The sequence below is a fragment of the Dorea sp. BIOML-A1 genome, from assembly GCF_009875615.1.
In the GTDB taxonomy this organism is placed as follows: Bacteria; Bacillota; Clostridia; order Lachnospirales; family Lachnospiraceae; genus Dorea_A; species Dorea_A amylophila.
The window spans coordinates 1-57,671 of record NZ_WWSA01000003.1 but is presented as its reverse complement, the minus strand read 5'-3'; the positions used below and the strand labels follow the sequence as shown (position 1 = coordinate 57,671).

The 57,671-nt window shown below is 42.0% G+C and carries 56 protein-coding genes and 1 tRNA gene (1 of these 57 running past the window's edge); 45 read left to right on the top strand and 12 right to left on the bottom strand.

Annotation, left to right across the window (positions count from 1 at the left end; genetic code table 11):
• Positions 1-234: the 3' end of a polysaccharide deacetylase family protein gene (locus GT508_RS01745; RefSeq protein WP_028087826.1), read on the top strand. Its footprint begins 720 nt before the window's first position; only the last 234 of its 954 coding nucleotides appear in the window; the start codon falls outside the window, past its left edge; its stop codon occupies positions 232-234.
• 37 nt (positions 235-271) lie between these two features.
• Here the strand turns inward: GT508_RS01745 and GT508_RS15020 are convergent, their stop codons facing one another.
• Entirely contained in the window at positions 272-847 is a 576-nt protein-coding gene (locus GT508_RS15020; RefSeq protein ID WP_242834662.1) for a DUF6512 family protein, read from the bottom strand.
• Between the two features lie 137 nt (positions 848-984).
• Between GT508_RS15020 and GT508_RS01740 the strand changes: the two genes are divergently transcribed.
• From GT508_RS01740 to GT508_RS01715, 6 genes are all read left to right on the top strand, one after another.
• Positions 985-1,057: transfer RNA gene (locus GT508_RS01740), tRNA-Lys, on the top strand.
• Positions 1,058-1,296: 239 nt separating this feature from the next.
• The gene (locus GT508_RS01735) at positions 1,297-2,871 is read left to right on the top strand and encodes a phospholipase D-like domain-containing protein (RefSeq protein ID WP_161143443.1); all 1,575 of its coding nucleotides are present in this window, start codon (positions 1,297-1,299) and stop codon (positions 2,869-2,871) included.
• A 181-nt stretch (positions 2,872-3,052) separates the two neighbouring features.
• Positions 3,053-3,382, top strand: a complete 330-nt coding sequence (locus GT508_RS01730; RefSeq protein ID WP_161143442.1) for a PadR family transcriptional regulator — start codon at positions 3,053-3,055, stop codon at positions 3,380-3,382.
• 44 nt (positions 3,383-3,426) lie between these two features.
• On the top strand, positions 3,427-4,257 hold the full coding sequence (locus tag GT508_RS01725; protein WP_161143441.1) for an NfeD family protein: 831 nt from the start codon (positions 3,427-3,429) through the stop codon (positions 4,255-4,257).
• 348 nt (positions 4,258-4,605) lie between these two features.
• Positions 4,606-5,604 carry a PD-(D/E)XK nuclease family transposase gene (locus tag GT508_RS01720; protein WP_055213899.1) on the top strand — a complete coding sequence of 333 codons (999 nt, stop codon included), beginning with the start codon at positions 4,606-4,608 and terminating at the stop codon, positions 5,602-5,604.
• Positions 5,605-5,690: 86 nt separating this feature from the next.
• Positions 5,691-5,987 carry a hypothetical protein gene (locus tag GT508_RS01715; protein WP_161143440.1) on the top strand — a complete coding sequence of 99 codons (297 nt, stop codon included), beginning with the start codon at positions 5,691-5,693 and terminating at the stop codon, positions 5,985-5,987.
• 17 nt (positions 5,988-6,004) lie between these two features.
• Here the strand turns inward: GT508_RS01715 and GT508_RS01710 are convergent, their stop codons facing one another.
• The 3 genes from GT508_RS01710 to GT508_RS01700 form a co-directional block, all read right to left on the bottom strand.
• Positions 6,005-6,163, bottom strand: a complete 159-nt coding sequence (locus GT508_RS01710; protein WP_161143439.1) for a hypothetical protein — start codon at positions 6,161-6,163, stop codon at positions 6,005-6,007.
• Positions 6,164-6,314: 151 nt separating this feature from the next.
• Positions 6,315-7,208 carry a DMT family transporter gene (locus GT508_RS01705; protein WP_161143438.1) on the bottom strand — a complete coding sequence of 298 codons (894 nt, stop codon included), beginning with the start codon at positions 7,206-7,208 and terminating at the stop codon, positions 6,315-6,317.
• 96 nt (positions 7,209-7,304) lie between these two features.
• On the bottom strand, positions 7,305-7,727 hold the full coding sequence (locus GT508_RS01700; RefSeq protein WP_055284335.1) for a bacteriohemerythrin: 423 nt from the start codon (positions 7,725-7,727) through the stop codon (positions 7,305-7,307).
• Positions 7,728-7,825: 98 nt separating this feature from the next.
• Here GT508_RS01700 and GT508_RS01695 point away from each other — a divergent pair, with 98 nt between their 5' ends.
• Positions 7,826-8,494 carry a Crp/Fnr family transcriptional regulator gene (locus tag GT508_RS01695; RefSeq protein ID WP_117597676.1) on the top strand — a complete coding sequence of 223 codons (669 nt, stop codon included), beginning with the start codon at positions 7,826-7,828 and terminating at the stop codon, positions 8,492-8,494.
• Here the strand turns inward: GT508_RS01695 and rd are convergent, their stop codons facing one another.
• Positions 8,495-8,656 (bottom strand): rubredoxin, encoded by a 162-nt coding sequence (gene rd, locus GT508_RS01690; protein ID WP_055284336.1) that lies wholly within the window; start codon positions 8,654-8,656, stop codon positions 8,495-8,497. It abuts the gene before it with no gap.
• 287 nt (positions 8,657-8,943) lie between these two features.
• Here rd and GT508_RS01685 point away from each other — a divergent pair, with 287 nt between their 5' ends.
• Positions 8,944-10,197, top strand: a complete 1,254-nt coding sequence (locus GT508_RS01685; protein ID WP_117597626.1) for an MFS transporter — start codon at positions 8,944-8,946, stop codon at positions 10,195-10,197.
• Positions 10,198-10,210: 13 nt separating this feature from the next.
• A complete protein-coding gene (buk, locus tag GT508_RS01680) occupies positions 10,211-11,317 on the top strand; it encodes a butyrate kinase (protein WP_117597625.1) in 1,107 nt (368 codons plus the stop codon).
• Positions 11,318-11,460: 143 nt separating this feature from the next.
• Here the strand turns inward: buk and GT508_RS01675 are convergent, their stop codons facing one another.
• On the bottom strand, positions 11,461-13,404 hold the full coding sequence (locus tag GT508_RS01675) for a BglG family transcription antiterminator (protein ID WP_118309070.1): 1,944 nt from the start codon (positions 13,402-13,404) through the stop codon (positions 11,461-11,463).
• A 135-nt stretch (positions 13,405-13,539) separates the two neighbouring features.
• Here GT508_RS01675 and GT508_RS01670 point away from each other — a divergent pair, with 135 nt between their 5' ends.
• The 10 genes from GT508_RS01670 (at position 13,540) to GT508_RS01625 (ending at position 23,766) form a co-directional block, all read left to right on the top strand.
• Positions 13,540-14,178, top strand: coding sequence for a class II aldolase/adducin family protein (locus GT508_RS01670; protein ID WP_117597623.1), 639 nt, complete (start codon positions 13,540-13,542; stop codon positions 14,176-14,178).
• A 10-nt stretch (positions 14,179-14,188) separates the two neighbouring features.
• Positions 14,189-15,334, top strand: coding sequence for an iron-containing alcohol dehydrogenase family protein (locus GT508_RS01665; RefSeq protein WP_117597622.1), 1,146 nt, complete (start codon positions 14,189-14,191; stop codon positions 15,332-15,334).
• Between the two features lie 21 nt (positions 15,335-15,355).
• Positions 15,356-16,513, top strand: coding sequence for an MFS transporter (locus GT508_RS01660; protein WP_117597621.1), 1,158 nt, complete (start codon positions 15,356-15,358; stop codon positions 16,511-16,513).
• 1 nt (position 16,514) lies between these two features.
• Entirely contained in the window at positions 16,515-17,570 is a 1,056-nt protein-coding gene (locus GT508_RS01655; RefSeq protein ID WP_117597620.1) for an NAD(P)-dependent oxidoreductase, read from the top strand.
• A gap of 70 nt (positions 17,571-17,640) precedes the next feature.
• The gene (locus GT508_RS01650; protein ID WP_117597619.1) at positions 17,641-19,611 is read left to right on the top strand and encodes an oxidoreductase; all 1,971 of its coding nucleotides are present in this window, start codon (positions 17,641-17,643) and stop codon (positions 19,609-19,611) included.
• A gap of 17 nt (positions 19,612-19,628) precedes the next feature.
• Positions 19,629-20,519 carry a ThuA domain-containing protein gene (locus tag GT508_RS01645; protein WP_117597618.1) on the top strand — a complete coding sequence of 297 codons (891 nt, stop codon included), beginning with the start codon at positions 19,629-19,631 and terminating at the stop codon, positions 20,517-20,519.
• Between the two features lie 211 nt (positions 20,520-20,730).
• Complete coding sequence (locus tag GT508_RS01640) at positions 20,731-20,970, top strand: acyl carrier protein (RefSeq protein ID WP_161143437.1); 240 nt, start codon at positions 20,731-20,733, stop codon at positions 20,968-20,970.
• Positions 20,971-20,980: 10 nt separating this feature from the next.
• Complete coding sequence (locus GT508_RS01635) at positions 20,981-22,270, top strand: thiolase family protein (protein WP_117597616.1); 1,290 nt, start codon at positions 20,981-20,983, stop codon at positions 22,268-22,270.
• Between the two features lie 12 nt (positions 22,271-22,282).
• Positions 22,283-22,720, top strand: coding sequence for a Zn-ribbon domain-containing OB-fold protein (locus tag GT508_RS01630; protein WP_204987902.1), 438 nt, complete (start codon positions 22,283-22,285; stop codon positions 22,718-22,720).
• 35 nt (positions 22,721-22,755) lie between these two features.
• Positions 22,756-23,766, top strand: a complete 1,011-nt coding sequence (locus tag GT508_RS01625) for a phosphate acyltransferase (protein WP_117597615.1) — start codon at positions 22,756-22,758, stop codon at positions 23,764-23,766.
• On the opposite strand, the gene GT508_RS01620 is transcribed toward GT508_RS01625, so the two are convergent.
• Positions 23,723-24,358, bottom strand: coding sequence for a 4'-phosphopantetheinyl transferase family protein (locus tag GT508_RS01620; protein ID WP_117597614.1), 636 nt, complete (start codon positions 24,356-24,358; stop codon positions 23,723-23,725). The genes GT508_RS01625 and GT508_RS01620 overlap by 44 nt on opposite strands.
• Before the next feature lie 111 nt (positions 24,359-24,469).
• Between GT508_RS01620 and GT508_RS01615 the strand changes: the two genes are divergently transcribed.
• The 5 genes from GT508_RS01615 to nrdG all read left to right on the top strand — a co-directional run bounded on the left by GT508_RS01615 (position 24,470) and on the right by nrdG (position 31,115).
• Positions 24,470-25,270, top strand: coding sequence for an alpha/beta fold hydrolase (locus GT508_RS01615; protein ID WP_118225314.1), 801 nt, complete (start codon positions 24,470-24,472; stop codon positions 25,268-25,270).
• A gap of 108 nt (positions 25,271-25,378) precedes the next feature.
• Entirely contained in the window at positions 25,379-26,935 is a 1,557-nt protein-coding gene (locus GT508_RS01610) for a xylulokinase (protein WP_117597612.1), read from the top strand.
• Between the two features lie 318 nt (positions 26,936-27,253).
• Complete coding sequence (nrdD, locus tag GT508_RS01605; protein WP_055284337.1) at positions 27,254-29,443, top strand: anaerobic ribonucleoside-triphosphate reductase; 2,190 nt, start codon at positions 27,254-27,256, stop codon at positions 29,441-29,443.
• 172 nt (positions 29,444-29,615) lie between these two features.
• Positions 29,616-30,575 (top strand): hypothetical protein, encoded by a 960-nt coding sequence (locus GT508_RS01600; RefSeq protein WP_161143436.1) that lies wholly within the window; start codon positions 29,616-29,618, stop codon positions 30,573-30,575.
• An 18-nt stretch (positions 30,576-30,593) separates the two neighbouring features.
• Positions 30,594-31,115: an anaerobic ribonucleoside-triphosphate reductase activating protein gene (nrdG, locus tag GT508_RS01595; RefSeq protein ID WP_055284339.1), complete on the top strand. Its 522-nt coding sequence runs from the start codon at positions 30,594-30,596 to the stop codon at positions 31,113-31,115.
• Positions 31,116-31,220: 105 nt separating this feature from the next.
• Here nrdG and GT508_RS01590 read toward each other — a convergent pair whose 3' ends face one another.
• Entirely contained in the window at positions 31,221-31,562 is a 342-nt protein-coding gene (locus tag GT508_RS01590) for a helix-turn-helix domain-containing protein (RefSeq protein ID WP_117597610.1), read from the bottom strand.
• Between the two features lie 169 nt (positions 31,563-31,731).
• Between GT508_RS01590 and GT508_RS01585 the strand changes: the two genes are divergently transcribed.
• The 9 genes from GT508_RS01585 (at position 31,732) to atpC (ending at position 38,756) form a co-directional block, all read left to right on the top strand.
• Positions 31,732-31,917, top strand: coding sequence for a hypothetical protein (locus GT508_RS01585; RefSeq protein ID WP_028087288.1), 186 nt, complete (start codon positions 31,732-31,734; stop codon positions 31,915-31,917).
• A 434-nt stretch (positions 31,918-32,351) separates the two neighbouring features.
• On the top strand, positions 32,352-33,056 hold the full coding sequence (locus GT508_RS01580) for a F0F1 ATP synthase subunit A (RefSeq protein ID WP_044924915.1): 705 nt from the start codon (positions 32,352-32,354) through the stop codon (positions 33,054-33,056).
• A 64-nt stretch (positions 33,057-33,120) separates the two neighbouring features.
• Positions 33,121-33,348 (top strand): ATP synthase F0 subunit C, encoded by a 228-nt coding sequence (atpE, locus tag GT508_RS01575; protein WP_006428768.1) that lies wholly within the window; start codon positions 33,121-33,123, stop codon positions 33,346-33,348.
• 50 nt (positions 33,349-33,398) lie between these two features.
• Positions 33,399-33,896: a F0F1 ATP synthase subunit B gene (gene atpF, locus GT508_RS01570; protein WP_118225309.1), complete on the top strand. Its 498-nt coding sequence runs from the start codon at positions 33,399-33,401 to the stop codon at positions 33,894-33,896.
• Entirely contained in the window at positions 33,880-34,419 is a 540-nt protein-coding gene (gene atpH, locus GT508_RS01565) for an ATP synthase F1 subunit delta (RefSeq protein WP_161143435.1), read from the top strand. Before atpF ends, atpH begins: the two co-directional genes overlap by 17 nt.
• A gap of 1 nt (position 34,420) precedes the next feature.
• On the top strand, positions 34,421-35,941 hold the full coding sequence (gene atpA / locus GT508_RS01560) for a F0F1 ATP synthase subunit alpha (protein WP_172677230.1): 1,521 nt from the start codon (positions 34,421-34,423) through the stop codon (positions 35,939-35,941).
• Positions 35,942-35,953: 12 nt separating this feature from the next.
• A complete protein-coding gene (atpG, locus tag GT508_RS01555; RefSeq protein WP_055194242.1) occupies positions 35,954-36,856 on the top strand; it encodes an ATP synthase F1 subunit gamma in 903 nt (300 codons plus the stop codon).
• Positions 36,857-36,940: 84 nt separating this feature from the next.
• Complete coding sequence (gene atpD, locus GT508_RS01550; RefSeq protein ID WP_028087282.1) at positions 36,941-38,338, top strand: F0F1 ATP synthase subunit beta; 1,398 nt, start codon at positions 36,941-36,943, stop codon at positions 38,336-38,338.
• A gap of 1 nt (position 38,339) precedes the next feature.
• Positions 38,340-38,756 (top strand): ATP synthase F1 subunit epsilon, encoded by a 417-nt coding sequence (atpC, locus tag GT508_RS01545; protein WP_006428762.1) that lies wholly within the window; start codon positions 38,340-38,342, stop codon positions 38,754-38,756.
• Positions 38,757-38,842: 86 nt separating this feature from the next.
• Here the strand turns inward: atpC and GT508_RS01540 are convergent, their stop codons facing one another.
• Positions 38,843-39,889 (bottom strand): AraC family transcriptional regulator, encoded by a 1,047-nt coding sequence (locus GT508_RS01540; RefSeq protein ID WP_161143434.1) that lies wholly within the window; start codon positions 39,887-39,889, stop codon positions 38,843-38,845.
• Positions 39,890-40,064: 175 nt separating this feature from the next.
• Here GT508_RS01540 and araA point away from each other — a divergent pair, with 175 nt between their 5' ends.
• From araA to GT508_RS01525, 3 genes are all read left to right on the top strand, one after another.
• On the top strand, positions 40,065-41,564 hold the full coding sequence (gene araA, locus GT508_RS01535) for an L-arabinose isomerase (protein WP_055284346.1): 1,500 nt from the start codon (positions 40,065-40,067) through the stop codon (positions 41,562-41,564).
• Positions 41,565-41,696: 132 nt separating this feature from the next.
• A complete protein-coding gene (locus GT508_RS01530) occupies positions 41,697-43,289 on the top strand; it encodes a xylulokinase (RefSeq protein ID WP_161143433.1) in 1,593 nt (530 codons plus the stop codon).
• An 87-nt stretch (positions 43,290-43,376) separates the two neighbouring features.
• Positions 43,377-44,078, top strand: coding sequence for an L-ribulose-5-phosphate 4-epimerase (locus tag GT508_RS01525; protein ID WP_055284348.1), 702 nt, complete (start codon positions 43,377-43,379; stop codon positions 44,076-44,078).
• A gap of 81 nt (positions 44,079-44,159) precedes the next feature.
• Here the strand turns inward: GT508_RS01525 and GT508_RS01520 are convergent, their stop codons facing one another.
• The 3 genes from GT508_RS01520 to aroF are packed head-to-tail and all read right to left on the bottom strand — an operon-like array spanning position 44,160 to position 47,040.
• Positions 44,160-44,906: an SDR family NAD(P)-dependent oxidoreductase gene (locus GT508_RS01520; RefSeq protein WP_055284349.1), complete on the bottom strand. Its 747-nt coding sequence runs from the start codon at positions 44,904-44,906 to the stop codon at positions 44,160-44,162.
• A gap of 24 nt (positions 44,907-44,930) precedes the next feature.
• Positions 44,931-45,992, bottom strand: a complete 1,062-nt coding sequence (aroB, locus tag GT508_RS01515) for a 3-dehydroquinate synthase (RefSeq protein WP_161143432.1) — start codon at positions 45,990-45,992, stop codon at positions 44,931-44,933.
• Positions 45,993-46,026: 34 nt separating this feature from the next.
• Positions 46,027-47,040, bottom strand: coding sequence for a 3-deoxy-7-phosphoheptulonate synthase (aroF, locus tag GT508_RS01510; protein ID WP_161143431.1), 1,014 nt, complete (start codon positions 47,038-47,040; stop codon positions 46,027-46,029).
• A 239-nt stretch (positions 47,041-47,279) separates the two neighbouring features.
• Here aroF and GT508_RS01505 point away from each other — a divergent pair, with 239 nt between their 5' ends.
• From GT508_RS01505 to GT508_RS01460, 8 genes are all read left to right on the top strand, one after another.
• Complete coding sequence (locus GT508_RS01505; protein WP_161143430.1) at positions 47,280-47,909, top strand: 4'-phosphopantetheinyl transferase family protein; 630 nt, start codon at positions 47,280-47,282, stop codon at positions 47,907-47,909.
• 16 nt (positions 47,910-47,925) lie between these two features.
• Positions 47,926-49,680 carry a glycoside hydrolase family 2 protein gene (locus tag GT508_RS01500; RefSeq protein ID WP_204987901.1) on the top strand — a complete coding sequence of 585 codons (1,755 nt, stop codon included), beginning with the start codon at positions 47,926-47,928 and terminating at the stop codon, positions 49,678-49,680.
• Positions 49,681-51,456: 1,776 nt separating this feature from the next.
• Entirely contained in the window at positions 51,457-52,905 is a 1,449-nt protein-coding gene (locus tag GT508_RS01485) for a deoxyguanosinetriphosphate triphosphohydrolase (RefSeq protein ID WP_161143428.1), read from the top strand.
• A gap of 55 nt (positions 52,906-52,960) precedes the next feature.
• The gene (locus tag GT508_RS01480) at positions 52,961-53,764 is read left to right on the top strand and encodes a hypothetical protein (RefSeq protein ID WP_161143427.1); all 804 of its coding nucleotides are present in this window, start codon (positions 52,961-52,963) and stop codon (positions 53,762-53,764) included.
• A gap of 17 nt (positions 53,765-53,781) precedes the next feature.
• A complete protein-coding gene (tadA, locus tag GT508_RS01475) occupies positions 53,782-54,285 on the top strand; it encodes a tRNA adenosine(34) deaminase TadA (protein WP_055284357.1) in 504 nt (167 codons plus the stop codon).
• 15 nt (positions 54,286-54,300) lie between these two features.
• A complete protein-coding gene (locus GT508_RS01470) occupies positions 54,301-55,140 on the top strand; it encodes a helix-turn-helix domain-containing protein (protein WP_161143426.1) in 840 nt (279 codons plus the stop codon).
• A 198-nt stretch (positions 55,141-55,338) separates the two neighbouring features.
• The gene (locus tag GT508_RS01465; RefSeq protein ID WP_227080693.1) at positions 55,339-56,262 is read left to right on the top strand and encodes an alpha/beta hydrolase; all 924 of its coding nucleotides are present in this window, start codon (positions 55,339-55,341) and stop codon (positions 56,260-56,262) included.
• A 13-nt stretch (positions 56,263-56,275) separates the two neighbouring features.
• Complete coding sequence (locus tag GT508_RS01460) at positions 56,276-57,571, top strand: SLC13 family permease (protein WP_161143425.1); 1,296 nt, start codon at positions 56,276-56,278, stop codon at positions 57,569-57,571.
• The last annotated feature ends 100 nt before the right edge of the window (positions 57,572-57,671 follow it).

Here is a 57,671-nt window from a genome sequence, read left to right as displayed (position 1 = left end):
TATGACTGGAATGGAAGTTCGGGAGACGGGGCCGTGAGAACAACGGAACAGCTTGTGGATCAGGCAACCAGTTTCCATGACAATAATATCATCCTGCTGTCACATGATTCCGAGACAAAAGATACAACTGTGGAAGCGCTGCCGAAAATTATAGAATATTATCAGTCACAGGGATATGTGTTCAAAGCATTGGATCTTAACAGCTATGTTGCACATCATGGTGTGAATAATTAATTATATATGTAGGGAAATGTGTTGATGGTTGTTGTACTTATGCTGAATAGAATAACGGAAGATCTGGCGGAAAACATGTAAATACAAAGAAGAAAAATGATGTTATCAACCAGAGTGAGACTACAAAGCCAGGTTCTGTCTCGTGAGGAGAACGGGTCTTGCCGGAAATATATTCAGACATTCCAAATGAAAATATTACACTGGAATAAAAAAGCAGGATGTCTAAGATCAGGAAATTCCGGCCGAGAATCCCGGAATATGTGTAAAAAACAGAAACAGTAAAAAACATTCCGAGAAGCACACCCAGATACCGACAGTAAAAGAACGGTAAAACAACCGGATGCAGAGACAGATATTCCCATATGCTTACAAATAAAAAAGGAAAATATAAAAGTTTCAAATGTTCCCACACGGATTCATTAACCGGGCAGAAAAGTGCAATGATTGGAGACTGCCCGGATAAAAAATACAGGAAATGATTCAGTGTTCCGAGAAAGGCAGCGACCAGGACAAAATGCAGAGCTGTGCCTTGAATGCAGGAGATAATCTCTGTGCAGACAGTATGAAAGATTTTTTTGAAATTGGTTGTAACATAATGGATAATATGGCTCATAAATTCAACCCCCATATCAATATATGAGAAAAATAAAAAAATATGAAAAAAAGTAAAAAAAGTACTTGCATTTTTAAAAACCTTATTATATAATTAATCTTGTCGTTACGGAAAGCGTGACACAGAAAATTGAAAATGCGCGATTAGCTCAGTTGGTAGAGCACCTGACTCTTAATCAGGGTGTCCAGGGTTCGAACCCCTGATCGCGCACTACCAAATCACTGTTTTTAGAGGCTTAGAGCTCTGGGGACGGTGATTTTTTTTGTGCCTGAAAATAGGGGCTTTATGGGGGATAAAATGGAAATCACTAGGGAAAGCAAAGGTGGAAAGGAAAGAATTATGCAAATTATTTCCGGAGAGGATTTTACAAAATACCGGATAAAGCTTGTGACGGGAACATGTTCGTGTTAGTATAATCATAATTTACGATAGAAGAAAAGAGTGAGAAGATGAGCAGTCATACACTGGAAGGAAAGAAAAAGACACAGAATGGTGTGAAGCGGCTGGCGTTCACAGTGCTTTCGATATTACTGGAAGTAGTGTTCCTGATTGGGATATTTAAGGGACTGAATGAATACGCGGTATTCATAGACAATCTGACCAGAATATTTGCCGTCATACTGGTTCTGAAAATATATGGAAGAAATGAGACTTCCTCGATGAAGACACCGTGGATCATCCTGATCCTGACATTTCCGATCCTTGGAGTAGCACTTTATTTTATGATCGGTATGAACGGTGGAACCCGGAAGATGCGGATGCGTTACAAAAGGATTGATGAGAAGCTTCTGCCACTTTTGCCGGAAAATAAGGAAGTGCTGGAACGTCTGAATGTGTCAGATCCGAAGGCGGGAAATGTTTCTAATTATATAGAAAGAAATGCGTGCTATCCGGTATATCAGAATACAGATGTGACTTATTTTGACGAAGCGGTCAAAGGACTGGAGGCGCAGCTTACGGATCTTGCAAAGGCGGAGCAATTCATTTTCATGGAGTATCATGCAATTGAGGATGAATATGCATGGAGCAGGATACAGACGGTGCTGGAAGAACGGGTGAAAGCAGGAGTAGAGGTCCGGGTGTTCTATGATGACATGGGCTCGATCGGATTCGTAAATCTGAGCTTTGCGAGAAAACTGGAAGCGAAAGGAATTGCCTGCCGGGTATTCAATCCGCTGCTTCCGGGACTGAATATGTTCCTGAATAACCGTGACCACAGAAAGATTACGGTGATTGACGGAAAGGTTGGGTACACAGGCGGTTATAACCTGGCAAATGAGTATTTTAATTATACACATCCATACGGGGAATGGAAGGATACGGGAATCCGGCTGGAAGGAGATGCGGTGGTTTCGCTTACGGCAGCATTTTTGGAAATGTGGGAAGCATCCGGGAAGACTCCGGCCGATGTGGATGTTCTGGATATAGAGGCACAGAAAAAATATCTGGTACAGCATCCGTATCAGGCAAAGCAGACGGGATATATCCAGCCGTATGCGGACTGCCCGTTAGACGGAATCCAGGTTGGAGAGGATGTCTATATCAGTATCGTCAACAAAGCGGACAGATATTGCTGGTTCATGACACCTTATCTGATCATCACAGATGAGATGACACATGCACTTTCGCTGGCGGCCAGGCGTGGCGTGGATGTGCGGATCATCACGCCGGGAATCCCGGATAAGAAGCTGATCTACAGTATCACCAGATCGTTCTATCACAATCTGGTACAGGATGGTGTAAGGATCTATGAGTGGACGCCGGGGTTCTGTCATGCGAAGATGAGCGTGGCAGATGATTGCATGGCGACTTGCGGCACGATCAATCTGGATTACCGGAGCCTTTATCATCATTTTGAAAATGGGTGTTTTATGGCAGATTGTGATGCGGTGCTGGATATCCGGCGGGATATGGAGCAGACATTGGAACAGTGCAGGGAAGTGACGGAGAAGTATAAGTCCGGCCGGAGCGCGACTCTGCGGCTGGGACAGTTGTTCCTGCGATTGTTTGCGGAGCTGTTGTAGGAAAGAAGAAGGTAAAGGGACTGGGAATGCAGGTTTGCATTTCCGGTTCTTTTTATTCTTGTATATTGACATATATCGAGATGCGATATATAATAAAACCAAGAAGAAAGCAAATTTTTTTACACTCAACTATCGAAAGCCGATATATAATGAAAGTAAATATAAGAAAGGAGCAATCACTATGAAAGTAAACAAAAATATGGTCTCAGGAAATACCGCAATGTTAATTCTCAAATTGATCTCAGAAAAGGATATGTACGGATATGAAATGATCGATACACTCTCAAAGAGATCGGACAATGTATTCGAATTAAAGGTAGGAACATTGTATCCGCTGCTTCACAGCATGGTACAGTCCGGATATTTGGAAAATTATAACCAGGAGGCGAACGGGAAACTCAGAAAGTATTACCGGATCACACCTAACGGGAAGAAATATCTGGAGAAAATGATCGAAGAATGGAATGCTTATGCCAATGCAGTTACGAGCATGATCCAGTATTCCGTATAGCACAGGTAAGGCAGTGAAGGTGGCAGAAAAGGACGGTGTTAGATATGAAGGAAAGAGAATATCTGAAAGAACTTGGGAAGAAGATTACCGATTCGTCTGTAAGAAAAGAGATTGTAAATGAATATGAAGCGCATATAGAAGACTGCAAAGCCGCATTAATGGAATCAGGGATGACGGAAGTTGAAGCAGAGGAAGAAGCAGTCCGCCAGATGGGCGATCCGCAGGAAGCAGGTGAAGCAATGGATAAGATCTATCATAAAGTGTTTGATTCCAATATGTTTCTGTGGATGCTGGCACTGGGATGTATACCGATTGTATGTGTGTGCATTTCTTATCTTATCGCAAGAGATCCGAACGCATTTTTATGGTTGTGGAATGATGCGCTTGGCCTGAATAAAATCCCGGCAGTTATACACCGGAATATCGGAATCGGATTAGCTGTCTATGGAATCGGATTGAGCTTCTGGGAGAAATACACGGGCAAAGCTTTATTCTATGCAGTCGGAAGAGACTGGGGGCAGGGATGTTACGTTGCAAACAGCGGGCTGGTACTTTTTATCTCGGCATTATGTTTTGCTCCGAGCTTCCCGGTGAAGGGATATGCAGGAATCCTCTGCTGTGTATTGATAGCATGTCTGCTGAATATGGTACTGAGAGGATTTATGAATCTTTTGCAGAGCAGAAGAGAGACCAGACTTTTATGGGAGATTGGAACGGCAGATACCAGAATCAACTGGAAGGGAAAAGGATATCTGTGTGGACATCATATGAAAGTAAGAGTACAGGGATCTGAGAAAGGAACGGAGATCCCGGCAGGAGCACCGGTGATGGTTGTCGGAATGGAGGGATTTAAGCCGGTGGTGGCGCAGGTATAAAGGAAAATCTGAGTAATTCCGGATTATAATAAATATACGTATAAACATGCGGCGGAAGATAATTCTGCCACATGTTTTATAGGACAAAGCGTACAAGAAAGACTGCTTGTAGAGAAGCCTGCAGATTTGATGAGATATTAACTTTTAAATTTATACAAATGAATCTTGTAATCATATGAACAATATGCTATTCTGAATGCACTTCAAAGAGTGACTTCTACAAACTCTTAAGTATTTCTAGGCCAAAAGGCATCAAGTTTCGACCGTTTCACACCTAAAAATGTCTGAAACATATTTCCGACTTGAGAGAACACGAAAATTTTATAATCTATTTAGGAGGACGTGCCTATGACAAACAAACTTCAACAGTATTTCCCGATGATTCGGACAAGGGAGGAGGTGTTGAATGAGATTGAAAGTAAAAGCAGATTAAAAAATTTATTTTATGAGTGGACAGAGGAAAATCAAAATGAATTTCTGGATTTTTGTACCGGAGTGAAAGGTATAAAAATCATGTATGATTTCATGATAAAAGAAATTCTGAATCCGGAGAATACACCGGAGAGAGTAAATGAATTACTCACGTTACTTCTCGGACAAAGAGTGAGAATTGTAGACGTATTACCAAATGACGGAACAAGATTAGCAGATGAATCTACGCTTCTTATTACAGATATGGTAGTACAACTGGAAGATGGAAGTATTGCGAACCTGGAAATTCAGAAAATCGGATACTATTTTCCGGGAGAAAGAAGTGCCTGTTACTCAGCAGATCTGTTGCTTCGGCAGTATAAGAGAGTGAGAGGAATCAAAGGAAAACGATTCTCTTACAGAGATATCAAGCAGGTGTATACGATCGTGTTATTTGAAAAAAGTCCAACAGAATTCCAGAAATTTTCCAATAATTATATCCATCGTTTTATGCAAAAATCTGATACAGGAGTAAATATAAATTTATTACAAGAATATCTGTTCATACCTCTTGACATATTCAAAAAGAATCAGCAAAATGAAAATAGAAGTGTAAAAATAGAAAACCGGCTGGAAGCATGGCTTGCATTTTTCTGCATGGATGATCCGGAGACGATTATAGATATTATAGAGAAATATCCGGATTTTAAAGAAATGTATGAACAGGCTTATGATGTCTGCCGGAATATCGAAGAGGTGATGCAGATGTTTTCGAAAGAATTGCTGGAGTTAGACAGGAATACAGTAAAGCTGATGATTGATGATATGCAGAAGGAGATAGACTGCCAGAGAGAGCAGTTGAGTCAGAAGGATGAGGAGATGTTAGAAATGAGGAAAGAAATACAACGATTACAGCAGCTATTGGATAAAAAATAGCATGAAAAATGTCAAAAGAATTGTTTTAGATACTTATAAAAATAACTAGTCAGTTGAAAGAGGTGATGTAGACGTTTTCGGAAGAATTGTTAGAATTAGATCGAAATACAGTAGAATTCATGATTGAAGATATGCGGAGGCAGATAGAAGAGAAAGATGAGCAGATAAAACAACTAGATGAGCAGATAAAACAGAAAGATGAGCAGTCAAGACAACTGGATGAACAGATAAGACAACGGAATAAACAAATAAAAGAAAGTGATAAGCAAATAAGACAACTGGATGAACAGATAAAAGAAAGCAATAGGCAGATAGGACAGTTGGATGAACAGATAAAACAATCAGAACAAGAAATACAAAAAATGGAGGAAGCAAAAGAGTAATACATAGCCTGGCTGTCTCAGGAACGTGAAACAGCCAGACCGCTTACCTCAAAGCATGTAATCCAGGGATATTCCATATAATTGATGCTGATATCCCCGTCTACAACAACCCCATCAGGCAGATAATAGACATTTCCAAGAGGACTGGTCTCGCAGACATACCCCTGTGCGAGCATGTCCTCTTTTTCTTTATCGGTAAATCCTACCGATATCTCCAGACGCGGAGGGGCACATCAACTGGTGATTGTTTCGATGGAAAGTATGATGTTGCGGAATCCGCGTTTATTCATATAGGCAATAGCATTGTCGTTCAGGTGTACCATATGTTCAATTCCTTTCATAATTTAATAATATTACAGCAGTAATTGTAAAACAAAGTCCACAGATGGAAAGAATACCTGGTGTTTCGGCATAGAGTACCGCTCCGAATAACATGGCGGCGGCAGGCTCGCTGGAAGCGAGAATCGATGCCTTGCCGGCCTCCATATAGCGCATGGATAAAGAATATAGTGCATAAGGCAGGACGGATGATACCAGCGCATGAATAATCAGTATAAAAAAGGTGGTCCTTTGCCCTGAGACAATCATACTGCTTAAAGAGTGTATATTACTGAAAGGCAGCATTGTCATGCCGGAAAAGAGTGTGCCGTAAAAAGTAATCGTCAGGAAATGATATCCTTTTTGTGTGACTTTTTTGCTTATGATTCCATATACAGCATAGAAAAAGCTTGCCAGAATTCCGCAGAGAATTCCTGTTATGCTCCAGGAAAGTCCATTGCTTTCCAGTACTCCGCTTACCAGTACACAGCCAATGAATGCGAGTGTTACACAGGTCAGTTTGTGTCTGGTTACTGGTTCATGAAAGAAGACAGCAGCCAGGAACAGAACAAAGACCGGAGACATGGCAAGTAACACGGCAGAAAGTGCAAGAGATCCTTTCGTAACGGAAATATTATAAAAGACACTGAGGGCGGTCATGCCGATCATGCCGCTTCCGATAAAAAGCCAGAAGTCACGCCGATGTACATAAAATAAATGTCGGTTATAGAATAGAATCCATATGCCAGTGATCAGAGCTGCAAGCAACATCCGGAAACTAATGATGGAAAAGTTGTCGAGCCCATCGTGTTCCAGTGTACGGACAAAGATTCCGGCAGCACCCCAGCAGATGCCGGAGAAAAATGGCAGTAACCAGGCGTATTTGGTAAGTTTCTGATTCATAAGTACCCAATCCTTTGTAAATATAATAAATTAAGTATATCACAAAAACGGACATTGTTATGAGAACATGTCCGTTTTGTGCATTTTTATGAATCACTATAATCGATTGGAATTATCTTTCAAATGAATATATTCCGCTACAGACCGGTCAAAAGTCTTGATATGTTGGAACAGCCAGTCTACAACATTGCGCTTTACCTGTTCGATAAACTGATCATCAGGCCCTTCATTTTCATTCAGATAATCGTATAATTCCTGAATAGATGTTTTGAATTCTTCATGCTTTGCATGGTGACTGGAAATCTCCGGATAAGATACCTTTTTCTGAAGTTCCTCTTCTTCCTGAAAATGAAAATTTGTATATTCATCAAGGTAATCTAACATTTTGATCGCTTTGATCTTACTGTCACCGGATTCGCATGCTGCAACGAACTGCCGGATACGGTCGATCAGTTCCTGATGCTGGGAATCGATGGTCTTGTTGCCTGTAATTAAGTTATCGTCAAATGTAATATTCATAGAGAAACCTCCTGTCTTTGGTACACATTGAATCCTCGTCCCGCATAGTCTATAATGAATCGTAGAAAATGTTTATCAGCAGAGAAAAGGATTGGATTATGAAGTTACAACAGTTACAGATATTTCAGAACCTGACAGAAGAAGAACTGGAAAAAAGTCTTGTCTGTTCACAGGCTGTAGTAAAGAAATATCCGAAAGATACCTATATTTTCCGTCAGGGTGATGTGCCGTTAAAATTATATTTCATATTGGAAGGAATGGTTGAGCTTGGCAGTATCAACCTGAATGGTAAGATTACCCGGAGCAGTTACGTTACGGTGGGTGAGGAGTTTGGCGAAGTAGAAATGTTTCTGCGCCAGTCTGCTTACTCCGGTTATGCAAAAGCAAAAAGTGAAGTGTCGGTTCTGGAGGTTTCACAGAATTTCTTTGGCGGAAGATGCGAAAGAAACTGTGTACATCACAGTAAGGTTGTCTTCAATATGCTTCAGCTTTTTGCGGAAAAAGCAGAGAAATGTAACCGTCAGATAGAGGTTCTTACCAGTGGAAACTTACGTCAGCGTGTAGCGGCGTACCTGTTGGAAAACTGTAATCCGGACTATCGGGTCCGTTTGCATATGAACAGGGAAGATCTGGCAGTATATCTGAATACTACAAGACCATCTCTGTCGCGTATGCTGCTTACTTTACAGGATGAAGGTATCATCCGTCTTGTAGGCCGTAAGGTAATCGAGATCACGGATTATGAAAGACTGCAGTCGGAAGAGTAATTAATCTTCTGCAACAAATACTTCTTTTCCTAATCCGCAGATTGGACATACCCAGTCATCTGGAAGATCTTCAAAGGCTGTGCCCGGTGCGATTCCGTTATCCGGGTCTCCTACAGCCGGATCATATTCATAGCCACATGGTTCACATACATATTTTTTCATAGTTAAAATCTCCTTTTATAAAAATTAATTGTTTGTTGATTGTTGCTGTACAACTTATGTTGTGATTAAAGTATATCGCTTTTGTCAGAGAAAATCTGTAACAAATGTTACGAAAATGAGAAAAAATGATAATTATATGTCAATTCAATTAAAAATTTCCATATACATGAGGAAATAGAATGTTTGAGGAAAAATTCGAAATTTTATATTCTTAATACAAGAAAGAAAATCGCGGTTTGAATCTGAGAAATTATTCATGCAGAACATACAGAAAGGAAAAAAATAGTATGGAAACGAAAGTGAAAAAAGGATATGGAAAAGGATGGGCATTGATTCTTTATGCATTCCTTGCATATTTTACAGCAACTGCAGTAGGTAGTGCAATGAACGCAGCGTCAGGAACGTTGTCTGAATTAAGAGGATGGAATGCAGCATTATTAACAAGCTTTATTTCATTAGGATCTATTGCAAATGTAGTTGCAGGATTTGTTTTTGGTAAGTTATCAACAAAAGCTTCAGCGAAAAAGCTGAGTATCATGTGTAGTGTGATCTGGATTGCAGTTGTAGTCGGAATGGGAGTGACAACTAATCTCTGGGCATTTGCATTCTGCCTGATCATTGCAAATGGTATTTCCAGTGCGCTTGGATATCAGCTGGCACCAGTTATGATTTCAAAATGGTTTCCTAAGAGAAAAGGAATTATCATGGGAATTGTAACAATGGGTATTCCGCTCTGCTCAGGATTTGCAACAATGATGTACCAGGCAGGATATGCAGCAATGGGATCTTTAGGTGGATTTCTTCCATTTATTGCAGTATTGGTTGTAGCGTTGATTGTACTCGTTGTATTCCTTGCGGATGATCCGGCTGACAAAGGATTCAATCCGGATAACGGAGCAGAAGCAGAAGCGGAGGAAGAAAAAGGAATTAATAAAGAAAGCATCTGGACAACACAGAAACTTCTGTCTACTCCACAGGTATGGATTCATGGTCTTACACTTGGTGTTCAGTTGTTGTTCGCCAGTGGACTGATGGTTCAGTTATTCCCAAGACTTCTGGAGATTGGATTTGATCCAGGAATGGCAGGAATGATGATGCTTGCATCTGGTCTTCTTGCTCTGCCAGGCTCTTACTTATGTGGTGTGATTGATTCTAAGATCGGAGCAAGAAAAGCAGCATATACTTCATATGTATTCGGTATTCTTGCAATGCTTCTGAACCTTACAGGTAATACGGTATGTGTATGGATTTCATTGGTATGTATTGGTATGGTTGTAGGTGGTGCAGCAAACTGGCCGGCATCACTCTGTATTGAAGAGTTTGGAGACAGCTTCGCAAATGGATATGGTATTATCCAGCCAATGATTCAGGTAGTCGGAGCAGTTGGACCTGCATTCTTCGCAGCATTTTACGGAATGACAGGAAGCTATAAGATACCATATATCTGCGGTGCTGTATTAATGTTTATCGGTCTGATTGGATTTGCGACACTGGCAAAACCAGGATTTGCAAAAAAAGAAGAAGAGAAATATAAAAAATAAGGGATGATATCAGATGAAGACATATAAAGTATTTACTGTAAATCCCGGTTCTACATCAACAAAGATCGCAGTGTTTGATGGAGAAAAGAAGGTCTACTCAGCAAATGTCAGCCATGATTCAAAGGTGTTGGAAGAATATAAAACACTGGAGGATCAGCTGGCTTACAGAAAAGCAACAATAGAAAGTCTTTTGAAAGAAAATCATATAGACCTGGAAGGTCTGGATGCCTGCGTTGGTCGTGGAGGCGGTCTGCTTGCAATGGACGGCGGAACTTATGAAATCGATGATCTTGTTTTGGAACATTCGATTCATGCTAAAAACGGAGTAGTACATCCGGCATGTCTGGGACCAAGTATTGCAAGAGAATTTGCAGAGCAGTATGGTGCAAAAGCATATGTTGTCAATCCGCCGGATGTAGATGAACTGCAGGATTTGGCGCGTATGACCGGCATCAAAGGTGTATATAGAAATGTACATCTTCACGCATTGAATTTAAAAGAGACAGCTATCCGTCATGCCAGAAATATGGGAAAGAAATATGAAGAGTGTAACTTTGTAGTCTGCCATATCGGAGGAGGTATCTCGGTATCGGCGCATCAGAAAGGGAAAATGATTGACGGATTTGACATTGTCGGTGGAGAAGGACCGATGGCACCTACCAGATGTGGAAGTGTTGCAGTGGCAGATGTGTTGAAGTATTGTGAAGACAAAGAGATTAAGACTGTGAAACAGTTATGCACGAAAAATGGAGGATTTGTCAATCATATGGGAATTTCAGATGCACTGGAACTGACAAAATGTGCAGCAGATGGAGATAAATATGCCGGATTACTCTGGGATACCATGATCTATCAGATCGCAAAATGCATCGGTTCTATGGCAGTCGTGCTGGAAGGAAGTGTAGACGGTATTCTGTTGGGAGGTGGAATGGTCTACAATGAAGATTTGGTTGCGAAGCTTAAAGGGTATTGCGAATGGATTGCGCCGATAAGTGCATATCCTGGGGAATTTGAAATGGAAGCAATGGCATCCGGCGCAGAACGTGTGTTAGATGGCGAGGAAGAAGTGAAGAAATATACGGGAGAATGTAGATTTCAGGGATTTGATTTTATAAAATAATGGCGATGGAAAAGGGTGCCGCACAGATAAAAATGTGCGGCACCCTTTTTGTAAGCTGACATTCGTCCGAAAGAAACTGCGAGTGGCAGGTTTTGCAGATACCAAAGTATGTAAAAGGAACTGACGGCAGCAAATCCTCTGCATTACTCATATGCTTTAAAGAAATCAATAATTTCCTTTTTAGTCTTTAGCATCCGCAGAGTGTCAATGTCAAGCTTGTCATTATAAAAAATATGCAGAAGCCGGAACACCAGAGTCGCATCATCCGGACGGAAAGCTCCCATAATAATGATACGGATCTTATAGGAATTCCACATGATCCGGTGATCCAGTGTTGTGATTGATAATCGTGTTTCCTTTGCGGGAATCAGAGAATGCAAGAACAGAATCCCGGGACCAGTCGCATTAGTGGCGATAGATTCCCATCTTAAAATATCAGACAGATAAGACGTATCGGTCAGGTTATTCTGTAAAAAATCTTCAGCCATTGTCTCAATAATGGTGAATCTGTCGGTGAATGATTCTTTTTCATGCCAGAATGCATGCTCCAGCAAATGACCGAGTGTTATATCAGATGCGGCGCATAAATGTTCGATACGCTGCTCGTTGATGTATTCTGACAGAAGCAGATAGTCATCCGGTGCGAGAAATGGGCTGATCTGTATGGTATCAATACCGGGAAAATTAGTAATTGATTTACGGACGGTTGATAAGATAAGATCTGTATTTTGAAAATCATAAATATTCTTATCATTCACAGGCAAAAGTGCCGTTACATTCAAGTATTTATCAAAAGCTCCCAGAATTTTCCGCTTAAGTGCCCAGGCAGCCGGCATATTCATGTGGCAGAAGATGACCGTTTTCATCTTGGTCTCAGGATGTATCTCAAACAGGAATTCCACAGCACCTGAGATGCAGTGAGCCAGATAGAGCAGTTCATTCTGATTCAGGTAATATCCAAGGTATTGCTGGGCGAGATCCTGAAACAGGTATGCAATCTCGAATTCTACATTCAGGATTCGTTTTTCAAGATCCTGATTTCCCTGTGTATTGAGAATGTGTGTAGGAGCCTGGATGAACTGGATGTAGGATAAAAGCGTGATATAGAAATCCTCATCTTCAGAAAAATCCAGATGGAATACATCCTGAATTCTGTCTATGTAAGCTTTCGCTAGCTGGATGGTAACCGGACCAAAATGCTGTGAGATATTCAATGGTGTAATGTCGGATACATCAGGAAGATGTCCGGAGGCAATCCGCTGATAAAGATCATCCCGTTCTTCGCGGCTGAAAGAGCAATGGAACTGTCCTTCCAGGGCATCTGCCAGACTGTCGGAAGCCAGGCTGGCCGGAGTATCAGGCCGGAGTACAGGTGAAGCCGGTGGCAGCTGATGGCCGGATAATACTCGGTGATACATGATAGCAGCAGCAAGATTCAAAGAGACAAGGCTTGGGTCTTCCATAGATATTCCGTATTTATCCAGATGTAAGGGTACTTCATCCATAATGTAATCCAGCACGTCTTTATTCAGAAATGTATATCCGTAATACGTGTTCCAGTTGTGATTATAATTCCAGTCTTCATGAAATAACCGGTTCAGAACAGAGCGACGTTTTTGTTCATTTTCTTCGAATGTAAGAAAGTTTCGCTTCTGTTCTAATTTTATATAGGGTTCCGACAATACATATTTCATTTTGAGACTATGCAGATCGTGTTCCAGTGTTGTGTGGCTTATGAACATTTCATCTTCCAGATCAAAGAGATTTAGATGTTCATCGGTCAGACACAGCCGGAAAGCAAGATAACGGATGCGATCTTCTTTGGTAAAGAATGCAGTGTCAATTTGATTTAGCTGTTGGATGATTTCGGGGTTTTCTGCGGTATAAAGGTATCCTTTGCTGCGCGCGGAAAGAATCTTTGCGTGATAGGGTAAGATGTTTTGATTGATTTCTACGATATCACTGCGGATCGTTCGTGGTGAAACACCTAATTGCTTTGCAAGTTCATTTCCGGTGATATAAGTAGTCTGTTCCTGCATCATGTGGAGAAGTTTCCGTTGGCGCAGAGATAGATTAAGCTTGTCCATGATAACCGTCCTTTCGTATATTTTTCTGAGTATATTTTATCAAAAAGCATTGCCGTTTTAAAGAGGAAATATCCAATTTGAGAAGGCGGAGGAATGAGATTAAGATAAAGTTATAAAAAACAGGAGGTCTTAAAGATGAAATACGAAAATACCAGAAAAATTGTTTTAGATGCTATTTTAGATGCAGTAGATATGGGGCTGATCCATGGAACATCAGGAAATATTGCCATGAGAGATGATAAGGAAGATGTAGTTGCGATCACACCAAGCGGAATCTCTTATAAAGGGATGACAGCAGATCAGATTGCCATCGTAGATATGAATGGAAAATGGCTTGATGGACCATTCAAACCATCTTCAGAAGTCCCAATGCATACAGCAGTTATGAGAGCAAGAAAAGATGTAAAAGCAACGGTACACACACACGGAATGTTTGCAACAATCGCAGCAATGAGCGGAGAATTACTTCCAATTACACCACCGCAGGCAGAATTCGTTCCGGTAGGAATTGTTCCATTTACGATGCCGGGAAGTAACGATGTTGCGGATAAAGTAGTTGAGGCTCTTGGAGAAGAAGGAAGAGCAGTCCTGATCAAAAATCACGGAATGTTCTGCTGTGGGAAAGATATGAAAGCAGCAATGGCAGCAACAATTTATACAGAAGAGATGGCTCAGACAACATACTATGCAAAGGTTGCAGGTGTATATCAGCCGATGCCGGAAGAAGCTGTTAAGAAAATGAAAGAACTGATCGCAGCAGACCAGGCAGTGTAGGAGGAAGAAAATGAGTTTTAACTTTTTCGTAAAAAGCAATATTACATTCGGAAGAGGTGCAGTAGAGAAACTTCCGGAGATTATTGCAGGATATGGATTGAAAAATATCATGGTTGTGTATGACCGAGGAGTAAAGGCAGCGGGAATTGCAGAACGTGTGATGGAGCAGGTAAAGAAAGCCGGAGTAAAAGCAGTTGTGTTTGATGGAGTCATTCCAAACCCGACCAATGAAGTGGTAGAAGAAGCAGCAGCAATTGCAAAGGAAGCACAGGTGGACGGATTCGTAGCAGCCGGTGGCGGAAGCAGTATTGACCTTGCAAAAGCAATCAATGTTCTGATGACAAACCCAGGAAAGATTGGTGAATACGGCGGAATAGGAATGGTAAAAAATGCATGCCTTCCACTGATTGCTATCCCGACAACAGCAGGTACATCCAGCGAGATCACAAATGTAAGTGCACTGATCGATACAGAGAAAGTAATCAAATATGTAGTCATTGACAACAAGATCGTGGCATCTGACGTTATTGCAGATCCAGATTTCACAAAGACAGTACCGGCAGGCGTAACTGCTGCAACCGGAATGGATGCAATCACACATGCAGTGGAAAGCTACATTTCCAATATGGCAACACCATTAACAGAATACAACTCATTAAAAGGACTGGAAATCTTACATAAGAACCTTCCGAAAGTTGTAAAAGATGGTTCGGATATGGATGCCAGAGAACAGATGATGCTGGGATGTATCATTACAGGGTTCGGATTCTCCAATGCCAATCTCGGACTGGTTCACGGTATTGCACATACACTGAGTGCACATTTCGGACTGGCTCATGGAATGGCCAATGCAACCGTACTTCCTTATGTTATGGAATACAATGCAGGCAGCTGCCCGGAAAAAATGGTTGATCTTGCAAAAGCAATTAAACTTCCGGTAACAGGTAATCTGGATGAGGACAAACTGCTTCTTGCAAAAGAATTGAAGCGTCTGACAACAGAACTTGGAATCAAGACTCTGGAAGAGCAGGGAATAAAAAAAGAAGACTTCGATATGCTGGCAGATGATGTGTTAAAAGAGCCTGTGCTTGGATTCAACCCACGTCAGAACATCACAAAAGAAGATATCCTTGCAATTCTTGAAAAGGCATTTTAATCAGAAAGGATTAACGATAAGGTGAGTAAAGGAAAGAAGATAAAAATTATTATTTCAATTGCAGCGATCTCGTTCATCCAGGGATTACAATATTGCGTATCGCCTGTGCTTGGGCAGATACAGGAACATTATCCGGATGTCAATATCAGTCTGGTCCAGATGCTGATTACAGCACCGGCGCTGCTGTCCATGATCGTGGCAGTATTGTCCGGATGGCTGGTCTTAAAGATCAGCAAGAAGAAATTACTTTTGTTTGCCAGCCTTGTAGCAGGAATCACCGGGTTCCTTCCGTATCTGTCGGATAGTTTTGGTCTTCTGTTCTTTTCACGAACATTTTACGGTGTAGGACTGGGACTTGCAACGGCTCTGAATACGGCAGTTGTGGCAGAGTTCTTTGAAGGAGACGAGCGGGTGTCCGTTATGGGAATTCAGGCGGCGAGCGTAGGTGCAGGTATGGTTGTTGTAACAACCGTCGGAGGAATGCTGGGTGCCGGAGGATTTAAAAATGCATATCTAATCAATGTGATCGGCTTTATTTCTCTGATATTGATTGCATGCTGCCTTCCGGATACCGGAAAAGCGCAGGCTTCCGGCTCGGAAAAAATTCAGCTGAACAAAGAAGTTTTTAAGATCTCATTTCTGGGAATGCTTGAATTTTTATTCCTGATTACATTTACAACGAATATAGCCATGCATCTGAGCGGAAATCTGGCAGGAAATACAGCCGTTTCCGGAAATCTGACGGGCGTATTTTCCGGATCCCAGATTGTAATCGGATTAATCCTTGGTATGGTTACAAAGATTACGAAGAAGTATACACTTCCAGTGGCGATGTTAAGTTTCAGTATCGGTGGACTGTTACTGATCCTGTTTCCGTCGAACCTGATCATGCTGATGGCAGGAGCAGTGTTCTGTGGATTTTCTCAGGGCATCTTCATTCCACAGGCGATGGTGGATGTCGCAGGGGCTGTAAAACCAGTGGCAACAGCGATGGCATCTGCATGTTTTACCTGTGCAATGTGTTTCGGTCAGGTAATATCGCCAACGGTTCTGAATACCATCTCGAAGCTGGTATTCGGCGAAGTTTCCACTACGAATGTATACATCATTTCCGTGATTGGAATGACAGTAGTTGCAGTTATCACAATTATTATGAAAAGAAGAAAGGAAAATATATAAAATGAAAAAGACATTAGCACTTTGTACTCCAATTCCGGAGAAACAGATGGAGTATATCAAAGAACAGTGTGACATTACAATCTGCGGTGAGTTAAAACACGGAAAAGGAAATGTCACAGAAGAAATGACAAAAGAAGAATGTATGGGACATGAACTGGTTGTATTAGGAGACGAATATGCAGGCGCAGATACGATTAAGGCATGGGCAGAGTCTGGCATGAAGTTCATGGGAGTTGCCAAGGGAACACCCGCAACCGTAGATCACAATGCGATCAAAGAAGCAGGTCTGGAATTATCTTATACACCTGGAAGAAACCGTGTTGCAGTTGCAGAATTTACAATCGGACTTATGATCGCAGTTGCAAGAAAACTGACATTGAGTTGTACAGGATTATCCAAGGGAGAACATGTAGGAGAACCTATGGAAGACATTTATGACGTACCGGATGTAAAGAATGTTACATTTGGACCTCTGGATGAGAAGCATCCATTTGTAGATTACGGAATCGGATTTGAATTATACGGAAAGAAACTTGGTGTTGCAGGATATGGTGCGATCGGACGTGAAGTAGCCGTAAGAGCAAAAGCATTCGGAATGGAAATCCTTGCATATGATCCATACATGCCGGCAGAGAAGATCGAAGCAGACGGAGCAAGAGCTGTTGATCTGGACACTATGCTTGCAGAAAGCGACATGATCAGCATCCATCTTCCGGTTCTTCCATCTACAAAGGGGATTGTAAATAAAGACTGGTTCTCTAAGATGAAGCCAACTGCTTATGTGATCAACACAGCCAGAGCAGCCGTTATTGATCAGAAAGATTTCGTAGAAGCACTTATGAACAAGACAATCGCAGGTGCAGCTGTTGATGTGTACTGGAAAGAGCCGGTACCGGCAAATCATCCACTGTTATCTATGCGTAATGTAGTATGTACACCTCACATGGCAGGACTTACAACAGACGTAGATAACTGGTCAGGTACGATGATGGGAGAAGAGATTACTGCTTACCTGAAAGGTGAACCAAGAAAATATATATGGAAAGTAAAAAAATAAAAATCAGAAACAAGGAATAAAGGAAATGTAATGGGCTGTTCTTCAGCCCATTTTCAAAAGGAGGATCTATATGGGAGCCAAATGTTGTAAAGGAAAAGAAAAATACCCGCATTTGTTTTCGCCAATCAGAATCGGTAACATCCGATTAAAAAACCGTATTATCGCAGCACCGACAAGTCCTAGTATGATTACGACAGAAGGACACTTTACACCGGAAATGACTGCTTATTTGGAAGAGAAAGCTAAAGGAGGAGTTGCTGTTGTAACGTATGGGGAATCAATCGTACATTCTGCGACAGGAAAATCTCATAACAAACAGTTACAGTTAGATTCATTCGGAGTCAAACAGGGAATGGCACAGACTGCACGTGCGATCCACAATGCCGGAGCTTATGCCAATATCCAGCTGTCACACGGTGGAAAATACGGCGGACTCGTCAGCGTAGGCGGTGACCAGGATGGCTGTGAAGTTGCATATGGTCCAAGCCATGAGATGACACCAGCCGGGGAAGTACAGGAGATGCCGAAAGAGCTGATCCTGGAGATCGTGGAATCTTATAAGACAGGAGCAAAACTGTGCAAAGACTGTGGATTCGATATGGTACAGGTACATGCAGCACACGGATGGCTGTTCTCACAGTTCCTTTCACCTGTGATGAATCAGAGAACGGATGAATTCGGAGGCTCTCTTGAGAACCGTGCAAGATTCCTTATGATGGCACTGGATGCAGTCAGAGAAGGTGTCGGACCAAGATTTCCGATCGAGATTCGTATCTCAGGAGATGACCTGACAGATGTCGGACTGGGACTGGAAGACTGTGTAAAAGTTGCAAAAATGGTAGAGGATAAAGTAGATCTCTTTAATGTATCCTGTGGAAACCATGAAGATCCTGCCATGTTCTGTCGTACCCATCCATCCGCATTCTTCAAGCGTGGCGTGAATGTATATCTGGCAGCCGAGATCAAAAAAAATGTAAGCAAGCCGGTAGCCTGTGTCGGATCGTTAAATGACCCTGCACAGATGGAAGAGATCATTGCAACCGGACAGGCAGATATCGTAGAGATCGGAAGAGCACTGCTTGCAGACCCATATCTTGCCAAGAAAGCACTGGAAGGAAATGCAGAAGATATCACACCATGCCTGAGATGTTATGAATGTTTCGGAGAGACTTCCAAGAGTGAGACTGTAAAATGTACAGTAAATCCAACTATGGGACAGCAGTATCCGGAGAAGACAAGAAAGCAGACCGCAGACACGAAGAAGCGTGTCCTGATCGCAGGCGGAGGTCCGGCCGGAATGGAAGCAGCGATCACGGCAGCTTTAAGAGGCCACGATGTAACACTGGTAGAAAAGAGCGGCGAACTTGGCGGTAATCTGCATCCGGCAGGAGCGGCATATTTTAAAGAAGATATCCGTAAATTATGTAAGGTCCTGATCAGCCGTGTAGAAAAAGCAGGTGTGAAAGTAGTTCTGAATACAGAGGTCACACCGGAGTATGTAGAAACATTTGACCCGGATGCATTATTTGTGGCAATTGGATCGAATGAACTGCGCCCGCCGATTAAAGGTATGGATCTGCCACATGTGATAATGGCGATCGATGCAGAGCTTCATCCTGAAAAATTAGGAAAGAAAGTTGCAATCATGGGAGGCGGACTTGTCGGAGGAGAAGCTGCAGTATCCTTCCACCATGAAGGCAAAGAATGTTCGATCATTGAGATGAAGAGTAAGATTGCAGGAGAAGTGAATTCGTTCTACAGAGGAGGTCTGATGCCGGAGATCGAGAAAGCAGCCACATGCTATGCCGATACTAAGGTAAAAGAGATCGTTCCAGAGGGAGTACTTTGTGAGAAAGACGGAAAAGAATTCGTAATAGAAGCAGATTCTGTTGTATGTGCACTCGGATTCCGGGCACCATACGACAAAGTCGATGCATTATGCGATAAAGTGGATGAATATTATATCATCGGTGACTGCAAGAACGTCGGACAGATCTATCACGCAACCAATCAGGCTTATTACGCAGCAATGCGTCTGTAAAAAAGGAGGGAAAATGGATGGAGAAGCTGAATATTCTGCTTATCACCGGAATTGTAACAGATGAACACACTCCGCTTATGAACCCGATGATCCGCTATATGTTGGAATCAACAGAGAGATTTAAAGTTAAAATTACGGAGGAATTTACGGGGTGTACTGCTGAGACACTGAAAAAATACGATGCAGTATTTATTAATTATGATGGCAAGGAATCCATTGAGACACCGTTTGTGAACTGGGGAAAGACAGCAGAAGAGGCACTTTATGAATATGTAAAGAATGGCGGCGGATGTGTTCTCTTACATACTGCAATTATGAACCCTACAGGACGTGTACACGATGATGAATATGTAAAGCTTGTCGGATTCGATTTTGAACTGAAGGGGGCTGCCGGCGATATTAACGGCGTTCGTAAGAATCCGGCATTGGAGTATGTCATTCATACGCACCGGGATGCGCATGAAATCGTGGCTGTAAACCAGGAAAGCTGGATGACGGTTCAGGAAGACGTATTTGCGAATGCAAAACAGGTGGATCCGGACATTACGGTACTGGCATCGGTGACAGACAGACTGGAAGACTATGATCTTAATAAGATGCAGGATCATGTGGCAGCCGTTTATAAAGGATTCGATATGAGCAAACTTCCGGGCATCAATGAGGAAGTACCGGTGGTATGGACACACAACTATGGAAAAGGACGTGTATTCGTATGCGCAATCTGCCATGGCCCGGACACGTTATGCCGTCCGAATATGACTTCTATGCTTTGTCGAGGTACCGAATGGGCTGCTTCAGGAGAAGTCACGATTCCATATCCAGATATTCAAGGTGAACGACGCAAGAATGCATGGCCGTTCTACAACAATATTACATGGTCTCAGATGGGTGAGATTAAAAAATGGTAACCTTTTAAAATTTTATTTTCTTTTGTGGGACAGGTATGGCTTTTGCTGTACCTGTTTTTTTGAGTTAAATTATATTGCCGTAATAAAGCGGAAATTATGAAATTGTCTTCTGCACAAGAAATATCTATACTGAATTTAACAAATAAAGCATGAACATTTGAAGCAGTGCTTCGTCCATGGAATAAAAATGCAATACAAGGAGGATACAGTGATGAACAGAGAGGAACTTTTAGCAAAAATTATTGAATTCGCAGCAATGGCATTCAACAAAGATGCAGCTACAATCAATGAGAACACAAATATCTCAGAAGAATTAGGGGTGGCATCTTCACAACGTGTAGCAATGAGTGCTTCCATTGAGAATGATTTCGATGTCATGATTCCGGTTGCAAGATTTGGAAAATTTGAAACTATCGGAGATCTTGTTGATTTTGTAATGGATGAGATGTAAGGAGGAAATTATGGTACACAATGTAAAACTTGGAAAAAATATGAGAAGTGTATCGATTGTTGGAATCGGTGCAACACCATTTTTTAATGGCGTACAGAATGAAACATACAAAGGACTTACGAACGGGGAACTCTTTGGACATGCTGCACTGGATGCAATGAAAGATGCTGGAGTAGAGCCAAGAGATGTGCAGTACTTCTTCCACGGATCTGCAAACCCGCACGTGCTGAACAACTGTATTACACCGAACCTTCAGGTGGCAGACTGGTTTGGAATGAGAGGAAAAGGATCATTATCTCATTCGGAAGGTTGCTGTACCGGTTACATTGCACTGGAGGAAGCAGTATTCGCAGTCGCCAGTGGAGCGTATGATGTTGTGCTTACAGGATGCAGCGAACAGGGAACAGGAATGCCAGATGGAAACACACCGGATCATATGCGTGTTCCACTTACTTCAGAAGTATTATTCCCGGATCTGGATTCCATCTTTGACCGTGCTTATGGAAGATACCTTGGAGGTGGTCCTGGTATGAACCATGATGACTGGATCAACTATTATGCAAAAGAAAATGGACTGACACCGGAACAGATTGATGACGTTCTTGCACATCAGGCATATCATTTCCGTCGTGCGGCAGAACTGTGCCCGAGAGCAATCCGACGTACACCATTTGACCAGATGGCAAAAGAGGCTGGATATGATGATGTATGGGAATATATGAGATCCAGTCATAACCCGAAGATGACACAGTACTTAAGAACTGCAAGTGATTCCTGTGTTGCTGACGGAGCTGCGGCATGTATCGTCGTTCCGACAGAGATTGCTCATAAGTTTACAGATAAGCCAATCGAAGTATTAGCAGTTGGAGCATCTGTACTGGATGCAATCGTTCCACATCTTGAAAAGAAAGCAACTGCAGAAGCAGCACGTCAGGTATTTGAGGCAACAGGTCTGACAGCTGACGATATGGATCTTGTTATGGTCAACGATTTTATCGGATCTTCTGCATTCCTTGCAGCTGAAGAGATTGGATATCTTCCGAAAGGAGAAGGATGGAAGTATGTTCTTGACGGAAGAATCGCTTATGATGGAGACAAACCAATGAATACGAACGGAGGAAGAACTTCTTACGGACATGCATTCGGTGCATCCGGAATGGCAGACGTCTTTGAAGCAGTTACTCAGATGCGTGGAGAAGCCGGAGAACGTCAGGTTAAGAAACTTCCGAAATATACCTTCCTTAGAGGATTTGGTGGAGCGCAGAACGTTCGTGCAATTATTTTGAAATCTAATTTTTAAGGAGGTATAAAGATGAGTCCAGAGAGAATGAAAACAGAAGAATTTTGGAATCCGGAACATATTGTTGAGAAGTTCTGGAATGGATTAAAAGATGGTGTGATATACGGAAGAAAATGTAAGGAATGTGGAGCAATCGAATTTCCTCCTCATCTTGCATGTAATAGCTGCGGATATCATGAAACAGAGTGGACAACACTGACCGGAAAGGGAGAGTTAAAAAGCTTTGTGTTCACAGGTGTTCTGAATGCAAGACTGGAACTGGAAGACCGTGGTCTGAAATATGTATGCGGTGAAGTCCAGTTAGATGAAGGACCTGCCATTAATGCTGTTATTCTTGGTGTAAACAAGAAGAAAGCAAGAGAGATTGATGGAAAACTTCCGGTACGTGTCCGCCCGGTATTTTACGATATGGGAAGATATACGACGTTATTTTTTGAATTAGATGAGTAATACAGGACAACAGTAACAGTATGGAGGAAAATTCCATGAACGTATTAGAACAGATTTATGCGAAAGCAAAAGAAAATCCACAGAAAGTGGCTTTTCCGGAGGCTTCGAATGAGAAAATGATGCAGGCCGCTTATGAAACTGGAAAAGAAGGATACATCATTCCGGTTCTTGTGGGGGAAGCAGAGAAACTGAAAGAACTTGCTGAAGAAAGAGGCTATGATCCATCGGTATTTAGTTTTGTAGATATTCATGATGAGACATACACAAATGATGTGATCAGAAGATATGTAGAACTTCCGGATACAATTTTTAAAGAGAAGGCAATTGGAAGACGTATGCAGGATCCACTGTATTATGCAATGGCAATGCAGAAAGTCGGCGATGCAGATGTTACATTTGCCGGAATCGATAACACAACTGGTGATGTACTGCTCGCAGGTCAGATGATCATTGGAATGAAGCCGGGAATCAGTACAATTTCAAGTATCGGACTGGCAGATATACCAGGATATGAAGGCAGTGAAGGCTCTCTTCTGGCTGTCGGTGACAGTGCAGTGTGTACAAACCCGGATGCTGAGCAGTTGGCAAGCATCGCAATATCAGCGTGTGACACGGTGCAGGAACTTCTTGGCTGGGAGCCGAGATGTGCGATGGTATGTTATTCTACACTTGGAAGTGGTCAGGGAGAACTGATTGATAAAGTGACGGAAGCTCTGAAAATTGCAAATGAACTTCGTCCGGAACTGGCAATTGATGGAGAGTTTCAATTAGATGCAGCTATCGTTCCGGCGGTAGCGGAAAAGAAAGTAAAGCGCGAAAGTAAAGTAGCCGGTAAAGCTAATATTCTGATCTGGCCTGATCTGAATGTTGGAAACACAGCAGTAAAGCTAATCCAACAGTTTGGTCATGCGAATGCATATGGACCGATGCTCCAGGGATTTAACAGTATTGTATGTGACTGCTCAAGAGGAGCACCGGTAAGTGAAATCAAAGGAAACGTTGTTATCTCGGCGGTACGTGCTGCTGAGAGCAAGAAACGAGTTTAACAGAAGGTTCAGGACCTTCGTAGCAAACAGATAAAATGTGCCCATGATTTAAGTTCGTTTGATAACATAAGATAGCCGGATCTGAACAGGAGACGGACAATGTACCTTGTACATTGGAAAACGTAAAAGAAAAATCTGTCAGATCCGTATCAACTCCAATTCCATATTTTTTAACGTAGGCTTCCTTCAATGTCCACAGGCGGTAAAACCATTCCCGATTCTCGGAAAGGTCTGCATTGTGGGACTGAAGGAAGTCTTTTTCAGATTCGGAGAGTGCACGGTCAACTAAGACATCCGGATAATATCCGGGAAATTCAGCATCGATCCCGATCGGACGGTCATGAAAGACGCAGGCAGCGAGCTGGTCACAGTGTGTAATGTTAAAACAAATTTCCGGGTGGTCTGGCAGGTATGGTTTGCCATTAGCGTCGGTTTTCAGGGCCTGTTCCAGTTCTTCCGGTGAAAAGGAAAGCTGGAAAAGATCCTGCAATCCCTGAAGCAGAAGCGTATGTCCAAGGTTGTGTTCCTGTGAGCTGATAGCGGAAATGGAGTCAGAAATAGGTGTATAATAAGCGTAATAGATAGTTGGCATAAGTGTTTCCTTTCTGATTTAGAAATCAAAATTCAAATAATACAACGATAAATCTTTTGTATATTATAACCCGTCGGAGAAAGAAAATATAGTGAAATCAGGTGAAAGAGTATGATCTTAAAAAGAGAGTTTGGAGAATTATATTATGAAGTTCGCGGAGAGGGAAAGCCTCTTCTTCTTATACATGGTGTGATTGTGGATGCAAGTCTGTATGAACAGACGGCAGAGATATTATCCAGGTATTATAAAGTGATCTGTTATGATCGGAGAGGATATTCCAGAAGTAAATGTAAAAAAACTCCGGAATTTCGCATGGAAGATCAGGTAAAGGACATTTTGGATATTCTAAACGAGTTGAAAATAGATCGGATCATTGTAACAGGTGCAAGTGCCGGAGCGGTAGTGGGACAATATTTTTTACAGAAATATCCAGAAAAAGTAGAATATTTACTCATGTATGAACCTGCGATGTTAGGAAACATGATGCAGGAAGAGGAGACATTTAAAAACTGGGCAGAAGAAACAGAAGAATTGATCAGAAAGCGAAAGTATAATATGGCATTACTGCGTTTTTCTAAACATATAGGGTATCAGGATCCAAGAAGTCCTCAAAAGTCAGAAGAGGTATCGTTGCGGGAACTGGATAATGTAGAGTATGCATTCAATAAAGAGATTCCTGTACTTTTAAGATATTATCCAGATATAGATAAGATGAACCAACATGCTGATAAGATTACGATTGCAGCAGGAGAAAAGAGCGAAGATTCTGTGTATGTGCAGGCAGCAATCCGGCTGGCCGCGCAAATAGGAAAGAAGGTTGTCTATTACCCGGGAGGGCATAATCTTCCGTATGATCTTCCGTTAGAGTTTGCAATTTGTGTAATAGGGACACTTGCTATAGTGAAAAAATAATCTTTCTTTTTATTTCCGTTTATATATGGCAAATATGCTTTTGTGACAAATACAGAAGTCTGCTATCGTTAAATCAACATAGAAAAGATAGGCGGAGGGTTTTTTTAGATGTCAAAAGTAGAAAGTTATTTGTTGGGCATGGATTGCGGAACAACGAACTTAAAAGCAATTATATTAGGAGAAGATGGAACAGTTGTTGCGGAGGCAAGCAGACCAAGTACCTTTATGGATCTGAAGTCTGATATGCGGGAACAGGATGCAAATGAATGGTGGAGTAATACAGTAGAGATTTTCAAAAGCCTTGTAGAACAGGCGGGACATGATATTGTAAAGAGAATCAGAGGTATTTCCATCAGTTCACATACAGTTACCATGCTTCCGGTGGATGCAGAGGGAAATCCCCTGAGAAATGGGATTACATGTCAGGACAGCCGTTCTATAGAGGAATTGCATTATATTGTAGAGACAATAGGTTATGACAGGTTTGTGAAAATTGTAGGTGGACGGCCTGCAGTTGCATTTCTTCCAAATAAGATTCTATGGTTTAAAAAGCATGAACCGGAATTATTTGCAAAGACAGTGTGTTTCCTTCAGGCAAGTTCCTTTATTAATTACAAGCTGACTGCGAAGATGACGATGGATATCGATCAAGCGACCAGAACACAGTGCATGGATATCAGCACGATGGAATGGTCCAAAGAGATAGGGGATGTTATTGGAGTGGATTTGGATGCAATGCTTCCAAAGCCGAGACTGGTAGATGAAATCATCGGATTTGTAACAGAAGAAGCGGCAGAAGAAACAGGACTGGAAGAAGGGATACCGGTCATTGCAGGCTGCAGTGATGCCATGGCATCAATGCATGCAACAGGCATGAGCCGTCTCGGAGAAGCAGGAGAATCGTCAGGAACCACATCACTTGTATTTGTGGGAAGTGATACGAAGAGTGCACCAGATATTCCGGTTGTCACAAAGCCATGTACTATTGATGGAATGCCATGGATCTTTGATGCACCGATCCAAGCAACTGGTGCATCATTAAAATGGTTTATTGAAAAAATGGCAGCAGAAGAAGTTGCATATGCAAAAGAGCATGATCTTAATATCTATACTTATCTGAATGAACTTGCTCTGGAATCAAAGCCGGGGGCCGGCGGCTTATTCTTCTTCCCATATCTGCTGGGAGAACGGGCACCGCTCTGGAATGAGTATGCAAGAGGTATGTTCATTGGAATGGGCATGGATATGAAGAGAAGCGATCTGGTCCGTGCGGTATTTGAAGGAACGGCTTTTGCACTCAGACATGTCATGGAGACGGTGAAAGAAGCCGGAGCGACAGCAGAATTGCTGCGTATCTGCGGAGGCGGAGCCAAGAGCCGTACATGGTGTCAGATTAAAGCTTCTATGTTGAATATGCCGGTATATGTGATGGATGACAAGTCGGGAGACGTTCCGGTAGGAGATGCACTAATCGTCGGACATAAGCTGGGTGTGTTCCCAGAACTTACAAAAGCAGCTGAGAAGATCGTAAAAGTCAACGAGATTATCGAACCTGTTGAAGAATGGGTAGAAGCCTATGACAAACTGTACCCATACTATGTAGAAATGTATAAGCATCTGGATACAGATCTGAAATCTCTGAAAAATACAGTCGATCAATTATAATAATGTGAAAATAAAACTGCCGGTATAGAAAAAGTGTACCGGCAGTTTATATGTCTTAAGTATTCTTAACTATGCGCCACACTTTACTCACTGTAAAATCAAAAATGCAACAAATTTCGTAAAAAAATATCACCAAAATTTAGACTGTATTCCAAACATTTATTTTAACAAAATTACCTCTTTCCTTTTTGCCTGTTATAGAGTATCATATTACTTGCACAACATCTTGTGCAGAAAAGATGTTAAAAAAACAATATTTAGTAGTATTTGAGGGTGAGCACATACTACATCGGCAATAAAAATAAGAGAGGGATAGACATGAACGCAGAAATAAAGACGAACGTAATTAAGAGAAACGGCGAAGAGGTAGCCTTCGACCTGGAGAAGATCATTAATGCGATCAAGGGTGCAAACAAGGACGTCGACAAACTGCATCGGATGAATGAATATCAGATCATGGCAGTGGCGGACAACGTTGCAAAGAAAATTGAGGAATCCACTCATGCTGTCAATGTAGAAGATATACAGGATATGGTAGAGACCGGAATTATGGAACTGCGCGGCTATGAAGTCGCACAGAAATATGTGCGCTATCGTTATAAAAGAGAACTGATGAGAAAGACGAATACAACAGATAACGGAATTCTTGCACTTCTGGAGCATATGAATGAAGAGGTGAATCAGGAGAACTCTAACAAGAATCCTGTGATCAACTCTACACAGCGTGATTATATGGCCGGAGAAGTAAGTAAGGACTTGTCAAGACGTGTCCTTCTTCCGGAAGAGGTTGTACGTGCGCATGAAGCGGGAATCATTCATTTCCATGATTCCGACTATTTCGCACAGAAAGAGCATAACTGTGACCTGATCAATCTTCAGGATATGCTTCAGAATGGAACTGTCATTAGTGAGACCATGATCGAGAAGCCGCACAGCTTCTTTACAGCATGTAATGTAACGACACAGATCGTTGCACAGGTAGCAAGTAACCAGTACGGCGGACAGTCATTTACACTGGCACATCTGGCACCGTTTGTCGATATCAGCCGTAAGAAGATCCGCAGAAATGTAATCGCAGAGCGTGAAGAATGCGGAGAAGCTTTAGATGAGACAATTATCAATAAGGTGACAGAGCGCCGTTTAAGAGAAGAAGTAAAGAGTGGTATCCAGACAATTCAGTATCAGCTTATCACATTAATGACATGTAACGGTCAGGCACCATTTGTGACGATGTTCATGTATCTGGATGAGGTAGAAGAAGGCAGAACCCGTGATGACCTGGCTATGATCATTGAAGAAGTGATGATTCAGAGAATGCAGGGAGTAAAGAATGAAAAAGGTGTATGGATCACACCGGCATTCCCGAAACTGATCTATGTACTGGATGAGGATAATATTACAGAAGATTCCAAATACTGGCATCTGACAGAACTGGCAGCAAAATGTACCGCAAAACGTATGGTACCGGACTACATCTCAGCCAAAATCATGAAAGAGATGAAGAATGGAGAAGTATATCCTTGTATGGGCTGCCGTTCATTCCTTACTGTAGAAGACAGCCAGAGAAATCCGGACGGAAGCCATAAGTTCTATGGACGTTTTAACCAGGGAGTTGTAACGATCAACTTAGTTGATGTTGCATGTTCATCAGAAGGAGATATGGAGAAATTCTGGAAGATCCTGGATGAGCGTCTGGAATTATGTCACAGAGCACTGAGATGCAGACATGAACGTCTCCAGGGAACGGTTTCCGATGTTGCTCCGATTCTGTGGCAGAACGGTGCACTTGCAAGACTGAAGAAGGGTGAGACGATCGATAAATTATTATTTAATGGTTACTCCACTATTTCGCTTGGATATGCAGGACTTTATGAGATGTGTGTACGTATGCTTGGCAAATCACATACCGATCCCGCAGCAAGACCATTTGCAATGCAGGTAATGCAGAAGTTAAATGATAAATGTGAAGAGTGGAAAAAAGCAGAGAACATCAGCTATTCTGTATACGGAACACCGATGGAATCTACCACATACAAATTTGCAAAATGTCTGCAGAAGCGTTTTGGAATCATCAAGGGTGTAACAGATAAGAATTATATTACGAACAGCTATCATGTACATGTATCAGAGAAGATTGATGCATTCAAGAAGCTGAAGTTCGAAGCCGATTTCCAGAAGCTTTCACCGGGTGGAGCAATCAGTTACATCGAAGTACCGAATATGCAGAACAATATTCCGGCAGTACTTTCTGTTATGCAGTATATTTACAATAACATTATGTATGCAGAGCTGAATACAAAGAGTGATTACTGTGAATGCTGTGGTTATGACGGAGAGATCCAGATCAAGGAAGATGAAACAGGAAAGCTGATCTGGGAATGCCCGAATTGTGGTAACCAGAATCAGGATAAGTTATTCGTGGCAAGAAGAACCTGTGGATATATCGGAACACAGTTCTGGAATCAGGGACGTACGCAGGAAATCAAGGACAGAGTATTGCATCTGTAACATAAATGAAGATATGTCCAGGTTATATTAACTTGTGATGTTGATAAAGATTATAGCAGGAGTATATCGAAAGATATGCTCCTTTTCTAATTTGTCTATTCTTCGTGTTTAAACATGAATCAAAATAGTATATAATTAATAAATAGCAAATGACGCAAGGGGAAATATAAGAATGGATAAGAAAAAAATGATTGGTGATATCGTGACCAGCATAACCGATAAGGAATTAAAAAAAGACTATTTTTATAATGCGGTGCCACTTGCAGTGATTCTTGGAAAGGATGCTAAAGAAGGGACATTATGGGCAGCATTTGCAAGTTATGCACCGGGATGTAAGATGATAGAAGTTGCAGCTATATGTGATAATACCATACTTGGAAGCGGTAAGAAGGGGATTCTTTTCAGTACAGAAGGAATCTATGGATCTATGTTTAACAAGAATAGGAAACAGGGACCGATAGCCATGCCGATAAAATATGAAGAACTGGATAGTGCCAGACCGAGTCCGAGAGATAAATCAGAGGTAGAACTGGTATTTAAAGGTGGAAGAGTAGAAAAAATATATGTTTATACCTATACGGGATTTGTTATTACTGCATTGAACCGTATCTTAGAAGAACTGAAAAGAGAAAAAGAACGGGAAAAAGAAGAAAAAATCCGCAAAATACAGCAGGAAAAACAACTATATACAGAAACCATATATGAAACGACGAAAAATCCATCGAATGGAATCCGGACCAGTTTTTATGGGATAAGATTTGTGATTGATTTCATGGAGGAAAAAGAGTGTGGGCATCGCAAGTATAAACTAATGGAGGTTATTGAAGAAGAAGATAATCAAATCAGTAATGTACTTGTAGGATGGGATGACAGGGAAGAAAATCCCGTGTACACGACTACCTATTTCTCATATACTCCAAGAGAGGGCTTCATAGATGTGTACAGGCTGAGAGATGAGCTGAAAATGCTGAAACTGGAGTTTGCCTTCCATTATCCGGAGCAGCAGGAAGCATGGAAAACACTGGAAAATGACGAATTCATGTGGGCGATAGGTGAAAATTATCAATACGTGAGAATGGAAGAGAATGTAGAATATCCGATCATTGAGGTAATACATTCCAGAGAGGAATAAAAGGAGACTTTACAAATCATGAATTACGGAAATATAAAAGAATGCGACATCGCAGACGGACCGGGCGTCAGAGTCAGCCTGTTTGTATCCGGCTGCAGGCATCACTGCAAGGGATGTTTTAATGAGGAGACCTGGAATTTCAACTATGGACAGCCATACACAGAAGAGACGGAAGCGGAAATATTGAATTCGCTGGATTCTAACTTCATTCAAGGATTCACTTTGCTCGGAGGGGAACCGTTCGAGCCGGAGAATCAGGTGGAACTGGTAAAGCTTTTAAAGAAAGTAAGAGAAACATATCCAAAGAAAGATATCTGGTGTTACAGTGGGTATCTTTTTGACCGCGATATGATCCCAGGAGGCTGTGTGCATACGAATGTAACTGACGAAATGCTGTCTTATATTGATGTGCTGGTAGACGGGGAATTTAAGGAAGCATTAAAGGATGTGACACTGGTGTTCCGGGGAAGCCAGAATCAGAGGATTATTAATGTGAAAGAAAGTAAGAAACAAGGAAAAGTTGTACTTGAAGATTATTGATACTGGTGATGAGAATATAAAGTATCATGCAATGAAAAATATTATATATAGAAGAAAGATCATGAAGATGTATTATTGCTATGCAGGAAATAAAAAAGCAGGAGATTATTTCTCCTGCCAGATGCGTAACATCTTGATGATCTTTTCTTTTTCCGCAACTGAAAAACCACGGAATACATTGAGCACTTCGTCATTTAACTGGCGCTCTTTTTCATCCAGAGGAGGAAGATCTCTTCCCGCATCCAGAATCGTGTCCACGGATACGTTACAAAGCTTTGAGTAATAAAGAAGAACTCTTAAGTTAAGCTTAGCACGATTGTTCTCGACATTGCTGACGAAAGGAACAGTACAGTTCAGATCTTTTGCTACCTGTTCCTGAGTGATACCGCGTTCACTTCTTAATTGTTTCATTTTTAATCCGACTTTTGAAAAATCTACTTCGTTCATTGCTGGGCTCCTTTGAATTGTAATGTATAACGATATTATATAAGTATATATTATTATAAATCTTGCCAATAATCAATACAGAAAAATTTACTTTTCCTTAAAAAAATAGTATAATTAAAATAACTTATACAAAAGACAGGATGATAAGACTAAAAAGGAGGCAAAAAATATGTTGACATGTATTTATGTAGTTGAGAAGATTGATGGTGACTATGCGGAACTGAGACGTGTGGATGCGCTTGCACAGGATCAGGAAGAAAACAAGGTGATGGCAAGAGCACTACTTCCGGCTGATATTATGGAAGGAAACAAAATTCTATATGAGAATTTACAGTACCGTCTGATCACAGAGTAAGATCAGAGCGGATATATCAATTTTGAATGTGCGTACATATAAAATTGAGATATACAACAAAATAATGAAAAGTAAGAAGTGTAACAGCATAAAAGCGGTTACACTTTTTTTGCGCCCAAAACAATAGACAATCTTGAAAAAATGTCGTATTTCACAAAGAAAACGAGAGGATTTTCTCAAGAAGAAAATCGAAGAAATCGCTGTTTTGTAGAAAAAGAAGGGAATTGAAAAATAAAAATTGTGCATTTTCCTTGTGAAAAAATAAATGGAAATTGGAACTACCATTTCGGCGTGGAAATTTGATGAGAAAAATAAAAAAATTAAGAGAAATAAAAGTAAAAATACACAAAAAAATAATGAAAAATTATGCAAAATAGACAGTGGACAAAACGATTGACATTTTCAAAAAATAGCAGTAAACTAGCAAAAAAATTATGAAGGAAGGGGATAGTACGGAAAAGCTTGTTGAAAGCCTTGTAGAAGAACTTAACTGTGAAACCGTATTTACCATCCCGGTATTTGGAGGAATCGCTGTTGACGAAGGTGTTGTTGTAACTTGGATCATTATGGCGGTTCTTACTATTCTAAGTATAGTATTCGTAAGGAATCTAAGCGTAGAGAAACCGGGAAAGGTACAGCTTATGCTGGAATCAGTAATTGGCTGGGCACAGGATTTCTTTGAAGGTATTATAGGAAAAGAAAACAGGGGATATATTCCATATCTGATGACGGTAGCGCTTTATCTTGCAATATCAAATGTCATCGGGCTGTTAGGATTTAAGCCTCCGACAAAGGACATGAACGTAACAATCGCACTTGCCGTTATGAGTATGTTCGTGATCGAGTGGTCCGGTATCCATAGAAATGGTCTGGTTCACTGGTGCAAACATTTTGCAAAGCCAGTGCCGATCGTAGCACCAATCATGATACTGGAGATCGTAATCCGCCCACTGTCGCTTTGTATGCGACTGTTTGGTAATATGTTAGGCGGGTTTGTAGTCATGGAACTGATCAAACAGGTCGTTCCTTTAATTGTGCCGATACCGTTTAGTTTTTATTTTGATATATTTGACGGATTATTACAGGCATATGTATTCGTATTCTTAACTGCATTATTTATGACAGAAGAGATGGAATAAGGCGAATCAGACATTTACAACATTTAGTATAAGAAAACGTAAGACAAGAAAAGGAGAACAAATTATGAGTGGAACAATTATCGCAATTGGAGCAGGTATCGCAGTACTTACAGGTATCGGAGCCGGTGTTGGTATCGGAATCGCAACAAGCAAAGCAGTAGACGCTATCGCAAGACAGCCGGAAGCAGACGGAAAGATCAGAACATCCCTGATCCTTGGTTGTGCACTTGCAGAGGCAACCGCTATTTACGGTTTCATTATCGCACTTCTGATCGTCCTTCTTTTGAAATAATGTTTGCTGACGATAACAGATTAAAAGAAGGGAAAGGCAGGTAGAGATATATGCTGAGAATAGATTTTAATCTGGTACTGACGATCATCAACCTGATCGTTCTGTATCTGATTCTCAGAAAATTCCTGTTTCGCCCGGTCATGGACATTATGGAAAAGCGGGAAAAGATGATTGCAGACGGAATCAGCCACGCAAATGAGGAGCAGGATAAAGCACATGCTCTGAAAAAACAGTATGAAGATGCACTGAATGGAGCAAAAGAAGAATCCACAAAGATGATCGAACAGGCGAAACTGGATGCAAAACAGGAATACAACCAGATCCTGAATGAGGCTAACGAAAAAGCAGACAAGGTTATGAAGACAGCAAGAGAAAGCCTGAATCAGGAAAGAGAACAGGCCTTTGATGATATGAAGGCACAGGTTGCAGGACTGGCAATGGATGCTGCGAAGAAGATCTTACTTGAGAATGCTGACAACATAAGCGGCGCGGATGCATATGACCAGTTTTTGAAAGATGCAGGTGATTCCCATGACAGCGAAGAATAGAAAAGAAGCAGAGCCGGTATTCTGCCAGGTGGCAGCCCTCCGGTATGCAAAAGTTCTGAATGAACTTGGTATTTCGAAAGAAGCTGTCCTGGAGGCAGAAAATATTTTCGGAAAATCACAGGAATTAAAGGCAGCACTGGTTAATCCGGTGATCACAAAAGAGACAAAACACAATATCATTGATAAAGTATTTTCGGAAGAAATGAGAACATTTCTGAAAGTTGTCTGCGATCATGAAAAGATGACGATCGCAGAACAGATCTTTGCGGCATACGAAGAATTACAGAATCAGGCAGCAGGAGTTAAGACAGTCTATCTTCGTTATACAGCGCTTCCAAGTGAAGAACAAAAGAAGCAGATGGGTGACTTTATCAAGAAGAAATACGGTGCCGGAGACATCAAATGGGTTATGGCAGAAGACAAGGCACTGATCGGCGGATTTATCCTGCAGGTTGACGGAAAAGAATATGACTACAGTGTGCAGGGCCGTCTGAACCGTTTACAGCGGAAATTAACAAATTAACATGGAGGTGAAGGAATTGAGTGCAATCAGCTCAGATGAAATTATCTCTATATTAAAAGAAGAGATAAAGAATTATGACGTAATAAGCAGAGATCAGGAAGTTGGTACTGTCATCTCTGTTGGTGATGGAATCGCCTCCGTATACGGAATCGACCACGCAATGTATGGCGAGATCGTCACATTGGAGACAGGTCTTAAGGGCATGGTACAGGACATCAAGGAAAACGAGATCAGTTGTATCCTGTTCGGAGATGATTCAGAGATTAAACAGGGCACAAAAGTGTGCCGTACAGGTAAAAAAGCAGGTATTCCGGTAGGAGAGGGTTATATCGGAAGGATCGTAGATGCTCTTGGAGCACCGATCGACGGAAAGGGTGAGATCAAAGCCGACGGATACCGTCCGGTAGAGAATGAGGCACCTGGAATCGTTGAACGTAAGTCGGTAAGCGTTCCGCTTGAAACAGGTATCCTTTCTATTGATTCCATGTTCCCGATCGGACGTGGACAGAGAGAGTTGATCATCGGTGACAGACAGACCGGTAAGACATCTATTGCAACCGATACGATCATCAACCAGAAAGGAAAAGATGTCATCTGTATCTATGTAGCCATTGGACAGAAAGCATCAACCGTAGCAAGACTTGTAAATGACTTAAAAGCACATGACGCACTGGATTACACCACAGTATTCTGCTCAACAGCCAGTGAGTGTGCACCACTTCAGTATATTGTACCGTATTCGGCAACAGCACTTGCGGAGTATTTCATGTATCAGGGAAAAGATGTATTGATCGTATATGATGATCTTTCCAAACATGCGGTAGCTTACCGTGCCATTTCTCTGTTACTTGGACGTTCACCTGGACGAGAAGCTTATCCTGGTGATGTATTCTACTTACATTCAAGACTGCTTGAACGAAGCAGCCGATTAAGCGAGGAAGCAGGCGGTGGTTCTATCACAGCACTTCCGATCATTGAGACACAGGCAGGAGATGTATCTGCATACATTCCTACGAACGTTATTTCTATCACAGACGGACAGATCTTCTTAGAGAGTGACCTGTTCAATGCCGGTATGCGTCCGGCCGTTAACGTTGGTCTTTCTGTATCCCGTGTAGGTGGAGCCGCACAGACAAAGGCAATGAAGAAAGCCAGTGGTAGTGTCCGTATCGACCTGGCACAGGCAAGAGAGATGGAATCATTTACCCAGTTCAGTTCAGACCTTGACGATGCAACAAAGAATCAGCTGAAATACGGAAGCTGTCTGACAGAACTTTTGAAACAGCCTTTGGGACGTCCGTTAAGTCTTCATGAGCAGGTGATTACACTTTGTGTCGCTACGAATAAAATGATGCTTGATATTGACACAAAGAAGATCAAAGAATTCCAGATGGATATGCTTGCATTCTTCGACAGAGAACATAAAGAAATCGGCAAAGCAATCGATGAGAAGAAAGTTCTGGATGATGAACTGAAAGAGCAGATTCTTGCAGCAGCAAAGGAATTCAAGGAAAGAAGATAAGCGGGTGTAGCTATGGCAAATGCAAAAGAGATTAAGGAAAGAATGGCCAGCATCGAAGAAACGAGAAAGATAACAAATGCCATGTATCTGATCTCTTCTTCGAAGATGAAACAGGCCAAGAAAAAGCTTGCTGACACAGAACCTTTCTTCTATGCCATGCAGGCAGAGATCGCCAGAATTTTGCGGCATGTGCCGGATATGCACAGCCAGTTCTTTGATGGCCGTGAGAGTATCCCGGCTGAGGAAAGAAAGATTGGCTATATCGTTGTAACTGCTGATAAAGGACTTGCCGGGGCATATAATCATAACGTGATCAAGGCAACGGAAGAACTGTTAAAGAAACCGGGAAAGCATAAATTATTCGTACTTGGAGAAGCCGGAAGACAGTACTTTGCCAAGAGAGAAGGAATTGAGATGGATACTCAGTTCCGTTATACCGTCCAGAATCCAACATTACACAGATCGAGAGTCATTTCTTCGGAGATGGTAGAACAGTTCAGGAATGGAGATCTGGACGAGATCCACATCATATACACACGTATGATCAATGCTATGACAGCGGAGACCGAGGAACAGAAGCTCCTTCCTATGAAGAAGACGACCTTCCTTCCGGAAGATATGCCGGCTCTTGTCGGAACCGGACTGTATCAGGAAGATATGGTGTTCTGGCCATCCACGCACAGTGTGATGGCGAACATTGTTCCGAACTACATCAACGGTATCGTATATGGATGCCTGGTAGAGGCCTACTGCAGTGAGCATAATGCCAGAATGCAGGCAATGCAGAATGCAACAGACAGTGCAACAGATATGCTGAACGAATTAAATATTACTTATAACCGTGTCCGCCAGGCAGACATCACACAGGAATTGACAGAGATCATCGGCGGAGCCAATGCGCAGAAACGGAAGTAAGATACAAAGTTCGCAAATGGCGGAACTGTATACAGAACAAATAATAACCACGAAATAATAAAAAAGAAAGTGGGCAGCAGTAATATGACAAAAGGAAGAATCGTACAGGTCATGGGACCTGTCGTAGACGTAGAATTTAATAGTAGAGAAGAACTTCCATTTATCAAAGATGCCCTGGAAGTAGACAATGGCGGAAAACGCTGTGTCATGGAAGTTGCCCAGCATGTAGGTAACAACATTGCACGTTGTATCATGCTGGCTTCCAGTGAAGGTCTGCAGAAGGGAATGGAAGTTACCGCTACCGGAGCTGGTATCAAAGTGCCGGTAGGTGAGAAGACTCTGGGACGTCTGTTCAATGTACTTGGAGAGACGATCGATAACGGAGAACCAATTAAAGACAGCGAAGAATGGGTTATCCACAGAAAAGCACCAAGCTTTGAAGAACAGAGCCCGGCTGTCGAAGTATTAGAGACAGGAATCAAGGTCATTGACCTTCTGACACCTTATGCGAAAGGTGGTAAGATCGGTCTGTTCGGTGGTGCCGGTGTAGGTAAGACCGTACTGATCCAGGAGCTGATCCATAACATCGCAACAGAACATGGTGGATATTCCATCTTCACCGGTGTCGGAGAGCGTTCCCGTGAAGGTAATGACTTATGGACAGAGATGAGAGAATCAGGTGTACTTGATAAGACAGCTTTGGTATTCGGACAGATGAATGAACCACCTGGATCTCGTATGCGTGTCGCTGAGACAGGACTTACAATGGCAGAATATTTCCGTGATGTAGAGCACCAGAATGTGCTTCTCTTCATCGATAATATCTTCCGTTTCGTACAGGCTGGTTCGGAAGTATCCGCACTTCTCGGACGTATGCCGTCAGCCGTAGGTTATCAGCCGACACTGGCAAACGAAATGGGTGCCCTTCAGGAACGTATCGCTTCTACAAAGAACGGATCCGTAACATCTGTGCAGGCCGTATATGTACCAGCCGATGACTTGACGGACCCGGCTCCTGCAACAACATTCTCGCATTTGGATGCAACAACCGTACTTTCCAGAAAGATCGTTGAACAGGGTATCTACCCGGCTGTAGATCCACTGGATTCGACATCCCGTATCCTGGAGCCTGCAGTTGTAGGTGAAGAACATTACCAGGTAGCACGTAAGGTACAGGAGATCCTTCAGAAATACAAAGAATTACAGGACATCATTGCAATCCTTGGTATGGAAGAATTATCCGAGGAGGATAAGCTGACAGTAGCCCGTGCAAGAAAGATCCAGAAATTCCTGTCACAGCCATTCTCAGTGGCTGAGACATTTACCGGTGTTCCTGGAAAATATGTTCCACTGAAAGAGACTGTTCGTGGATTCAAAGCGATCATTGACGGAGAGATGGATGAATATCCGGAAAATGCATTCTTCAATGTGGGTACGATCGAAGACGTGATCGCGAAGGCGAAGGCAGAAGGAGTGGCTTAGTATGAGCACATTTTCATTGAAAATTATATCCACGGATAAGGTCTTCTACGATGGCAAATGTGAATATCTGGTGATTCCGACTATAGACGGGGAAAAAGGTATTCTGGCTCATCATGAGAACATGGTCATTGCAGTGGAGATCGGAGAACTGCGTTTCCGTAAGCCGGACGGCGAGTGGGTAACAGCAGTTGTATCCAAAGGATTTGCAGAGATCGTGAATAACCGTGCTTCTGTACTGGTCAATACGGCAGAGCGTCCGGAAGACATCGATGTGAAGCGTGCAGAGGAAGCAAAGGAACGAGCCGAAGAGCAGCTTCGTCAGAAGCAGAGCATTCAGGAGTATTATCTGTCACAGGCTTCTATGGCCCGTGCAATGACAAGACTGAAAGCGTCCAGAAACAGACGCGGGGATATCTGATCTGAGAAATTAATAAAAGCTATGATAAAAAGAGCTGTCGTTTTACGAAATGTATTCGTGAAAACGACAGCTCTTTTTGTGGTGATTTATCTTGTATGCCGCCTGTAGCTTGCAGGCGTCTCTTCATATTTTTCCTGGAATAATTTATAAAAATATCCCTTGTTATGATATCCTACAGAATCAGCAATTTCCTCAATACTCTTATCGGTCGATACAAGCAGATGCTCTGCACGCTCGAGACGGATCTGCTGGAGATAAGCGGAATAGGTAAGCCCGGTCTTACGCTTGATCAGGCGGTTGAAGTAATCTTCCTGATAGTGGAATTCATTTACCAGATCCTGAATGGTGATATCTCTAAAATGTGCCCGGATATAATCTGAGATCTCTTCGAATACGATCCAGTTCATCGTCTGCTTCTGCTCTTTGGAAAGAGAAAAATCATACTGCGTACTTAAGATCCTGAATATGCGGAATAACAGACCTTTTGTGATGTATCGTGATCCGCTGTCCGGCGAATAAGATTCTCTCAAAAGCAATAAAAGACTGTCGTCCAGAGCTTCACTTGCTCCGGCTGATGGACGGAAATGCAGGAATTGCTGGACATCCTTTTGCTTTAATAAGGCAGACTGCAGGAAAGAAAGAATCTTCTGCGGGGTGCTGTTCTCGTTCATGATCTCCGTAAACATATCATTGGCGATTCCAAGAAAAAGAACCACTCCCGACTGGTCCGTCAGACAGTCCTGATGCAGGCAGTTCTTGTCGATCAGGCAGAGTTCTCCTTTTTGGAATACGACATCTTTATTCAGTATCCGCTGATGAAATTCCCCATCTACAACGTAAGAAAGCTCCAGATAATCATGCGTGTGAAGCTGCGTATATTCTCCATCCGAATAAGAATAATGGTAACAGAAATTCTCCGGGGAGGGCATCATTGTTGCATACAGATTACCAGGAGAATCAAAGTTCCAGCATAACAGGAAACTGCGGTCCTGACTGAGTAACGGATAAGTCTTAACTTCCTGGACGGACTTGGAATATTCCGGACAGACAAGTCTTGCGCCTAATTTATGGTTTTCCGGAAGAAGCCGGGCATCAGGTCCTGTGATCCGGCGGCAAAAATCGGATAAATTCATACAAATACCTCCTTGACATCTAGTATGATTATACCATAACAGAGGTCGGAATAGGTAACAATTTTTCCAAAAGTGCAGAGTTTAGAGATTGAGAAAGTAAGTTTGTATTTTTATAATAGAGACATAATAAAGCTGTAGACGAAACAGAAAATTTGAATGAAAAGGAGTAAAAAATATGTTAAAAACAAAAAATTATCAGTTTTGGTTCTGTACAGGATCACAGGATCTTTATGGAGATGAGTGTCTTGCACACGTAGCAGAGCATTCAAAGATTATCGTAGATGCGTTAAATAAATCAGGAAACCTTCCATATGAAGTCGTATGGAAACCAACCATGATCACAAATGAAGTAATCAGAAAGACATTCAACGAAGCGAATACAGATGAGAACTGTGCCGGTGTTATCACATGGATGCATACATTCTCTCCTGCAAAATCATGGATCTTAGGATTACAGGAGTACAGAAAACCATTACTTCACTTACATACACAGTTCAACCGTGAAATTCCATATGACACTATCGACATGGATTTCATGAATGAGAACCAGGCAGCACATGGTGACAGAGAATATGGACACATTTTCAGCCGCTTGAATATGGAGCGTAAAGTTGTTGCAGGATATTGGGAAGATGAAGACGTTCAGAAACAGATCGGATCATGGATGCGTACAGCAGTTGGTGTTGTAGAAAGCAGCCACATCAGAGTTATGCGTGTAGCTGACAATATGAGAAACGTTGCTGTTACAGAAGGTGACAAAGTAGAAGCTCAGATTAAATTCGGATGGGAAGTAGATGCTTATCCTGTAAATGAGATCGTTGAAGCTGTAAATGCTGTATCTCAGGCAGATATTGATACATTAGTAGAAGAGTATTATGACAAATATGATATCCTTCTGGAAGGAAGAGATGAGAAAGAATTCCGTGAGCATGTAGCAGTGCAGGCTGGAATCGAACTTGGATTTGAAAGATTTTTGGACGAGAAGAACTATCAGGCAATCGTAACACACTTCGGAGATCTTGGTGGACTGAAACAGCTTCCGGGACTTGCAATCCAGAGACTGATGGAAAAAGGTTATGGATTTGGAGCAGAAGGTGACTGGAAGACAGCTGCTATGGTACGTGTTATGAAGATCATGACTCAGGGAATGAAGGATGCTAAGGGAACTTCATTCATGGAAGACTATACATACAACCTTGTACCAGGAAAAGAAGGCGTTCTGGAAGCTCATATGCTTGAGGTTTGCCCGACAATCGCAGATGGAAAGATCAGCATTAAAGAGCAGCCACTTAGCATGGGTGACAGAGAAGATCCGGCAAGACTTGTATTCACATCTAAGACCGGACCGGCTGTCGCAACATCTCTGATTGACCTCGGAGACAGATTCCGTCTGATCATCAACGATGTAGACTGCAAGAAGACAGAGAAACCTATGCCAAAACTCCCTGTAGCAACAGCATTCTGGACACCACAGCCGAACTTAAAGGTTGGAACAGAAGCATGGATTCTGGCAGGAGGAGCTCATCATACAGCATTCTCTTATGACTTAACAGCAGAGCAGATGGGTGACTGGGCAGCAAGCATGGGAATCGAAGCTGTATACATTGATAAGGATACAACAATCAGACAGTTCAAGAACGAACTCCTGTGGAACAGTGTTGCATTCCGGAAATAATTGAAATTATCACATAAGCAGTAACATTTCATTTTGCAGGGGATATCAAATAGATATTTCCCTGCAAAAATAGTATAATGGGTAGTATATAAAAAGAAAACTTATAAAAATAATATTAGGAGGAAGCGTACAATGAGTAACATAAAAGAAATCATTGAGAGCGGAAAAGCGTTTCTGGGAATCGAATTCGGTTCTACAAGAATTAAAGCGGTACTGATCGATGAGGAGCACAATCCAATTGCATCCGGAAGCCACACATGGGAGAACCGTTACGAGAACGGACTGTGGACTTACTCTTTGGATGATATCTGGACAGGTCTTCAGGACAGTTACCGTGACATGGCAGAAAATGTACAGAAAGAGTACGGAGTAACAATTAAAAAACTCGGAGCGATCGGATTCAGTGCCATGATGCACGGATATATGGCATTTGACAAAGAAGGAAAGCTTCTTGCACCATTCCAGACATGGAGAAACAGCAATACAGGAAAGGCTTCTGAAGTGCTGGTAGATTTGTTCCGGTACAACATACCACTGAGATGGAGTATCGCACATCTGTATCAGTGTATCCTGGATAAAGAAGAGCATGTAAAAGATATTGCATTTATGACAACGCTTGCGGGATATATCCACTGGCAGATGACAGGTGAGAAGGTTCTTGGTGTAGGTGATGCATCCGGAATGTTCCCAATTGATATGAATACAAAAGATTACGATGAAGAGATGATCCAAAAGTTCGATAAACTCATCGAAGGTGAGAACTATCCATGGAAAGTAAAAGAGATCCTTCCTAAAGTTCTGGTAGCAGGAGACGCAGCCGGTATTCTGACAGAAGAAGGAGCAAAGAAACTTGACCCTACAGGCAATCTGGAAGCAGGAATTCCACTTTGTCCTCCGGAAGGAGATGCAGGAACAGGTATGGTAGCTACAAACAGCGTAGCACAGCGTACAAGCAACATTTCCGCAGGTACTTCATTCTTTTCTATGGTTGTCCTTGAGAAGCCTCTGAAAGATTTGCATACAGAGATTGATATGGTTACAACACCTGACGGAAGTCTGGTTGCTATGGTGCATTCCAATAACGGAACCACGGACCTGAATGCATGGGTAAATCTGTTCAAAGAATTCGCAGATTCTATCGGAGCAGACGTGGATATGAACCAGATGTATGGAACACTTTATAATAAAGCACTGGAAGGCGATGCTGACTGCGGCGGAATCCTTTCTTACGGCAACTATGCAGGAGAGCCTATCACAAATGTAGAAAAAGGACGTCCGATGGTAGTAAGAACACCGGAGACAAAATTCACTCTGGCGAACTTCATGAGGTCTCATCTGTACACAGCACTTGGTGTTATCAAAGTCGGAATGGACATCTTAACAAAAGACGAAGGTGTAGAGATCGATACTGTTCTCGGTCATGGAGGACTCTTCAAGACAAAAGGTGTCGGACAGAAGATTTTGGCTGATGCGATCAACACACCGGTCGTAGTTATGGAGACAGCAGGAGAAGGCGGACCATGGGGAATGGCTATCCTGGCTGAGTACATGGTAAAACGTGCAGAAGGTGAGAAACTGGGAGATTATCTGAAGAATAAAGTATTCGGAAGCAATGCCGGAAGCAGAATTGATCCGGATCCGGAAGGCGTAGCAGGATACGAAGCATTTATGGAGACATATAAGAAGGGACTTGACGTAGAGCGTAGAGCTTGTGCTGATCTGTAAAAGCTGTCATATTGTGTAAAAGTAGAGGGGACACGGTGATGTCCCCGTATCTGTTATGATATAGAAGAGGTAAAGGAGATAAGAAAAATGCTGGAAGAATTGAAAAAAGAAGTATATGAAGCAAACATGCTTCTTCCAAAATATGATCTGGTAACATTTACATGGGGAAATGTAAGCGGGATTGACCGTGAAAAAGGACTTTTTGTCATCAAACCAAGCGGAGTCGATTATGACAAATTAACACCGGAAGACATGGTTGTTGTTGATCTTCAGGGAAACAAAGTAGAAGGAGACTTAAATCCATCTTCTGATACAGCGACACACGTAGAACTGTACAACAGATTCCCGAATATTGGCGGCGTTGTGCATACACATTCTCCATGGGCAACAAGCTGGGCTCAGGCAGGAAGAGGAATTCCTTGTTATGGAACTACACATGCAGATTATCTGTACGGAACAGTACCATGTGTAAGAAATCTTACAAAAGAAGAAATTGACGAAGCTTATGAGAAAAATACAGGTGTCCTGATCGCAGACAGATTCGATGAAGATGATCTGGATTATGTTGCAACACCTGCAGTACTCTGCAAGAATCACGGACCATTTACATGGGGCAAGGATGCTCACGAAGCAGTTCATAACGCAGTAGTATTAGAGGAAGTTGCCAAGATGGCAGCAAGATGCGAAATGATCAACCCGGACGTAAAACCTGCACCACAGGAATTACAGGATAAGCATTACTTCAGAAAACATGGAGCAAATGCTTATTATGGACAGCCAGGGAAATAAATGAATTGGTGTTAAAAAAGGATTACAAGAGACACTGCCAGTGATGACAGTGTCTCTTGTAGTCTTGGTATTCATTAGGTTTTATACTGTTGTGAACAGGTCGACAGACTGTCCGGTCATAACTGCCGGTGAATCTGCCAAAAGGTAGATGATTGCTTTTGCAACATCTTTTGAGCTTCCCATCGGGCAGCCGTCCTGTCCTACAGAGTGGTTGTAGACTCTCTGTCCCGGTGTGTCCACGATTCCAGGAGATACGGCATTGCATTTGATTCCGTATTCTTTGGTCTGGATAGCAGTTGTCTTGGTCATGGTTACGATACCGCCTTTTGCAACAGCGTATGCACCCATTTGAGATGCAATACGACCCATTCTTGAAGATACATTTACGATATCTCCTTTTCCTTGTTTTATCATTACAGGTACAACATTTTTAGTTACAAGGAATGGGATTCTCAAGTTTGTTTTGATGATCTGATCCCACTGTTCTTCTGACCATTCCCAGATCTTAATTGCCTGATGTTCGATATTTTTGTAGATCTCTTTTGGGTATCCGCCTGCATTGTTAACGAGAATATCAATTCTTCCGTATTTATCAACAACAGTTTTGACCATGTCGGCAACCTGTTCTCCGTCTGTAAGGTCTCTGGAAAGTGAGATTGCTGTTCCGCCGGCATCTTCGATCATTTTTACTGTTTCATCAAGATCAGACTGTGTTCTTGCTACTGTTACGACAGTGGCACCTTCAGCAGCGATAGCAAGTGCTGCGTCACGTCCGATTCCTTTTCCTGATCCTGTTACAATTGCGATTTTTCCTTCTAATTTACCCATGATATATATCCTCCAAAATTATATTTATACAAGCCTTGCTGTTTCATCAAAGAACTGAATGTCTGTAGCTTCGATGTAGCTGTCACCGATTTCATGAAGTAGTATGACGTTGAGATTACCGTTCAGATTCTTCTTGTCTAAGGCGATCGCTTCGGTTAATGTCCCAAGAGTGAGACCGCATTCAAAAGGAAGTCCGTAGGTTTTTAAAACCTGCTGGATACGGTCTGCAGTTCCTTTTGGTGTTAATCCTTTTTCCTCGGCAATCCTGGTAATCTGATACATGCCAATGGCAACGGCTTCGCCATGACTTTCCCGCTGATAATGGAAATGTTGTTCAATGGTGTGAGCCAGTGTGTGTCCGAAATTCAGTAACATACGCTCACCTGTGTCAAACTGATCATTTTCTACAACCATTCGTTTGATATCTACACAGCGTGTGATGATGGCAGGCAGTTCTTCTTTTAAATCTTCAAAAGAACTGTGTGATTCCAAGGTACTAAATAAATCCGCATCTTTGATGCAGCCGTATTTGATAACCTCTCCCATACCATCGTTGATAAATCGTTCCTTCAGCGTGTTAAGTACCAGTGGATCGATCAGCACCAGTGAAGGCTGATAGAATGCGCCGACCAGATTCTTGCCTTCCGGAAGGTCTACTGCGACTTTTCCACCGACAGAAGAATCAACCTGCGCCAACAGTGAAGTTGGGATCTGTACCAGTCTTACACCTCTTAGATAACTGGAAGCGGCAAATCCTGCAAGATCACCGATGACACCGCCGCCAAGAGCGATGACCAGATCACTTCTGGAAATCTTTGCTTCCAGCATGGCTTTGTAGACTGTCGGAAGTGTCTGGAAATCCTTGGTGGCTTCTCCGTGAGGGAGTACCAGATGATGGCATTCATAATCTGAATCCAGTGTACGGATCAGTGTATCTCCGTATAGAGGAAATACATTATCGTCCGAAATGATCATAATGCGTTTGCCATGATACATCTTACGGATATAGTTCCCTGACTGGGACAATATATTATTTTCAATATAAATAGGATAACTGTCTTTTCCCAGATTAACTGTAAGTTTCATTTTAAAGCTCCTGTAAACTATGAGGCTGCATACATTAGATGGATTTTCCGACTACATTTGCAATCTGTGCAACCTGTTTGAGTAATTCGTCGTATTTCTTAGGTTTTAATGACTGTGCTCCGTCGCAGAGTGCAGATTCGGGATCGTTGTGTACTTCTATCATCAGTCCGTCTGCTCCGGCGGCTATAGCAGCCATTGCCATGGAATCTACTAACCACCATTTTCCACCTGCATGACTTGGGTCAACGATGATTGGAAGATGTGTCAGTTTACGAAGTACAGGTATACTCTGAAGATCCAGAGTATTTCTTGTATAGCTTTCGAAAGTACGGATTCCACGTTCGCAGAGGATGACATTTTCATTACCGGATGCCATGATGTATTCTGCTGACATGATCCATTCTTCGTAAGTAGCATTCAGACCCCTTTTTAAGAGGATTGGACGATCAAGCTGCCCTAATTCTTTTAACAGGTCGAAGTTCTGCATATTACGTGCACCGATCTGGATAAGATCTACTTTTTCGTTAAATACATCAAGGTATTTGTCGGACATCAGTTCAGTTACGATCGGAAGACCGGTCTCTTCTTTAACTGCGGTTAAGATATCAAGACCTTCAAGCCCGAGTCCCTGGAATGAATAAGGGCTTGTTCTTGGCTTGAATGCACCTCCGCGGAGTAAGTTGGCTCCGGAAGCTTTTGCTGCCCGGGCAATTTCAAGAACCTGTTCGTATGATTCTACGGAACAAGGACCGGCGATCATTGCAAGATTGTTTCCGCCGACTTTTACGCCGGATACATTGATAATGGAATCTTCCGGATGGAATGCACGGTTAGCTAATTTGTACGGTTCCTGTACATGCATAACTTTATCAACTGCAGAATCAATCTCGAATAATTTGGAATCAACTTTGGCTGTGTCACCGATACAGCCGATCACTGTCATCTCCTTGCCTTGTACAATATGTGTGTCAAGACCTCTCTTTTTGACCATGTTCTCAACACGAGAAACATCATCTTTTGTAGTATGTGGTTTTAATACGATAATCATAATTAATATCCTCCAATATGTATGATCATTGTGCTTGTGTGATATTTTCTTTCTCGTGTGAATCTGTTGTGGTTGCACTGTAAAATATTCGCACTGCAAAACTTTAAATACCTAAAGCATGAAATTAATGATATATTAACGCAATGGAATTTGATTGTCAATACTTTTATTGGATAAATTCTTTCATTTTTTTAAAAGTGTGTTAGACTAAAATTGTATAGTAAAAAGGGAGTGGGAAAATGGTAAATGTATGGGCAGCAGATATTACACCACTATTAATAGAAGAAATATATCGTGCATATTATAACAGGGTGCCAAAGTGGAGAAAGGAAAAAGCGGATAAGCTGCGGAATGTGGCAGACCGTGCAAGGAGTGTCGGTGCATGGATCTTATGGGAGAAGATACAAGAGATGACCGGACTTCCGGAAGATGCTGTATTCAATCTGTCGCATTCGGGAAAGTATGTATTGTGCGCCTGCAGTGACCGGGAAGGCGTGCAGGTCGGATGTGATGTGGAGATGACGGGAGCATTAAGGATGTCAGTAGCTGAACGCTATTTCTGCCCATCAGAATGTAAGATCATCCGTGCAGGTGTGGATGAAAAAGAACAGGCAGAATGGTTCTACCGTTTCTGGGTATTAAAAGAAAGCTTTATGAAAGCTACCAGGAGGGGCATGGGACTGGATATGCGGACATATGAATTTGCCTGGAGGCCGGATGGCATACCATATATGAGAAAGCAGCCGGATGAATATCCCGGGATCTACCTGTGCAGGGAATATGAATTGAAGCAGGGGGATGCAAGAGCCGCAGTGATTACGACAGATGATGAAATCGGGGGGAGATTACAAGAAGTCAGACTTGCTTAAAAAGGGGTGTATGAACATGAGACAGTTAAAGACGAAATGGGCAGACAATATAAATGAAAAGAATGTATTAGGGGAATATCCAAGACCATTGATGCGCCGGAAAAGTTATGTGAATTTGAACGGTGTGTGGAAATATGCAATAAAAGATACAAAAGGATTTCCAAAGAAAATGAACGGAGACATATTGGTCCCGTTTTCACCGGAGGCAGCACTGTCGGGAGTCGGAAGACAGTTAAAGCCGGATGAGTTTTTATGGTATAAAAGGAGTCTTCCGGAAGAGATAAGACCAGAAGCAGGAAGTCGCTGGCTGCTTCATTTCGGAGCTGTGGATCAGTGTGCAGTTGTCTATGTAAATGGAAAGAAACAAGGAAAACATGTGGGCGGATATCTGCCGTTTTCATTCGATGTTACGGATGCATTGCAAGAAGAAAGAAATATACTGACAATAAAAGTAAAAGATTATTCCGATACATATTATTACAGCAGGGGAAAACAGAAATTAGAAAATGGCGGGATGTTCTATACGGCGCAAAGTGGAATCTGGCAAACGGTATGGATGGAAAAGGTTCCGGAGTATCACATCAAAGATCTGAAGATCACACCGCTTTATGATCAGTCTTCCGTTATGATACAGCTGGAAGATGCCGCCGGAAGAAAAGATATCGACTATGATGTGACGGTAACGGCAAGAACGATGTGGCCGTTAAAAACTGCCGGCAGGACAGGGAGACCATGTATGGTGAGAATTCCGCATATGAGAAACTGGAGTCCGGAGGATCCGTTTTTATATGATGTGCATATAAAGATGGGGAATGATTCGGCAGAGAGTTATTTTGCCATGCGTAAGATAGAAGTGAAGAATGACAAAAACGGAATCCCGAGGATCTTTTTGAACAACAAACCATATTTTCAAAAAGGAGTTCTGGATCAGGGATACTGGCCGGACGGCTTGTATACACCACCGTGTGATGAAGCGATGATCTATGATATCCAGAAGATGAAGGATCTGGGGTTTAATATGATCCGGAAGCATATCAAGATAGAACCGCAGAGATGGTATTATCATTGTGACCGGATTGGCATGCTGGTATGGCAGGATATGGTGAATGGAGGACGTGAATATAAGAGCTGGTATGTTACCTGGCTGGCAACAGCTATGGAAGGAACGCATATCCGTGCAAAGGATACAAGGCTGCATCTGATGGGACGTCAGGATCCGACCGGACAGAAACAGTTTGAAAGTGAAATGAAAGAAACGATCCGGCGGTTATATAATCATCCGTCCGTTGTGACATGGGTGATATTTAATGAGGGCTGGGGACAATTCAAGACGAGGAAGATGACAGACATTGCTCTGGCAGAAGATCATACCAGATTGATTGATTCTGCAAGCGGATGGTTTGATCAGGGATGTGGGGATATCAAAAGTATTCATGATTATTTCTTCCCGTTGAATATCACACCAGAAAAGCGGGTGACAGCGCTTACCGAATTCGGGGGATACTCGCTTCAGATTCCGAAGCACAGTATGTATGAAAAAGATATTTACGGATATAAGATATTTAAAAGAAAAAAAGATCTCAGCAGAGCGTATGAAAAATTGATAAAAAAACTCGTTATCCCGAATATCAGCAGGGGGTTAAGTGCAACGGTCTATACGCAATTATCGGATATAGAAGAAGAGGTAAATGGAATTCTTTCTTATGACAGAAAAATAGTAAAAATCGATGAAAATGTGGTGAGGGAATGGAACGAAAAACTTCATTTTTAACCGGAAATTCAGGGAAAATTGATGAGTTGCGTAGTTGACGTGATTTCGGTGATTTGTTAGAATATAAAAGGGAAAAATAAAGATTTATCAAGATAGAAAATTGTTTACAAAACCATAAAAAAACACATGAGGAGAGTATGGGAGTGTAAGAATAATTAAGGAGGAAGACGATGTTGGAATTAACATTTGGAGAACAGGTCAAGATCATTCTGAGCCGTAAAGGAATGACCATCAAAGAACTTGCAGAAAAGATAGAAAAACAGACAGGAAAAAAGATGTCGCGCCAGAACCTGACACAACGTCTCGGAAGAGATAATTTCCAGGAGCAGGATATGCGTATGATCGCAAAGATTCTGGAATGCCCGTTCTATTTAGATATATTAGAAGAACATGAAGACCGCACAGAGAAACCGGCGAAAGAACAGAAAGCTGCAGAACCGGAACAGAAAGCAGCACCTGCAAGAGCGGAAGAAAGGGATATTACGATTGGAGAATTGGTCGATATTCATAAAGAATTAGATGCGATTGAGAAGAAAAAAAACAAGAAAAAAGCAAAGAAAGTTGTAGAAGAGAATCCGGAATATGTCCAGGAGACGATTTTTGACTTCTTTGTGAATGAGAAAGCAGAAGAGCCGGAAGTAGAAGCAGAGCCGGAAGTGGAAGCAGAGGCGGAAGTAGAAGCAGAGGCGGAAGTAGAAGCGGAGCCGGAAGTAGAAGCAGAGGTGGAAGCAGAGCCAGTATATGAAGAAGCAGAGCCGGAGTATGCAGAAGAGCCGGTATATGAAGAAGTAGAGCCGGAGTATGCAGAAGAGCCAGTATATGAAGAAGAAGAGCCGGAGTATGCAGAAGAGCATACTCCGGCTCTACTTCTTCATATACCGGCTCTTCTGCATACTCCGGCTCTGCTTCTTNGAGCCGGAGTATGCAGAAGAGCCAGTATATGAAGAAGCAGAGCCGGAGTATGCAGAAGAGCCGGTATATGAAGAAGCAGAGCCGGAGTATGAGGAAGAGCCGGAAGTAGAAGAAGAGCCGGAGTATGCAGAAGAGCCGGCATATGAAGAAGCAGAACCGGAGTATGAGGAAGAGCCGGTAACTGAGCCGGAAGAGGAACAGGTAGAAGAGCCGGAAGTAGAAGAACCGGAACCAAAGAAGACTGAGACAGAGAAGAAGGCACATGGATGGAGAGCATTTTTCGGAATCCATAAAAAGCATGAAGAACCGGTGAAAGAAGAAAAAGAGGAAGAAAAACCGGAAATCCAATATCATGAATTTGATTATTCAGAAGATGGAGAATCAGGCGAACTTGCAGAAGAGTTTCTTCCAGATGAACCTGAGGAAGCAGAGACATATGCCGCAGAGACAGAAGCGGCTGCATATGAAAATGCAGAACAGTTAAATACGAACTATGATGCAGGACATCAGAACAGGTATGCACAGGAGAATGAAGAGGATTTATTTACATCAACGGAAGAGGATCTTGAGAAAGGGGAACTTAACCCTTATACCGGACATGAATATGAATCGAACAGTGTAAGAATGCATCCGAACCGGATCGGCTATGTGCAGGTATATGACCGTGGAACTCATCAGTGGACAGATATGACGGAGTGGGCGTTTCTCGGATATCAGGAGCGTAAGAAAGCGTTACTTGGCAAAGATTATGAGCCGCCGATCTATCTGGATTAATGGAAAATGAACTTAAGAAAGTAATGCTGTAAATAAGGTGTTCAGCCGGAGATCCGGCTGGACACTTTTTGACAAAAAGGAGGATGTAAAATGGAGTGGACAAGACTTTTATCGACAAAGAGACAAAGGCCGGGCAGACATCAGGATGTACGTTCCGCCGATACCGATCTGAGAAGCGAATTTGAAAAGGATTACCACAGGATCATCGGAAGTGCATCATTTCGGAGACTTCAGGACAAGACACAGGTATTTCCATTAGATAAAAGTGATTTTATTCGGACCAGGCTGACCCATTCTATGGAGGTATCATCGCTGGCAAAATCGCTGGGACAGAATATCGGCGAAAGCATACTGGCACATAAGAAAGATACAAGTTTCACTCCGGGGATGAAAGAAGATATTTGCAATATTCTTCAGTGTGCAGGACTGATTCATGACATTGGAAATCCTCCGTTCGGACATTATGGGGAGTTTGCGATCAGAGAGTGGTTTGAACGGAATCTTCCGGTGTTAAAATATCACGGAACACCGATAGAAGAATTGCTGGAAGAACAGATGAGGGAAGATTTTTATCATTTTGAAGGAAATGCACAGGCGCTCAGGCTGGTGAGTAAGCTTCATTTCCTGGTAGATGAAAATGGAATGAATCTTACCTATGCGCTTTTAAACACAATTATAAAATATCCGGTGGCATCTACACAGATCCGGCCAAAGTCCGGGGATATCCGTGAAAAAAAGATGGGATATTATTATGCGGACCGGGAGTTATTCGAAGATATCGTGATGGAGACAGGGACGGGAAATTGCAGACATCCTCTGACATTTATTCTGGAGGCAGCAGATGATATTGCATATAAAACGGCAGATATCGAAGATGCATTTGTGAAAGGGTTCATTACTTATCACAGTCTGCGGGATGAATTGCGGAAGCTTCAAAACAGGGAAAAGAAGCTGGCAGTTCCGGAACAGGCGGAATGGAATAGATTCCGGCCGGCAGATAAACTGGTGGAATTATATGAACGTGCAAAGAAAAACGGAGTAGATAACCCCGGAGATTATGCAGTGAAAAACTGGATCGTAAAGGCACAGGGAGTTCTGATCGGATATGCAACATCTGGATTTACTTCTCATTACGATGAGATTATGAATGGAGTATATAAAACAGATTTATTCGCAGATACACCGGCGGAAGGACTTGTAAAATTACTTGGAGAGATTGCATGCAAATGTGTGTTTAAGTCAGAAACAATCTACCGGATGGAAGTGAAGGAAGCAGTGATGCTTGACAATCTGATGGACCGCTTCATGGGTGCGATAATTAAATATGATGATCCGGCACAGAAACTGAATTCTATAGAAGAACGGCTGGTTTCGTTTATTTCCAATAATTACAAAAAAGCATACTGCTATCATGCGGAGGGACAGCCAGACATTTACCGGTTGTATCTGAGATTATTACTGGTTACGGACTATATCTGCGGAATGACCGACAGCTATGCGAAGAGGTTGTATCAGGAATTGAATGCGATTATGGCATAAAAGAGAATATTTCAGAATAGATTGTGATAAATAGCCGTAAACAGGAGTGGGTATTTTGAGACGGTTTATTCGATATCTGTATGAATACGAACAAGAGAAGAAGATGCGGAATGTAGGCTTCGTAAAAATAGAACAGGATATGGAACAGTGTGTGATCCATGTACACGGAAAAGGATTCCGGATGGAAGAAGACGCAAAGGGACTGGAAGTATATTTGTTCTGGAATCAGGATGAAAAATGTACCGGAATCAATATGGGAGTGACAGAGCCGCCGTCTCCCGGACTGAATTATCAATTGTGTTATACACCGGAAGATATGGGGGAGAAAGAAAATTATGGTCTGGTCAACGGAATTATTTTGAAAGACATAAGCGGGCACTGTTATGCTGCAGTGTGGAATGACGATGCGGTAAATATCTGTCAGATGGAAAAGTGGGAGATGGCGGAGGAAGAGACGCATGAAAAAGAAAAGAGTATTGCAGAGGCTTCAGAGGAACAGGAAGTAAAGGAATGTGGGAAAAGATACAAAGTCAGAAAAATCCAACGGAAAGATATGGTATGTCTTCCGAGATGTGAATGGAAGCATGCGAACAATAGTTTTCTGGTTCATGGATATTATAATTATCATCACCTGATATTGACAGTCTGTGATGGTCAGTTAAAATTAGGAGTACCTGGAGTATATCATCCACAGGAAGCAAAAGCAGCAGAAAGTTTTGGGTTTCCGGAATTTCTGCCGTTTGAGGAGACCGGACTTGCGCTTACGGAAGAAGAAACGAATGACAGAGAGACATTCGGATACTGGTGCAGAGATGTCCGCGGATCGGAAGACTGCGCAGATATACAAAGAAAAATATAATCAGATGGAGTGTGGAAATGCAAAGTACAGATGAAAAATATATGAAAGAAGCAATCAAACAGGCGAAAAAAGCTTATGCGATCGGAGAAGTACCGATCGGGTGTGTGATTGTGTATCAGGATAAGATCATAGGAAGAGGGTACAACCGGAGAACGATTGACAACAATACCCTGGCACATGCGGAACTGGCTGCGATCAGAAAAGCAAGCAGGAAAATGAATGACTGGAGACTGGAAGATTGTACGATGTATGTGACACTGGAGCCTTGCCAGATGTGTTCCGGTGCAATCGTACAGTCCCGGATGACAAGGGTGGTAGTCGGTTGTATGAATCCAAAAGCCGGTTGTGCGGGATCGATCTTAAATCTTCTGGATATGCCGGAATTTAACCATCAGGTGGAATTGACGACAGGAGTCATGGAAGAAGAATGCAGCCAGATGATGAAATCATTTTTTAAAGAATTAAGAGAGGCAAGGAAGAAGAAAAAGCAACTGGAAAAAGAGCAGACAGAGGAAATATAAGAGACAGGTGACCAGATGAATGAAAAGACGGTAGGAATGCTTGCAAAGTTTACAGGGGTGTCCGTGCATACAATAAAATATTATGAGAAGATTGGTCTGTTGAGTTCTGCGAGAAGAGAACATTCAAATTACAGGTCGTATGATATAAGGGCATGTACGGATATTTACGAATGTATGAAGTATAAAAATCTTGGCTTCGCATTGAAAGATATCAGAAATCTGATAAAAGAAGCGGATTCGGAAGCAGTAGAGGATCTACTGAAAAAAAGGTTAGAAGAAATAGAGATCGCACTGTCTGAGCTGCAGGAGATTAAGAAACATGTGACGGATTATCTTGCAGAGACGAAAGAGATAGAAAAGAAACTGGGAAACTGGTATATAGAAGAAATGCCGGATTTCTGGATCCGATTCCAAACGGAAAACATGGAATATGGAAAAGATGCGCAGCTTGAATCAGACGGGATTAATTTTATGGATTATGCGCCGGAAAGTAAATCGGTACTTAAGATAAGCAGGGAAAGTCTGAATGGTATAGAAAATCGGTTTTCCTGGGGACAGGCAGTGCGGGCAGAGTATATAGAAGATAAAGTAAAATGCGGCAATGCATGGAGCAGGCAAAAAGGATATACCAGGATAAAAGGTGGGAGAGCATTTGTATTTTACCTCAAAATTACAGGAGCATATGCATCGGATGGAATATTGCAGAAGAAGATCAGGGAGATATACCGGGAGTTTCAACAAGATATGGATGTACCGGGAGATGCTTACTGTGTAAGGATCAAAATTACGCATGATGAAGAAGAAAATGACTGGAATTATCTGAAAATATATATATTGCTGAAACCTGAGAGTTAATCTCAGGTTTTCGCACTTTAGTGGGATAAAATGATAAAAATAAGGTGATATTAGAAAGAAATGATAGAAACAAACGATAGAAAACTTGAAAAAAGACTAAAATTCATAAAATGTATTAATATAAGTACACTTGACCTGATACCTGTATCCAGTTATAAAATTAACAATATAGAAAAACGGAGCAGGAGGAAACAGATAATGACAAGTGAAGAAATCAAAAATATGAGTTTTGAAGATTTCCGGATACAACTTGAGGGTATGGAAGAGGTTCAGAAACTTACAGCAGATGGAACGGAGAGATATGGAATATATAAGCATGATGTATGCTATGTAAACAGAGATGGGATTGAACGTACGCTTCAGATGATCGTACCGGAGACGAATGCCAAAGCAGAGGAAACATATCCGGCAATTTTGTATGTGCAGGGATCGGCATGGAGAAAGCAGGATAACTATAAAAGGCTCGGAGCAATGGCAGATCTTGCAAGGCGTGGATTTGTGACAGCAATCCTTCAATATAGAGAAAGTGAGCTTGCTGCATTTCCGGCGCAGGTAGAGGATGCAAAGACAGGAGTTCGTTTCTTAAGAAAACATGCAGAAGAATATCGTATTGATCCGTCACAGATCTTTTTAATGGGAGATTCAAGCGGCGGTAATACAGCGTTTATTGCAGGTGTGACAGCAGATCAGGAACTGATGGACACAGACGTCTATAAAGAATATTCCTGCAAGGTAAATGCAATCGTAGATTTCTATGGTGTTACATGCGTGCAGATAAAAGAAGATTTTCCAACGACACTGAATCAGGGAGAGCCGGACAGTCCGGAAGGAATGCTGATCGGTAAGAAGAATGTATATGAATATCCGGAACTTTCCAATGCAGTTACCTGTATGAATTATGTAAACAAAGAGACCGAGATACCGCCGGTACTGATGATGCACGGACTTGCAGATGATCTGGTTGCACCTGAACAGAGTATCCGCCTGTATAAGAAACTGAGAGAAGAAGAAAAAGAAGTAGAATTTTATCTGATAGAGAATGCAAAGCATGGAGATCCGGCATTCTGGACAGAGAAGAATATGGATATTGTGGAAAAATTTCTGAAAGTCCACATGGATTAAGGAGGTGCAGACTATGAATGCTACTGTAATGGCGATTATTCTGGTATTGATCGTTGTGGCAACGGTTGTCACGAAGAAAGTACCATTTAATTTTGTATTATTTATTGTACCGGTCATATGTTCGTTACTTTTGGGCTTTAGTTTACAGGAGACAAGTGATTTTGTACTGGAACAGTTCAGTTCAATCATGAAATCAGCAGGCTTCATGTTATTATTTGCATTTCTGTATTTTCAGATGCTTACGGAAGCAGGGGTATTTGATACCATTGTATCCGCAGTGACGAATAAGCTTGGCAATAAGATGAATGTTATTGTAATTATGATCCTGACATCCGTAATTGCAGCATTTGCAATTCTGACAGGTAATTTTACACCGGCGTACCTGATCACGTTCCCGGTGTTGGTACCACTTTATAAGAAATATGATTTTGACCGTGAGGCAGCGTTTATCATAGCACAGACTGCAATGTCTGCGATGTGCTTTATTCCGTGGGGGATTGGAATGGCATATACGGCATCTTCGGCAGGATTATCTGCCAATGAATTGTCAAAGGCATCGATTCCATGGGCATTATGTTTTATCCCGGCCATCATTTTGCAGTGGGTATACTTCGGGATCAGGCATAAGAAACGCGTGGGAACATTTGGTGTAGTTGAGGAAAATGTAGAAGAAGAGACAAAAGAAGTAGAAGAGAATCCGTACAGACGACCAAAGCTTTTCTGGATTAATTTTATCTTATTCATTGTATTTATGGTTGGTCTTGGTGTATTCAGTCTGCCTCCGTATCTGGTATTTATGGCAGCAACGGTCGTAACGGCAATGATCAACTATCCGAAGAATTTTGGGGAAATATTTGGTAAAGTCGGACCGATGTATCTGAATATTATCGTAATGCTGCTTGCGATCTCTGTATATCAGGCAGTATTCAATAATACGGGAATGGTAGGAGCGATCTCAGACGGTCTGATTAAGATCTGTCCAAAGTTCATGCTGGAATATATACATATCATCTTGCTGTTATTATGTGTAATTATTATTTACTTTATTCCATTCCAGATCTTCAATGCAATGTATCCGGTGTTTATCTCTATCGGGGCAGGATTTGGAATTCCGGCAGTGACGATCATTGCACCGTTCGTATGTAATCTGTCACTGGCAACAAGTTCAACACCGACAAACTCATCAACTTATCTCGGATGTGCGTTGACCGAGACGGATGTACAGCACTTCTGCAAGAAAGCAGTTCCGGTACAGACAGTAACGAATGCGATCGTAATATTGCTGGCAGTAATATTTGGTATAATATAAAAAAATATCCACATGCGGGAAACTGGTATGCTCCCCGTCAAGAGGACAATAAAAAATAATAAATTTTTGTATCGTCAGCCATGCTATGGCTGGCGATATT

Bases quoted from the DNA above. Each gene is read 5' to 3' on its own strand.
- GT508_RS01645 (WP_117597618.1), top strand. From the start codon at position 19,629: ATGGAGAAGCTGAATATTCTGCTTATCACCGGAATTGTAACAGATGAA.
- GT508_RS01705 (WP_161143438.1), bottom strand. From the start codon at position 7,208: ATGAATCAGAAACTTACCAAATACGCCTGGTTACTGCCATTTTTCTCC.
- GT508_RS01615 (WP_118225314.1), top strand. From the start codon at position 24,470: ATGATCTTAAAAAGAGAGTTTGGAGAATTATATTATGAAGTTCGCGGA.
- araA (WP_055284346.1), top strand. From the start codon at position 40,065: ATGTTAAAAACAAAAAATTATCAGTTTTGGTTCTGTACAGGATCACAG.
- GT508_RS01665 (WP_117597622.1), top strand. From the start codon at position 14,189: ATGAGTTTTAACTTTTTCGTAAAAAGCAATATTACATTCGGAAGAGGT.
- GT508_RS01620 (WP_117597614.1), bottom strand. From the start codon at position 24,358: ATGCCAACTATCTATTACGCTTATTATACACCTATTTCTGACTCCATT.
- rd (WP_055284336.1), bottom strand. From the start codon at position 8,656: ATGAAAAAATATGTATGTGAACCATGTGGCTATGAATATGATCCGGCT.
- GT508_RS01630 (WP_204987902.1), top strand. From the start codon at position 22,283: ATGAGTCCAGAGAGAATGAAAACAGAAGAATTTTGGAATCCGGAACAT.
- GT508_RS01465 (WP_227080693.1), top strand. From the start codon at position 55,339: ATGACAAGTGAAGAAATCAAAAATATGAGTTTTGAAGATTTCCGGATA.
- GT508_RS01600 (WP_161143436.1), top strand. From the start codon at position 29,616: ATGGATAAGAAAAAAATGATTGGTGATATCGTGACCAGCATAACCGAT.
- GT508_RS15020 (WP_242834662.1), bottom strand. From the start codon at position 847: ATGAGCCATATTATCCATTATGTTACAACCAATTTCAAAAAAATCTTT.
- atpH (WP_161143435.1), top strand. From the start codon at position 33,880: ATGACAGCGAAGAATAGAAAAGAAGCAGAGCCGGTATTCTGCCAGGTG.
- GT508_RS01700 (WP_055284335.1), bottom strand. From the start codon at position 7,727: ATGAATATTACATTTGACGATAACTTAATTACAGGCAACAAGACCATC.
- atpD (WP_028087282.1), top strand. From the start codon at position 36,941: ATGACAAAAGGAAGAATCGTACAGGTCATGGGACCTGTCGTAGACGTA.
- GT508_RS01675 (WP_118309070.1), bottom strand. From the start codon at position 13,404: ATGGACAAGCTTAATCTATCTCTGCGCCAACGGAAACTTCTCCACATG.
- GT508_RS01685 (WP_117597626.1), top strand. From the start codon at position 8,944: ATGGAAACGAAAGTGAAAAAAGGATATGGAAAAGGATGGGCATTGATT.
- GT508_RS01590 (WP_117597610.1), bottom strand. From the start codon at position 31,562: ATGAACGAAGTAGATTTTTCAAAAGTCGGATTAAAAATGAAACAATTA.
- GT508_RS01655 (WP_117597620.1), top strand. From the start codon at position 16,515: ATGAAAAAGACATTAGCACTTTGTACTCCAATTCCGGAGAAACAGATG.
- GT508_RS01530 (WP_161143433.1), top strand. From the start codon at position 41,697: ATGAGTAACATAAAAGAAATCATTGAGAGCGGAAAAGCGTTTCTGGGA.
- GT508_RS01650 (WP_117597619.1), top strand. From the start codon at position 17,641: ATGGGAGCCAAATGTTGTAAAGGAAAAGAAAAATACCCGCATTTGTTT.
- nrdD (WP_055284337.1), top strand. From the start codon at position 27,254: ATGAACGCAGAAATAAAGACGAACGTAATTAAGAGAAACGGCGAAGAG.
- GT508_RS01720 (WP_055213899.1), top strand. From the start codon at position 4,606: ATGACAAACAAACTTCAACAGTATTTCCCGATGATTCGGACAAGGGAG.
- GT508_RS01520 (WP_055284349.1), bottom strand. From the start codon at position 44,906: ATGGGTAAATTAGAAGGAAAAATCGCAATTGTAACAGGATCAGGAAAA.
- GT508_RS01695 (WP_117597676.1), top strand. From the start codon at position 7,826: ATGAAGTTACAACAGTTACAGATATTTCAGAACCTGACAGAAGAAGAA.
- GT508_RS01540 (WP_161143434.1), bottom strand. From the start codon at position 39,889: ATGAATTTATCCGATTTTTGCCGCCGGATCACAGGACCTGATGCCCGG.
- aroF (WP_161143431.1), bottom strand. From the start codon at position 47,040: ATGATTATCGTATTAAAACCACATACTACAAAAGATGATGTTTCTCGT.
- GT508_RS01625 (WP_117597615.1), top strand. From the start codon at position 22,756: ATGAACGTATTAGAACAGATTTATGCGAAAGCAAAAGAAAATCCACAG.
- GT508_RS01725 (WP_161143441.1), top strand. From the start codon at position 3,427: ATGAAGGAAAGAGAATATCTGAAAGAACTTGGGAAGAAGATTACCGAT.
- atpF (WP_118225309.1), top strand. From the start codon at position 33,399: ATGCTGAGAATAGATTTTAATCTGGTACTGACGATCATCAACCTGATC.
- GT508_RS01640 (WP_161143437.1), top strand. From the start codon at position 20,731: ATGAACAGAGAGGAACTTTTAGCAAAAATTATTGAATTCGCAGCAATG.
- GT508_RS01735 (WP_161143443.1), top strand. From the start codon at position 1,297: ATGAGCAGTCATACACTGGAAGGAAAGAAAAAGACACAGAATGGTGTG.
- GT508_RS01460 (WP_161143425.1), top strand. From the start codon at position 56,276: ATGAATGCTACTGTAATGGCGATTATTCTGGTATTGATCGTTGTGGCA.
- GT508_RS01580 (WP_044924915.1), top strand. From the start codon at position 32,352: ATGAAGGAAGGGGATAGTACGGAAAAGCTTGTTGAAAGCCTTGTAGAA.
- GT508_RS01670 (WP_117597623.1), top strand. From the start codon at position 13,540: ATGAAATACGAAAATACCAGAAAAATTGTTTTAGATGCTATTTTAGAT.
- GT508_RS01500 (WP_204987901.1), top strand. From the start codon at position 47,926: ATGAGACAGTTAAAGACGAAATGGGCAGACAATATAAATGAAAAGAAT.
- GT508_RS01610 (WP_117597612.1), top strand. From the start codon at position 25,379: ATGTCAAAAGTAGAAAGTTATTTGTTGGGCATGGATTGCGGAACAACG.
- atpC (WP_006428762.1), top strand. From the start codon at position 38,340: ATGAGCACATTTTCATTGAAAATTATATCCACGGATAAGGTCTTCTAC.
- GT508_RS01635 (WP_117597616.1), top strand. From the start codon at position 20,981: ATGGTACACAATGTAAAACTTGGAAAAAATATGAGAAGTGTATCGATT.
- nrdG (WP_055284339.1), top strand. From the start codon at position 30,594: ATGAATTACGGAAATATAAAAGAATGCGACATCGCAGACGGACCGGGC.
- GT508_RS01730 (WP_161143442.1), top strand. From the start codon at position 3,053: ATGAAAGTAAACAAAAATATGGTCTCAGGAAATACCGCAATGTTAATT.
- atpG (WP_055194242.1), top strand. From the start codon at position 35,954: ATGGCAAATGCAAAAGAGATTAAGGAAAGAATGGCCAGCATCGAAGAA.
- GT508_RS01710 (WP_161143439.1), bottom strand. From the start codon at position 6,163: ATGCTCGCACAGGGGTATGTCTGCGAGACCAGTCCTCTTGGAAATGTC.
- atpA (WP_172677230.1), top strand. From the start codon at position 34,421: ATGGAGGTGAAGGAATTGAGTGCAATCAGCTCAGATGAAATTATCTCT.
- aroB (WP_161143432.1), bottom strand. From the start codon at position 45,992: ATGAAACTTACAGTTAATCTGGGAAAAGACAGTTATCCTATTTATATT.
- GT508_RS01505 (WP_161143430.1), top strand. From the start codon at position 47,280: ATGGTAAATGTATGGGCAGCAGATATTACACCACTATTAATAGAAGAA.
- atpE (WP_006428768.1), top strand. From the start codon at position 33,121: ATGAGTGGAACAATTATCGCAATTGGAGCAGGTATCGCAGTACTTACA.
- GT508_RS01485 (WP_161143428.1), top strand. From the start codon at position 51,457: ATGGAGTGGACAAGACTTTTATCGACAAAGAGACAAAGGCCGGGCAGA.
- buk (WP_117597625.1), top strand. From the start codon at position 10,211: ATGAAGACATATAAAGTATTTACTGTAAATCCCGGTTCTACATCAACA.
- GT508_RS01470 (WP_161143426.1), top strand. From the start codon at position 54,301: ATGAATGAAAAGACGGTAGGAATGCTTGCAAAGTTTACAGGGGTGTCC.
- tadA (WP_055284357.1), top strand. From the start codon at position 53,782: ATGCAAAGTACAGATGAAAAATATATGAAAGAAGCAATCAAACAGGCG.
- GT508_RS01525 (WP_055284348.1), top strand. From the start codon at position 43,377: ATGCTGGAAGAATTGAAAAAAGAAGTATATGAAGCAAACATGCTTCTT.
- GT508_RS01585 (WP_028087288.1), top strand. From the start codon at position 31,732: ATGTTGACATGTATTTATGTAGTTGAGAAGATTGATGGTGACTATGCG.